Here is a 57,098-nt window from a genome sequence, read left to right as displayed (position 1 = left end):
GATCGGCGCGGTGTTCGCCCGCGCCCTGGCACGCAAGGTCGATGGCGTCGATTACCCGCTGCTGGTGGCCTCGGCCTACTCGGGCTTCCTGGTCTGGCACGGCGGCCTGGCCGGCTCGATTCCGCTGTCCATGGCCACCGGCGGCCCGGATCTGGCGCGCATCACCGCAGGCGTGCTGACCGATCCAGTGAGCATCACCGAAACCCTGTTCAGCCCGTTGAACCTGACCATCGTGGTCCTGCTGTTCATCGGCCTGCCGCTGCTCAACCGCGCCATGCACCCGCGTCAGGGCGCCAAGATCGCCGACCCAGCCAAACTGGTGGAATCGCGTGCGGAACTGCCGGCTCGTGAAACCCCGGCGCAGCGCCTGGACGACAGCCGCATCCTCGGTCTGGCACTGGTGGCCATGGCCGGTATCTACCTGTTCAACCACTTCGCCACCAAGGGCTTCGTGCTTGGCCTGGACGTGGTCATCGCCATCTTCCTGTTCAGCGGCCTGCTGATGCACGGCACCCCAGAGCGCTACATGCGCGCGGTGGACGAGAGCGTGCGTGGCATCGGCGGCATCGTCCTGCTGTTCCCCTTCTATGCCGGGATCATGGGCATGATGATGGGCGCCAACGCCGACGGTATTTCCCTCGGCCGGCAGATCACCGAAGCGTTCATCTCCTGGTCCTCGGCTGACACCTTCCCGCTGCTGGCCTTCCTCAGCGCTGGCGTGGTCAACGTGTTCGTGCCGTCTGGTGGCGGCCAGTGGGCCGTGCAAGGCCCGATCATGCTGCCGGCTGCTCAGGCACTGGGCGTCTCGCCGACCGTCACCGCCATGGCGATTGCCTGGGGCGACGCCTGGACCAACATGATCCAGCCGTTCTGGGCACTGCCGCTGCTCGGCATCGTCGGTCTCGGCGCCCGCGACATCATGGGCTACTGCCTGATCATGCTGCTGTACTCGGGCGTGGTGATCTGCGGCGCATTCTACTTCCTCGGCTGACCAGGCAGCGAGGCCTTGCAGGGTGGGCTGGGCGGCGATCCGCTTCGGCCCACGCTGACCAACCCAGGTGGGCTAAAGCCCACCCTACGAGCTGACTATTTGCTCGGTTGAATCCCCGCTCGCGATCACCGCACTGTGAGGCCTCGCGAGCTAGAGCGATGCAAGGCAGAGGCAGGCGAGCAAGCGGAGTGTACTTTTGTACATGAGCATTGTGAGCCTGCCTCTAACGCAGCAGCGCCGACGCGCAGCAGGCCGAACTCAATCCCCCATCAGCCCCTGCGCCTTGGCCATCGCCACGGCCTGGGTGCGTCTTTGCACGCCGAGCTTGACGTTGATCCGCCGCGCATGAGTCTTGACCGTGTGCAGCGAGATGAACAGACGATCGGCGATTTCCTGATTGGAACAGCCCTGCGCGATCAACTGCAGCACTGCCAACTCCCGCGAGCTGAGCAGCGCAGTACCGGCACTGGCCGGCTCATCCAAGCACGGCGCCGGATCGAACAGGCGCTGATGCAGGTTCTGCCCAGCCTCACCCGGCAACAGGCGATCGAGCCATTGCGCCTGACGCTGCTGCAGCTCCTGTAACGGCCGCAGCAGGCGCAGCTGTCGCGCCTCACCAAGCGCCTGCTGCAACAGGTTATCTGCCTGCTCCAACTCGTCCTGCATGAGCAGCGCCTCGGCCAGGCTGACCCGACATTCGCAGGCCAGACTGCGATGCCCGGCGAGCTGGCATTCCTCCAGCAGCAGGCGCAGTGCATGCTCAGCGGCAGCGTGGTGGCCGAGCAGCAGATCGCTCAGCGCCAGGTAACGACGCAAGCGCGGCAACAAATCGTAGAACTCGGAAGGCGCCAGCTGCTGGCGTTGCTGCAGCTGCTGCAGCGTCTGGGCGAACAGTTCCCGCGCCCGCCCGGTCTGCCCCTGACGCAGCAGCAGCCGCCCAGCCTGCAACTGCAGCACACAGCGGTAACGCACTTCCGGCACATGCGACCACTGCATCACTCGCTCGGCCCGCTGCAACCACTGATGGGCCTCGTCGAGATCGCCACGACTTTCCGCCAGCTCCAGCATGCCGAGGTAGCCGGAAATGATGTAGGCATCCTCGCAGTGCTCGGCTTCCTGCAGCCCCAGCCGATACGCCTGCTGCGCCGCCTCGTCGAGACCCTGACGAGCCAGCAGGCTGGCCCGTACCAGCAGCAGGCGAGCGACCACCGGGCTATGGTTGAAGCGTTCGCGCAGCAGCGCCAGGGACTGTTCGGCGAGCTCCGCAGCGCGCCCGGCCTCGCCACGCATCTGCAGCAGCAGGCAGTGATCGGTATTGAGCAAAGCCTCGAAAATCAGGCTGCCATTGAGCCGCGCCAGGCGTAGGCCCTGATCCAGCGCCTGCTTGGCCTGGTCCAGCGCATGTTCGGCCATATGCTGCTGGGCCAGCGCCTGGTAACAGAGCACGCGCTGCGACCAACTGCCCTCGTCCAGCATCTGCAGGGCCTGTTCGCAGTGCATCCGGGCATCACGGCGTCCGCACTGACGCGCCAATACGCCCGTCAATGCCTGCCAATGGGCGATCAGTTTGCGCTGGCGGCGCTCATCCGGTTGCGGCATGAAATGCGCCAACCCCTGGATGCAGTCGGCAGCTTCATCGAAACGGGCACAGATGATCAGGGCCCAGGCCTGCAGCACGATCAGTCGCGGCGAGCTGGCGAACAGCCAGGCCGGCAGCTCTTCGCGCCATTGCAGGAACTGCGCGACAGAGTGCCCCTGCAGCAATTGCTCCTGGCTGAACCGCTGCAGGTAATTGACCGCGACCTCGACCTGCCCTGCCAGCAGGGCGTGTTCGACGGCCTCGCGAATATCGCCGTGCTGAGCGAACCACTGGCAGGCGCGCACATGGATCGGCGCCGGCGCCGGCGCCCCCGGCAGAAGACGTAATACCTCGGCCAGCGGTCGCCACAGGCGGAACCAGGTGCCGCTGCTGTCGAGGCTGCGCACGAACAGCTGTCGTCGTTGCAGTTCGCCGAGCAGCTCACTGCCACGGCCCTCCAGCAGATGCTCGCAGAGCGACCGGGAAAAACGCGGCAACAAGGCCAGTGCATGCAGATCGCTGCGCAGCTCTTCGTCCAGGTCGGCCAGCACCTCGCGCTGTACGTAATCGCGTAGCAGCGGGCAACCAGCCTGCAAACGCTGACGCAGCGCATCCTCGTCGACATCGAGCAGCAGCAGGCGAATCGCCGCCAGCCAGCCTTCGCTGCTCTCCAGCAGAGCCTGCCGCACGTCTTGCGCCAGCGTCACCTGCAGCGCCGCCAACAGCTCATTCAATGCCGCATCATCCAGCGCCAGCTCGTCACCCTTGAGCTCCAGCAGATCGCCCTGCAGCAGCAGGCGCGGCAGGTTCCAGGCCGGTGTGCGGCGGCTGGCGACCCACCAGGTGACCTGCTGCGGCGCCGCGGCGAACAACCGGTCGAGGCAGGCATCGAGCTCATCGTCAGCCTGTCGCGGGTAGTCGTCGATAAAGATCCACAAACGCCCCGCGCGCTCATGCAGCCGATCGATCAGCCCCGCTTCACCGCCATCGTCGAACGGCAACTGCATGGCTGCGGCCAGTCGCTTGCACAGCTGCGTCGGTGTCAGGCTGCGGCCACCGAGATCGAGCCATACACGCTCGACGGCGGCTGGTGTGTGGCGTGCGCACTGGCCGAGCAGCACGCTCTTGCCGGTACCGGCAGGCGCGCACAGCAAGCGCAGTCGCGACTCGCTGGCGAGCAGGCGCTGCAGCAGGGCTGGGCGGGAAACCACACACGGCGGCAATCGCGGTAGATCGGCAGGTTGCACCTGCAACGCACTCGGACGGGCGATGGCAAGGGTAGGCATGGCAGCGGTTCTCTCTGCTTGTCATTGTTGAACCACCAGACGATGGTACCCCGCTCACCGCGTGCGACCACCCCTTGGTGCTTATGGCGCGAGATTCACGTGAGAGAGGCGCACAGAAAAAAGCCGGTGGCGCACAAGGCGACACCGGCTTGCTTCGAGTTGCTTAGTGGTCAGCGCACGCCGGCGTTACGCAGGGCTGCCGGGGTGAAGTCCTTGGCCGAGGCCTGGGTGCCGTACTGGATCGACATCTTCTCCTCGTTGGCCATGCCGACGGCGACGTAGCGACCGGCGATGACGTCGTACAGCGCTTCCAGGGCGTAGACCGGGATCTTCTGCGCGTAGTGCTGCAGCAGCATGGCCTCGCCGACACGCCAGAGCTGGCCGCGACCGTCATAGTGCTCGGACAGGGCGATCTGCCAGGAGTCCTCGTCGACATAGAAGCGGCGCTTGGCGTAGATGTTGCGCTCGCCGGACTTCAGCGTCGCCTCCACTTCCCACACGCGGTGCAGCTCGTAGCGGGTCAGGTCCTGGTTGATGTGCCCGGCCTTGAGGATGTCGGCGTACTTCACGCTCGGCAGCGCCAGGCGGTAGTTGTTGTAGGGGATGAACAGCTCGCGCTTGCCCACCAGCTTCCAGTCGTAGCGATCCGGGGCGCCGTTGAACATGTCGAAGTTGTCCGAAGTACGCAGACCGTCCGACGCAGTGCCCGGGCCGTCATAGGCCACCTGCGGCGCACGCCGTACACGACGCTGACCGGCGTTGTACAGCCAGGCCATGCGCGGCTCGGCCACCTGGTCGAGCGAGTCGTGCACCAGCAGTACGTTGCCGGCCAGACGCGCCGGCGCGGTGACCCGCTGCTTGAAGAACAGCAGCGCATTTTCCGCCTTGCCCGGATCGATATCGGGGACGTTGTCCGGGAAGGCCACTTCGTCCTCGAAGTTCACCAGGGTGTAGGCGCCGTTGGTCTGCGGCGAGGCCTGCACGATGCTGCGCTTGAGGTTGCCACCGCGGTAACGGGTGATGTGGTTCCATACCACCTCCAGGCCGTTCTGCGGAATCGGGAAGGCGTAATAGCGGCTATCGGTGAAGCCGGTCAGGCCGTTGCCGCCATCACGCAGGCCGGTCTTCAGCGCGCTGGTTTTGGCCGCAGCGTTGATCGCATCCGGCACCACCGTGCTGCGGTGCGTCGGGTACACCGGCATGCGATAGCTTTCCGGATAGCGCGCGAACATCGCCAGTTGCCCGGCCGACAACTGCTCGCGGTACTGCTCCAGGTTCTGCGCGGTGATGGTGAACAGCGGCTGCTCGCCGGCGAACGGGTCACTGAGAAAACCGCGTGCATCGACCTGCCCGGCATTGGTCGCCAGGCCGCCCGTCCAGCTGGGGATGGTGCCGGCTGCGTTGCCGGCCATCTCGCCGCCCAGCGGGGTCAAACTGGTACCGAGCTTGGCTGCTTCCTGCTCGCTGACCGCAGCCAGCACACCGCTGGCCAGCAGGCTCAGGGACAGCGCGCCGAGCATCTTCAGGGTTGTATTCATCTGCATTCCTCAACTGATCCTGTTGGCCTAGAAGCTCACGCCGAAGCTGAGCGCCAGGAAGTCGCGGTCGACCGCGGTGTTGTACTCGCCACCGAAGAAGTCGGTGTACGAGAGGCTGGCTGTATAGGTGTTGCGGTAGTCGGCATCGACCCCGAAACTCACCGCCTTGGCACCCTCGTTGAACAGGCCGTTGGGGCCATAGCCGTCGACGTCATGCGACCAGGAGACGTTCGGCCGCAGGTTCACCCCGGCGAACACGTTGCTGTACTCCCAGATGCCACGCACCCGGTAGCCCCAGGAAGTGCTGGTGACGAAGCCGTGAGTGTCGCCACGGAATCCGTAGGCACCGAACAGCGAATCGCGGCCGTAGCGCAGGTCTTCACGGCTCTCCAGCCCACCGACATGGGCCATGCCGATTTCGCCGACCAGGGTGAAGCGCCCGGCGCCCATCACCTGATCGAAGAAATGGGTGAAGGTGGTCTGCACCTGGGTGACTTCCTTGCGCCGGTAGCCGACGTTGTCCTGACCCGGTCCGGCCACCACTGGAGCAGCTGCTCCATTGGTGATCGGGTTGAGCAGGCTCAGGGTCATGTCGGTGGTGTTGATCTGCAGCGGCAGGTTGGGCCGGTAGCTGACCTCGCCGGCCCAGGCGGTGCCGGTGGGTAGCGTGGTGGAGAAGCTCAGACCGTAGAGACGGATGTCCTCCGGATACTCCAGGTAGTAGCGGCCATTACCGAGCATTACGCTCTGCGCCAGGCCGGCGCCGCTGCCGGGTACGATGCCATTGGCGGTGCCAATGATCCCCGGCAGCGCATTCAAGGTCGCCTGCCCGGCGTTCTGCGTGCTGACGATGGGCGTGCGGCTGTGGTAGTTCATGAAGTAGGCGCCGTACTCGGTCTCGTCACCAAGCCAGCGCAGGGCCAGGCCCCACTGGCCGCTATCACGCGCATCACGATCACCGGCACGCGGCAGGATCACCCCTTCGCTGTCGACGCGGAAGCCCTGCCCGAACGCGGCGGCAATCGGCTGCAACGGCGCGATGGCCGGCGAGCCGATGTGGTAGCCGTTGTCGCAGCCATCGGCGGCCACATCGGCGGTGGAGAAGAAGGTGCCGCAGTTGTCGAGGATGGTCTGGTCCCACTCCAGCTGGTAGAAGGCTTCCATGCTCAGGCGGTCGGTGAGGCTCTGCGACAGGTAGAGCATGTTCACCGGGATCAGGCCTTCCTTGATCTCCGCGCCGGGGCGGCGGAAGGCGGCCACGTCGATCGGGTTGATGGCGTTGATGCTGTTGCCGATGAAAGTGCTCTCGCCCCAGCTCACCACCTGCTTGCCGACCCGCACCGTGCCAGGCAGATCGCCAATGGCGTAGTTGTGGTAGAGGAAGGCATCGAGAATTTCCGCCCCCGAAGACTTGGCGCCCTCCTTGCGATTGCTGTCGTCGATATCCTTGAACAGGCGGCTTTCGTCCTTGAGCTCGAAGTCGTACCAGTACTTGCCGCGCACGAATACGCCGGTATCGCGGTACTTCAGTTCGAGGTCGTGGATGCCCTTGAAGATCTTCGAGAAGGTCTCGCCCTTCTTGAAATTCAAGCGCCCATCGTCACCAGTCTGCGCCTGGCCCTGGCCGCCGTTGTTGGGGCCGATCAGATCGCGATCCGGACTGCGCATCGACCAGCTGGCGCCGACCGACAGCGAGCTGTCGAACTGCCCTTCGATCTCACCGATGTTGAAGTTGACGGCCTGTGCCGGTGCGACAAAACCGACGGCGACGGCCAAAGCCAAGGTGTGCGGCTGGAATAGTCCGGGCCCTGTTGTTCTTGTCATGCGGGTCTCCTGAAGTGGGGTGCAACTGCAGGGAACCCTACGCAGCGACCACACCTCGGATAAGCGCACCAAGGAGGGATTTCATCTGTCGCCCAAAAGGATGAATGGCGCCCTGGCGCGGGGCGCAAGCCGCAACACTCAGCCTGCTGAATGACGAGGTATCAGGAAGGTGGGGAACTATTTATTGGCAGGCCATGCTGCCCAATGCGCCACGGCTCTGAACTGCAGGAGCGGCGCCGCGCCGCGAACAGGGCCGCGAAGCCAGGACAGCTCCGCCACCAGGCTGGGCTGTAACGAAAGCCGCCGGGAGCGCCTAACCCGATCACCATCGGCAGAGTCCGGAATCGGGCTCTGCCTGGTCGATCAGTCGCTGCTGGCCGCCAGTTCGCGCAACAGAACCTCGTGGAACAGCACCGGCGCTTCGACCTGCGGCGAATGGCCCAGCTCCGGCCACTCCACGAGTTTTGCCTCGGGAATCGCCTCGGCGGTCTTGCGGCCCAGTTCTGGGTAGTTGCCAAGGCGCTGTGCGATTTCTTCCGGCGCGCGGTTGGCGCCTGGGGCGGTGCGATCTTTGCCACCGATCAGCAGCAGGGTCTGCGCTTTGATGTTGGCGAACTCGTGCACCACTGGCTGGGTGAACAACATCTCCGCCGTCTGCGCCTGGTTCCAGGCGACGATCTCTTTGCCTGGCCCGCTATACATGCCGTTGAGCATGTCGACCCAGCGGTCGTACTCGGGCTTCCACACACCGTTGTAGTAGAACTTCAGCTGGTAGTTCTTGATGCCGTCATAGGAGGTCTTCAACTCGCCCTGATAGAGCTGGTCGACCGTCACGTAGGGAACACCCTCCGCCTGCCAGTCCTCCAGACCGATAGGGTTGACCAGCACCAGCTTCTCGACGCGCAGGGCATGGTTCAGGGTATAGCGCGCGGCCAGCATGCCGCCCATGGAATGACCGATCATTGTGGCCTTCTCCACCCCCAACGACTCGAGCAGTGCGTCAGTATTGCTGGCCAGTTGGCCGAAGCTGAACTGATAGCCACGCGGTTTGCTTGAGCTGCAAAAACCGATCTGATCCGGTGCGATCACGCGGTAGCCGGCATCGCTCAGCGCCTTGATGGTCGCCTCCCAGGTAGCGCCGCAGAAATTCTTACCATGCAGCAGCACAGCTGTGCGGCCATTGGCCTGGCCGGTTGGCTTCACGTCCATGTAGCCCATCGACAGATCCTGCTGCTGCGAACTGAATTCGAAGCGCTGGATCGGGTGGGGATACTCGAAACCTTCCAGCTGCGGGCCATAACCAGCCTGCGGCGAGGCCTGGAGCACAGAGAGGGGAAGGAGGCTGGCGGAAAGTGTCGCGATAAGCAGGGTTTTCGTCACGGGCGCATTCCTCTGACTGAGTCGCTACTGCATGCCTGCCACGGCCAAGCTCAGGCGTAAAAAGGCTGTCGACTATAGCAACCACTCTCCGCTACCAAGGCGGCAAAACTTTTCTGGATGTGAACGAAACGCCTGAGATAGAGCCTTCAGGATATCGACATGGATTACCGCCAGCGATCCAGCAGATTCACCGCCAGCCGGTCCAGCCAGCCCCACAGGCGCTGTTGCGCGCGGCGCCACCAGGGGCGCTGGTGCCAATCATCGAGGGTGATCTCGCGGCTGACGCCGAAGTCCTCGATGAAGCTGGCCGTCACTGCCCGGGTGAAATCCGGGTCCAGCGCCTCGACATTGGCGTCGAGGTTGAAGCGCAGGTTCCAGTGGTCGAAGTTGCACGAGCCGACGCTGACCCAGTCGTCCACCAGCACCATCTTCAGGTGCAGGAAGCGTGGCTGGTATTCGAAGATGCGCACCCCGGCCCTGAGCAACTTGGGGTAGTAGCGCTGCCCGGCAAAACGCACCGGCGGGTGATCGGTGTTGCGCCCGGCCAGCAGCAGGCGCACCTCGACACCGCGCGCTGCGGCGCGGCGCAGGGCGCGGCGGATTTTCCAGGTCGGCAGGAAGTAAGGTGTGGCCAGCCAGACGCGCTGCTTGGCGCCCTTCAGTGCGCGCAACAGCGACAGCAGAATGTCGCGGTGCTGCGCAGCATCGGCATAGGCCACGCGCCCCAGACCAACGCCGGCCGGCGGGCATTCAGGCAGGCTCAGCGGTATCGGCTGATAACTCGGGCGCCAGGAAAAGCGCGCCAGCCACAGTTGCTCGAACAGCTGCTGCCAGTCGCCCACCAGCGGCCCTTCGATTTCCACCATGGCTTCGTGCCAGGGACTCCGAGGCTCGTCTGGCAGCCAGAACTCATCGGTGGAGCCAGTGCCGCCAACATAGGCCAGGCGCTGGTCCACCAGCAGCAGCTTGCGGTGATCGCGATGAAAGTTGCGGATACCCCGCCGCCAGCGCACCGGGTTGTACCAGCGCAGCTGCACACCGGCGGTCTGCATGCGCTCACGTAATGCGATGCCCAGGCCTGCCGCACCGTAGGCATCGAACAGACCACGTACCCTCACCCCACGCTCAGCCGCTCGGCACAGCGCCTCGACCAGACGCTCGCTGCAACTGCCGTCCTCGATCAGGTAAAGCTCGATTTCTACCTGCTGCTGGGCGCCCTCGATGGCTGCCAGCATACGCGGGAAAAATACCGACCCGTCCAGCAGCAATTCGAAGCGATTGCCGCCTCGCCAGGGGAAGATGCTGCCGCGCGCATGCACGCTCAACGCGCCGTAAAGATCAGCACGGCGCCCACCGGCACCGACAGGCTGATGGCCGGCAGTTCGGCGATTTTACGCAGCGCTTCGATGCCGCTGGCCAGGGCGAAATCTTCGGCGTGCAGCACCAGCGGCGCCAGGGTCACCACCTGGAAGCGGCGATCATCCAGCCGCGTCACCAACAGTTCGCTATGCAGCTCGCGCGTGCGCTCGTTGAGGGTCAGTTGCAGGGGCAAGCGCAATTCCAGCTGCGCCCCGGGTGCCAGGTCGGTGAGTTGCGGCAGGTTGACCTGCGCGCTGATGCGCGCCTCGGGCAGACGCGAAGTGTCGAACAGCATGGCGCGCAGGCGCTCGTCACGCAGCGGGATACCGGTGCTCAGCGAGTCAAGATCCACGCGCAGGCGCGCGCGACCATCGGCCGCGATCTGCCCGTGCAGGGTAAGAAAGCGATGCACCTCCGACTGACTGCCGGAATGGGTGGAGATGAACGACAGCCGCGAGGACTCGTTGTCCAGGTACCAGTCGGCGTGAACGGGCAAGGCAGCGGCAAGCAACAGGGCGAGAAGCGAACGGCGCATGAGAACTCGAAAACGGCATGACCAGGCGGCAACGATAGTCGCCAGCGCGAGCCTTGCAAAGCCCGGCGCCCACAGCACCGTAGAGCGGGTGCAACCCGCCGCTTCCAAGGTGGCGGGTTTCACCCGCCCTACTTGCTCGGCAACAACTGACAACCCTGCCGCTCGCCCAGCCAGACCGCGCTGTGAGTACGGCCCAGCCCGGTGGCGGTAACGCGCTTGGCGCTGTCGTCATCGAGCAGGCTGCTGATCGGCACGTACTGCTTCACATAGCCTTCACAGTAAGCCGCCGGGTTGCCGCTGACGTAGCGACAGGAGCAGTACTCCTTGGCCGTGTAGGCGCCGATGATGTCGGGGAAGGCGGCCAGATGGGCGCGATTAGGCCAGGCCCAGGCCAGCAGCAGGACCATCAGCAGCGCCAGCGCGCTGCGGATCGGATGGCGACGGATCATGGCTGCACCTCTTCGGCGAAGGCCGCACGCACGCGTTTGAGCAGCTCGTTGTGGTTGAAGCTGCCGTCGCGGTCATCGGCGTAACGCACCACCAGCAGGTTGTCTTGTGGCATCACGTACAGCCCCTGCCCCCAATGCCCGAGCGCGGCGATGGTATCGGCCGGTGCATCCGGCCAGGGCCGCGTGCTGCCTGGCAGTTCGGCGTTGAGCCACCAATGCCCGCCTGGCACGGCATCCCCCGGCTTGGCCAACTGCGGCTGGTAGTCAGCGAAAGGCGTGGATACGAAATCGACCCAGGCAGCCGGCAGCAACTGGCGCTCGCCCCAGCGACCGCCGCGCTGCATCAGCAGGCCGACACGGGCCAGGTCGCGCGCGCTCAGGTAGGCATAGGACGACGCAACGAAGGTGCCGCTGGCATCGCGCTCCCAGGTCGCTCTGGTGATGCCCAGCGGCTCGAACAACGCTGTCCAGGGATAGTCAGCGTAAGCCTGCTCGCCGACCATGCCACGCAACGCGGCGGCCAGCACGTTGCTGTCGCCACTGGAATAACGAAAGCGCGTGCCCGGCGCGGCGTCCGCCGCATGCGCAGCGGTGAAGGCCGCCATGTCGGTGCGGCCGCGGGTGTAGAGCATGGCCACCACCGAGGATTTCAGCGGCGCATACTCGTAGTCCTCTTCCCAGGCCAGGCCCGAGGCCCAGTTGAGCAAGTGACCGATCTTGATCTGCGGGTGCTCGGCCATCGCCGGGTAGTACTGCGCGGCCGGTGCATCGAGCTTGAAGCGCCCCTCGCCGTAAGCGACGCCGAGGGTGGTAGCGAGCAGGCTCTTGGCCATCGACCAGGTCAGGTGCGCGGTCCGCGCCGTGGTCGGTTCGGCGTAGCGCTCGTAAACGATCTGCCCGTCGCGTATCACCAGCAGCGCATCGGTACGCACGCCCGTGCGTTCGACGTCATCGCGTTCCGGGAAGGCGTACTGTTCGAGCTCGGCCAGCGCGGTGCTCTCGACACGGGGTTGACTCTGCCAGTCGGGTTGCGGCCAGTTTTCCGCCAAGGCGGTACTGGCAGCCAGGCTGAAACCGAGCGCCAGGCTCAGTCGACGAAGCAAGGAGATGGACATGGGCGGCCTCGATCAGAAATCGTGGCGCACCCTAGCATGGCCATGATGACGGCTTGAAGCGACGGAACCGCCATCTGCGCCCCTCATTTGGGCAGTTGGTAATCCTCCGGGCCCATCAGGTCGAGACCGCATTCGAGGTTCTCGATCCAGTAGAGAAAGGCGCTGATCATTTCCGGGCCGACGAAGGGCCGGCCGTGCTGCGGCACGATCATTTCCACATCCATCTGCCGCACCATCGCCGCCCACAGGCGACAGGCCTTGTTGCCGGCCATATAGCGGCGGTGGAAGCCTTCCATATTCGGCACGTGGTTGACGAAGTCGCGCACCGGCGAAGCGTCGTCGACCAGCGAAGCGCCCATGTCACCGGAGAAAAGGATCTTGCTCACCGGGTCATAGACCTGGAAGTTTCCCACCGAGTGCAGGAAGTGCGCCGGCACGGCCTTGAGCGAGCATTTGCCGAGCGGGATGCTCTGGCCACGATCCGGCAACGCGATGATGCGATCGAAGGTGTTGATGCCACGGCTCAACACCAGGTAGTTGGCGGTCAGGTGCGGCAGAAAACGCGCCCACAGCTTGGAGCAGATCACCCGCGCACGGGTGTGCAGCAGCCACTTGTCGAGCGAGGCGATGATGTCCGGGTCCTGGTGCGAGGCGAAGATGTAGGTCAGGTCCTGCACCGGAATGTGCTTGGACAGTTCCAGCGACAGCGGCGTATAGGTCAGATCACCGCCCGGATCGAGCAGCAGGTACTGCTCGTTGTCGGTGATCAGAAACTGGTTGGATTGCACGCCTTCGCCGCTGACCAGGTCATCGAACATCAGGCATTGGTGGCTGCCGTTATCGAACAGCACGATGGGCTCGCGGCGCATGGAAACCTCGTAGAAGAAACGCGAGGCAACCTTAGGCGCACGACCGCAGGACGGTACTGATATGGATCAACGGCCGGCGACAATCCGCCGCGCTTTCTCCAGACGCTTGCTGCGCGCCGCCTCGGCGATGCGCAGCAAGCCCTTGTCGCGCTGCCACAGCTCGGCCCAATGCGCAGGACCGCCGGCAAAGGCCACCTTCAGCTCATCGGCCAACGCCTGCTGCTCGGCGAACAACCCGGCCAGCAGCAGATGGGTGGTGGGCGCATCGGGCGCCTGCCGCGCGACCTCGGCACAACCGGCCAGCAGCGCCTGCAGGCGCAATAGCAGCGTTTCAGGCCAGGCACAATCGCGCCCCACGCCAAACTGCCAGGCGACAACAGCGGTAAGTACGTGCACGTCTTCCAGGGTGCGGAAGGGTTTGACGTAGTCGTCCCAGCCGTCGCCGGCCAGGCGCTCGCCGTGGGCCTGTTCCAGGTGCAGTCGCGCATGGCCGATATCCGGCATCAACGGCAGGGCCGGCAGCGGCTCGATACGTACACCTGGCGCGCCCTGGCGTACCACGCCCAGAGCCAGACGCGGCGCCTGCCCCTCGTCCTCCTCACGCGCCGCCACCAGCAGCCAGTCGGCACATTCGGCAGCGGTGACGAAATCCTTGCGCCCCGTGATCTGCAGGCCGTCGATACGTGTGTTCATGTCCGCCGGGCGGGTGCTGCGGTTCTCCGTCACGCACAGCGCGCCTGCCGTCCAGGGCGCCGCCGGCCACAGCATGCGCAACGCCGCCTGATAGCCGGCGAGAAAGGCCAAGCCCGGCGTGGCCGCCAGCAGGCCGCCCACCAGTGCCAGTTCGAAGGGTTGCGGCGTGCCGCCCAGGCGCTCCAGCAAACGGGCGTACCAGTCTTCCAGGCCCACCTCGGCAGTCAGGCGCTCATTGGGCTGAAACAGACTCGACCAGGGCATCGCACGGGCTCCTCGCAGCAGTATCTGCGCCGCTGTCACATAAGCATAAAAAAAGCGTCACGGTGGTGACACCGCAGCTACCTAGCCTGAGCTTGCCCAACAAGATCGACCGGCTGCAAGCATTCAGCCGGCACACGGAGGATCTGGCATGACTCAAACCGCTCGCCGTCTGCAGGCCGAACGTCTGCAAGGCCCCGCCGCCCTGCGTGAAGCTCAGGCCTTGCGCTACCGCGTATTCAGCGCGGAATTCGATGCCAAGCTCAACGGCGCCGAACTGGGTCTGGACATGGACGACTACGACATTCACTGCAGCCATATCGGCGTGCGTGATCTGAACAGCGGCGAACTGGTCGCCACCACTCGCCTGCTCGATCACCAGGCCGCCGCGGGTCTCGGTCGCTACTACAGCGAAGAGGAATTCGCCCTGCACGGCCTGGCCAAACTGGAAGGCCCGGTACTGGAAATCGGCCGCACCTGCGTCGATGTCGCCTACCGCAACGGCGCCACCATCGCCGTGCTCTGGGGCGAACTGGCCGAGGTACTCAACGAAGGCGGCTACCGCTACCTGATGGGCTGCGCCAGCATCTCCATGCAGGACGGCGGCATCCAGGCGCATGCCGTGATGCAGCGTCTGCGCGAACGTTACCTGTGCACCGAACACCTGCGTGCCGAGCCCAAACATCCCCTGCCGCAACTGGATCTGCCGGGCAACGTCATCGCCGAGATGCCACCACTGCTCAAGGCCTACATGCGCCTGGGCGCAAAAATCTGCGGCGAGCCGTGCTGGGACAAGGACTTCCAGGTGGCCGACGTGTTCATCCTGCTCAAGCGCGACGAGCTGTGCCCGCGCTACGCTCGGCACTTCAAGGCGGCAGTCTGAAACCCGGCTGTAGGAGCGAGCTCTGCTCGCGAACGAGAGTGTCCAGCATTCGCGAGCAGAGCTCGCTCCTACAGAACATATGACGATAAGGCATCGCCAAGCGGTTCGAGCCATGGATAATGTCGGCACTCATTCACGAGCGGAGGCCGCGATGGCCAAACTGCGTCTGTCCCTGCGCCTCTTTCATCTGGCCCTGGTAATCGCCTTCGGTACCTTGCTGGCCGGCATCGTCAGCCTGGTCGAGCGGGTAGTTCGGCACGATCTGATGCCGCTGCGCCAGCGTCTGACGCGCTGGTTCCTGGCACGCCTGGGCGGCGCCCTGCCATTTCGCGTACGGGTCGAGGGCGAGCTGCCGACGCAGCCGATGCTGTGGGTCAGCAACCATGTGTCATGGACCGACATTCCGCTGTTGGGCGCCCTGCAGCCGCTGTCCTTCCTGTCCAAGGCAGAGGTGCGCGACTGGCCGGTCGCCGGCTGGCTGGCACACAAGGCCGGCACGCAGTTCATCCGCCGCGGTGCGGGCGACAGCAGCCAGGTCGGCCAGCAGCTCACCCGCCATCTGCAGCAGGGTCATCACCTGCTGATATTTCCCGAAGGCACTACCACCGACGGCCTCGCGCTACGCACTTTCCACGGCCGCCTGCTGAGCAGCGCCATCGACAGCGGCGTGGCCGTACAACCCGTCGCCATCCGCTATCTGCGCGACGGCCAGCCCTGCCCCGTGGCACCCTTCATCGGCGACGACGACATGCTCTCGCACCTGCTGCGCCTGCTCTCGAGCTCAGCCTGTGAAGTGGAGATCCGCCTGCTCGCGCCGATTCCCAGCGAATCACGCAGCCGCAACGAACTGGCCCGGCACAGCCAGGCCATCATCGCCAGCGCCCTGCTGCTGAACACAGCCGAGCAGGAGCAGGCCGAGGCGGCCTGAGCGCACTCAGTCAGCCGGCGGTACGATCAAGGCGTCGCTGTCGACCGACGCCAGCAGCTGGCTGGCCACGCTGCCGAGGAAGAGGCGCGAAACGCCTTCACGGGCGTGGGTGCCCAGAACCAGCAGGTCCGCGCCGGAGTGGCGCAAGGCCTCGCCAATCACCCCTTCCGGTGAGCCAATCTGTACCAGCAAACGCTCGTGACCCAGCTTCGCACCGACTGCATCGAGGCGCTCCACCAGTTGCTGACGCAGCAGCTCGCGCTGGTTCTCCAGCACCTCGGCGCTGATGCCGGCTTCCATCATCGCGCCCGCCGCCACCGGCTCGACCGCACTGGCCACATGCAGGTTGTCCAGGCTCGCCAGGCCCAGCTCACGCGCCCGGTTCAGAGCCTGTTGCGACGTACGCGACAGGTCCATCGCCAGCAGCGCATGACGATACTCGTGGGTCACCGGGCCATTGACCCGCAGCACCGGCAGATGGCTGCTGCGCACCACGCGTTCGAGCGTGGTGCCGACGAAGAAGTCGCGCAGCGCCGACTTGCGATGCGCGCCCACCAGCAGTAGATCGGCGCCCATGCCCTGCGCGCTCTCGACGATCACCGCCGCGGCCTCGCCAGTGCCCACGATCACCCGCGGAACGCTGCCGGCCTGCTCGCCCAGGCGTTCAGCCTGCGCCTGCAAGAGCGTCTCGGCTTGTTGCACCTGACGCTGCACGTGCGCGGCCGGCGCATCGTCATCGATCACATGCAGAAGACTCCACTCACCGCCACCCTGACGGCGGATCAGTTGCACGGCGCGCTGCACCGCATGCGCCGAACGCTCGGACAGGTCGGTCGCTACCAGAATCTTGATCATCTCGTTTCCTCCATGGGTTTAACACCGCGTTACATTCAAGCGCCTCTCGACTCCGTACTCCTTGATGCAGGTCAGGCCCGACGCGGTAAAGCGGACTAGGGTAATCAGGACTGCTCACTGCCCGCCGGATGGCGGCCAACAAGCGCAGCCCGGCCCAAACAAGGAGACGCGCCGCATGGGCAATGCCCCCTCACAACATAGTGACCACACCTGGCACGGTTTGACTGCACAACAAGCGCTCGATGCCCAGCACAGCAGCGCCAGCGGTCTCAGCCAGGACGAAGCCGAACTGCGCCTGCAACGCCACGGCGCCAACCGCCTGCCGCCGCCGCAACGCCGTGGACCGCTGCTGCGCCTGCTCTATCAGTTCCACAACGTGCTGCTCTACATGATGCTGGTCGCCGCCCTGATCACCGCCCTGCTCGGCCATTGGGTCGATACCTCGGTGATCCTTGCCGCCGTGCTGATCAACGTGATCATCGGCTTCATCCAGGAAGGCAAGGCGGAGAACGCGCTGGACGCCATCCGCAGCATGCTCTCGCCCCACGCCATGGTGCTGCGTGGCGGTGAACGCCATGAAATCGATGCCGAGCGCCTGGTGCCCGGCGACATCGTGCTGCTGGTATCCGGCGACAAGGTGCCAGCCGACCTGCGCCTGATCAGCGTGAAGAACCTGCTGGTGGAAGAAGCGGCGCTGACCGGCGAATCGGTACCGGTGGAAAAATCCGTGGCGCACTGCAACGCCGACGCCGCACTCGGCGACCGCCGCTGCATGGCTTATTCGGGCACGCTGGTCAGTAGCGGCCAGGCCAGCGGTGTGGTGGTGGCCAGCGGCGCCGACACCGAGCTCGGCCGAATCGGCGCGATGCTGCAGCAGGTACAGGCGTTGTCCACGCCGCTGCTGCGACAGATCGAACAGTTCAGCCGCTGGCTGGCGGTGATCATCCTGATCCTAGCCTTGGCCACCTTCATCCTTGGCATCCTCTGGCACAGCCAGAATCCGGGGGAGATGTTCATGATGGTGGTGGCGCTGACCGCCTCGGCCATCCCCGAGGGTCTGCCGGCGATCATGACGGTGATCCTCGCCCTCGGCGTGCAGCGCATGGCCGGCCACAATGCCATCGTCCGCAGCCTGCCGGCAGTGGAAACCCTGGGCTCGGTGACGGTGATCTGCTCGGACAAGACCGGCACCCTGACCCGCAACGAAATGACCGTACAACGCGTGGTCAGCGCCAGCCGCATCCTCGATATCAGCGGCGTCGGCTATGCCCCGGAAGGCGCCTTCCACCAGGACGGCAAGCTGCTTGAGCCCGACACCGAACTGCTGGAGATCGCCCGTGCCGCACAGCTGTGCAACGACGCCCGCCTGCAACAGGACGCCGCCGGCCACTGGCAACTGCATGGCGACCCGACCGAAGGCGCGCTGCTGACCCTGGCGCTGAAAAGCGGTCTCGATATCCAGTCGCTGCACACACAACTGCCCCGCAGTGACGCGATTCCGTTCGAGTCCGAACACCGTTTCATGGCCACCCTGCACCATGACCACGCAGGCCATGGCCTGGTCTACCTCAAGGGCGCCCCCGAGCGCGTGCTGGAAATGTGCGCCAGCCAGCGCAGCGCCGACGGCGCTAACACGGCTCTGGATGCCGACTACTGGCGACGCCAGGCCACCGATCTGGCTGCCCGTGGCCTGCGCCTGCTGGCCCTGGCCAGCAAAACGGCACCGACCGAGCAACGCAACCTGAGCTTCGACGACGTAGAAGATGGGCTGACTCTGCTCGCTCTGGTCGGCATCATCGACCCGCCACGCGAGGAGGCCATCGCCGCTGTCGCCGAATGCCAGCGCGCCGGTATCCGGGTAAAGATGATCACTGGCGACCATGCCGAGACGGCCCGCGCCATCGGTGCGCAACTAGGCATCGGCGTCGGCCTGCCGGCGATGACCGGCGCCGAGCTGGAACTGCTCGATGACCGCCGCCTGCGCGAGGTGTTGCCCGGCGTCGAGGTATTCGCCCGCGCCAGCCCCGAGCACAAACTGCGCCTGGTGCAGGCCATGCAGGACAGCGGCGAGGTCGTGGCCATGACCGGCGATGGCGTCAACGACGCACCGGCCCTGAAGCGCGCCGACGTCGGCGTGGCGATGGGCAACAAGGGCACCGAAGCGGCCAAGGAAGCAGCCGAAGTAGTGCTGGCCGACGACAACTTCGCCACCATCGCCGGGGCCGTGCGCGAGGGTCGGGCGATCTACGACAACCTGAAGAAATTCATCCTGTTTTCTCTACCGACCAATGGCGGCCAGTCGCTGATCGTGATCTTCGCCATTCTGTTCCAGGTGGTGCTGCCACTGACGCCGGCGCAGGTGCTGTGGATCAACATGGTCACCTCCAGCACCCTGGGCCTGGCGCTGGCCTTCGAACCCAGCGAACGCGGTTTGATGCAGCGCGCCCCACGCGCGCCGAACGAGCCCCTGCTATCCGGCTTCTTCGTCTGGCGCGTGGTAATGGTTTCGCTGCTGATTGCCGGCGCGGGCATCGGCCTGTTCCTCTGGGAGCTGAAGCTTGGCAACAGCCTGGAAAGCGCCCGCACCATCGCAGTGAATGCCATAGTGATGTGCGAAATCTTCTACCTGTTCAACAGCCGCAGCATCTTCGGCTCGGTGCTCAACCGCGACGCCCTGCTGGGCAACCGCGCGGTGCTGGTGACCATCGCCATCTGCCTGGTGCTGCAGCTGTTGTTCACCTATGCACCGCCGCTGCAGGGGGTATTCGGCTCGGTCGGCCTGAGCCCAGAGGAATGGCTGCGTGTACTGCTGGCAGGCCTGGCGCTGTTCGCCGTGGCGGAGCTGGAGAAATGGGTGGTGCGGCGCTTTGGCCTGCATGCTCAGGCGACCTGAGCCGCTGAAGGAGAGATTGCAGTGATGGTCGCCGCGGCTGACGCCCCTCCCACAGCGCCCGACGCGAAACCTGGTGGTAGGCGCTTTGGCAGCGAACGTCGCAGCGGCGAAAGCCCTGGTGCGCACGGCGCACCCTACGGTCCAGACTCGGTTCACATGTAGGGTGCGCTGCGCGCACCGCCGCTACCTCGATGCGTTCAGTTCGGCCTCGGCGAAGGCCATCAGTTCGGGGTAGAAGGCACTGAAGTCCTCACTGAGCGGCTCGTACAGCCGCTCCAACTCCGCCAGGCTGCCGTCGAGCAACTGCGGCCGCGACAGCCGTCGCTGCATGCCGGCGATCACCTGCTCCAGCACCGCGAACTCGCGGTAGCTGCCGAGCCAGTCCTGCGCGGCCATGCGCGGTGCCATCAGTGCCAGGCGCCCTGGCAGCTCGGCCTCGGCGGCCAGCACCCGGTACACCTCGCGGGTGAAATGGTCCAGCGGCTGCGCCGCATACTCGGCCCAATCGCGGGCCAGGCAATGGTCGAAGAACAGGTCCAGCAGCATGCCGGCCGTGCGTCGCCGCGCGGCGGGAAAGCGGGCACGCGCGCAGGCTTGCAGTGGGTGGCTGTCGGTGAAGGCATCGATGCGCCGGTGCAGACGAATGGCCGCCTCGATTTGTGCCGGCCAGCGCCCGCTCAACGGGCCTTTGACGAAATCGCCGTAGAGGCTGCCAAGCAACTGCGGTGGTGCGTCGCCACCAAGATGGAGATGGGCCAGATAGTTCATCCCGCGAGCTTACCGCCGTGAGCAGAACAATCGAAGCCGTTGATGGAGACTATTGGAACAATCAATCTGTATATCGCTCGGAGACGATATAAGGTTCGCCCCATGACGATACACACCGACACCGCCATGGACATCGACACCATCATCAAGGCCCTCGCCCACCCAGTGCGCCGCGACATCCTCGACTGGCTGAAGGAGCCCGAGCTCAACTTCGCCGAACAGGATCATCCGCTGGAGATCGGCGTGTGCGCCGGCAAGATCTTCCTGCGCACCGGGCTGTCGCAATCCACCGTTTCCGCCCATCTGACCACCCTGCAACGCGCCGGTCTGGTGACCAGTCGCAAGGTCGGCCAGTGGCACTTCTTCAAGCGCAACGACGAGCTGATCCAGGCTTTCGTCGAGCGCCTCGGCCAGCAACTCTGATTTGACCTTTCCCTCGGAGAAACCACCATGCCCACACTGTTCGACCCCATCCAGATCGGTGATCTGCAACTGAACAACCGCATCATCATGGCGCCGCTGACCCGCTGCCGCGCCGACGAAGGCCGCGTGCCCAACGCGCTGATGGCCGAGTACTACGTGCAGCGCGCCTCGGCCGGCCTGATCATCAGCGAAGCCACTGCCGTCACGCCGATGGGCGTGGGCTACCCGAACACCCCCGGCATCTGGTCGGATGCGCAGATTCGCGGCTGGAGCAACATCACCCAGGCGGTACACGCCAACGGCGGCAAGATCGTCCTGCAGCTGTGGCACGTCGGCCGCATCTCCGACCCCATCTACCTGAACGGCGAACTGCCGGTCGCTCCCAGCGCGATCCAGCCGGCCGGCCACGTCAGCCTGGTACGCCCGATCAAGGACTTCGTTACCCCGCGCGCGCTGGAAACCGAAGAGATCGCCGATATCGTCGAGGCTTATCGTCAGGGCGCCGAAAACGCCATGGCTGCCGGTTTCGATGGCGTGGAAATCCACGGCGCCAACGGTTACCTGCTCGACCAGTTCCTGCAGAGCAGCACCAACCAGCGCACCGACCGCTACGGCGGCAGCATCGAGAACCGCGCGCGTCTGCTGCTGGAAGTGACCGATGCAGCCATCTCGGTATGGGGCGCCGGCCGCGTCGGCGTACACCTGGCACCGCGTGCCGATTCGCACGACATGGGTGACGCCAACCGAGGCGAAACCTTCGGCTACGTCGCTCGCGAGCTGGGCAAACGCGGCATCGCCTTCATCTGCGCTCGCGAAAAAGCCGACGACGACAGCCTGACGCCGCAACTGAAGAAGGAGTTCGGCGGCGTATTCATCGCCAACGAACGTTTCACCAAGGATCAGGCCAACGCCTGGCTGGCCGAAGGCAAGGCTGATGCCGTGGCCTTCGGCATCCCCTTCATCGCCAACCCGGACCTGCCGCAGCGCCTGGAACAGGACGCCGCGCTGAACGAGCCGCACCCGGAAACCTTCTACGGCTCCGGCCCGGTCGGCTATATCGACTATCCGCGTCTGTAAGATCGCAGCTAATGCACCTCCCGCAAGCGATATCCTGCGGGAGGGGCTTTAGCCGCGACCAATAAACGAACGCCCCGCATTGCGGGGCGTTCGTTTATCGAGATGGTGGCACTCAGCGCTGATTGATCTGCTGCTGCAGATTCACCACCTGGCTCTGCAGGGTATTGATGTTGCGCGTCATCTGCGCGCGGAAGGCATCGAACTCGGCGGTATTCGGCCCGGCACTGGCGGCCGGGCGGTTGTCCAGCTCGCTGCGCAGCACCAGCAGATCCTGCTCCAGGCTACGGATCGATTGCGCCGGATTGCCCTGCTTCTTCAGCGCATCAATATCGCCACCGAGGGTCTTGATGCGGGTATCGAGCTTGGCCAGTTCGGCCTGGGTCGCCTTGACGTCCGCCTGGGCAGATTTCAGCGCTGCCTGCTCGGTGGAGAGCGCCTGCAGACGCTTGTCGAAGTCGGCGCTGGCGCCGATGCCACTCTTGAGCTCCGCACCCAACTGCTCGATACGCTTGTCCAGCGCTGCTTGCGCCGTGGCGCTCTGCTGTTGCTGCTTGCCCAGCTCGGCCAGGCGATTTTCCAGCTGCTTGACCTGCAGCTTGAGTGCCTCGCTGCCGCTGGTGACGTTGGACTCGGTGGCCACCACCTTGCCGGAAATATCCTGAATTCGTCCGGCCGCCTCCTCGCTGATGCGCGCGAAGCTTTCCTGGGTCGCCACCAGGCGCTGCTCCATCAGGCCGATCTGCTGCAGGCTCCACCAGCCCAGGCCGGCCAGGGCGAAACTCAGCGCGCCAACCAGCGCCCACAGCGGACCGGTACTGGCGCCCTTGGCCACTGCAGCCTTGCTGCTGGTGACACGGCTGCTGCGCGCAGCGGGCTCCTCACGCGGCTCGGCGAAATCCTCACGGCGCTCCGGAGTCAGGCTGGGCAGATTGTCGAGTTCGTCGTTGGCGTCGTTACGCATGGTCGGACCTATGGTTGGAACGAATGAACGGAAATGCCGCGCAGTATACCGATTCGCCATTACACCATCAGCGTCGCGCCAAGCAGGTGCGCGGCGCACCGACGAAGGGCGCGACAGGGCCATCGACTCGCCTGCAGCCCAGCAGTTCCGCAAAACATGAACTGGTACGCACTTTGCTTTTTTCTCCCGTCGTGAACGAGCCGATAGCGCGTCGCTCACAAGCCAGCAGGCGGCCTGAAAGTTCTGCAAAGCACGAAGATGTGTCCCAGCCGAAGGATTACGGCTGGCGCGGTTACGGATGGTGAGGAAGGCCTGAACCCGTGACCCTTCAACCAATCGGGGGAAGTGGCAATGGAACTGAACAAAGAAGTACTGGACTGCATGAAAGCGCTGCGTCGCCGTCTACGCGAAGAGCAGGACGTGGACATTCGCCTGAGCCAGCCCAACGCGGTCGGCGCCATGCTCGATGGCAGCCTGAAATCCGACGATGAAGAAACCCGCCGCCTCGGCCAGCGCCTGGCCGAACTGTCCGATCAACCGCAGCGCGCATCGGCCACCCCACTGGCCGCCGTCGAGATACCGGTCGGCGCGCCAAGCGGCTCGGTACGTATCTATCGCGGCCAACGCATCTACGCCTGAGGTCCCATCTGCGCCTGCCACCAGGTGCAGAATTCATCCAGTGCATCCCACAGACTGGCCCGGGGTTCGTAACCAAGGTACTCGCGGGCACGGTCGATGTTCAGAGAGAAATCCCTGGCCATCACCGCCACGCCAAGACGAAACAGACTCGGCTCGGGCCGCCCCGGCAGCACCCGACACACGCCTTCGTTGAGCGTCGCCGCGGCGTAAGCCAGCGGGAACGGCACATGCCGCGTCACCGGGGGCAGCTCGAGGCGACGCAAGACGTAATTGACCACGTCCCACAGCGGCACCGGCGCGCCGTTGCTGATGTTGTACACCTGGCCGAGCGCCGCCCCGTCCACCTGCAGCGAGCTGAGCAAGGCGTCATTGAGATTGTGCACGTTGGTGAAGTCGACCTTGTTCAGACCATTGCCGATGATCGCCAGGCGACCCTTGCGCTGCATGCCGATCAAGCGCGGGAAGATGCTGGTATCACCCGCGCCGGTGACGAAGCGCGGACGCAGAGCGATTACCTCCAGGCCGAACTCCTGCGCGGCGAACACCTGCTGCTCGGCCAGGTACTTGGTCTTGCCGTAGTGATCGGAGAAGCGCCTGGGCACCTGCTCCTCGCGAATATCGACATGGGACTTGCCATCGAAATAGATCGACGGTGAGGACAGATGCACCAGGCGCCGCACCTTCTGTTTGAGACAGGCATCGACGACATTCTCGGTGACCGTGACGTTGGCCTGATGAAAATGCGCATAGTCGCCCCACACGCCCACCGCACCTGCGCAGTGCACCACGGCCTCGACATCCCGGCACAGCGCCTGGGCCAGCTCGGCATCCCCCAGATCGCCCTGGACGAACTCGGCGCCGCGCTTGATCAGATGCTGCACGCCCTCGGCACGACGGCCGTTGACCCGCACGTCCAGGCCCTGTTCGAGCGCGAAACGAGCGAAGCGCCCCCCGATGAAGCCACTCGCGCCGGTGACCAGAATCTTCATCGCCATCCCCTACCATTGATTCTTGTAGTTGCCGCACTCTAGCAGCGCTCGTCCCCCGCTGCCCTGTCGGTAACGGCCAGAATACCGACCCGCCAGGCCGTACTCGCCTGGCAGGGCGCACCCTACGGACCGGGTTGCACCTGCACCAGCGCGCCGCCGGCTGCGCGACGCAGGCATTCGGTCAGCTCGCTGAGCAATTCGCCGCCATTGCGCCAATGGTGCCAGTACAACGGCACATCGATGAAACGCTCGGGCAGCAGATCCACCAGCCTGCCGCTGGCCAGTTCCTCGCGCACCTGCAGTTCCGGCACCAGGCCCCAGCCCAAACCGCCTTCAGCGAGACGCACGAAGCCTTCGGACGAGGGGCACAGGTGATAGGCAAAAGCACCAGTGACACCGAAGCCCGCCAGGTAACGATGCTGCAACTGATCATCCGGGCCATAAACGATGGCCGGCGCACGCACCAGCGCGTCAGCGCTGACGCCAGCGGCAAAATGCCGGGCGATGAAGGCCGGGCTGGCCAGCGCGCGATAGCGCATCGCCCCCAGCGCCAGACTGCGCGCACCCGCCACCGGGCGCTCGGCAGCACACACGCAACCGGCCACCTCGCCCGCGCGCATGCGCTTGAGACCGACCTCCTGATCCTCCACCACCAACTCCATCAACACCTGCTGAGCGGCACAGAATTCGGCGGTCGCCGCCGCCCACCAGGTCGCCAGGCTGTCGGCGTTGATGGCGATGCGCAGGCGCTCGGGCAAGGCCTGTTCATCCAGCCCCGGCACCTGGCCTTGCAGGTCGCGCTCGAGCAGGCGCACCTGCTGCACGTGGTTGAGCAGGCGCCGACCGATTTCGGTAGGCGCTGGCGGCGTCGCGCGCACCAGCACCGGCTGGCCGACCCGCGCTTCGAGCAACTTGATGCGTTGCGACACCGCCGACTGCGACAGCCCCAGCACCTGCGCCGCACGCTCGAAGCCGGCCTGCTCCACCACCGCGGCCAGAGCGGCGAGAAGTTTGTAATCGAACAATCGATTTTCCTAATGAGTGATCAGCAATATTGGTTTCTCTTATACATCCACACACAGCAGACTCGCCAGCATTCAACCCAATCAGGAGCCCGCCATGTCTGGCGAAACCAACCTCGCACGCCTGCTGCAGAGCATGACGCCGCAGCTCAATCCCGGTCAGTACGTGTTCTGCTGTGTCCCAGCCGAGCATGACTGCAGCACCCTGCAGCCGCTCGCCAGCATGCACGAGCCTGAAGGTCTGAGCCTGGTGCTGACGCGCGAAATCGCCGATGCCCATGGCCTGAGCTACGACTACGTCGCCGCCTGGATCACCCTTGAGGTGCATTCGTCGCTGGCGGCCGTGGGTCTTACTGCTTCCTTTTCCGCCGCCCTGGCGCAGGCCGGCATCAGTTGCAACGTGGTCGCCGGCTTTCATCACGACCATATCTTCGTGCCCAGCGAACGAGCCGAACGGGCGCTCTCCACCCTGCGCGCCCTGTCGGCGGCATCCCTGCCGGAGCCGGCATGATGTGGCAGAGCTACAGCAATGGCCTGCTGGTGGCCATCGGTCTGATCATGGCCATCGGTGCGCAGAACGCCTTCGTCCTGGCGCAGAGCCTGCGCCGCGAACATCATTTGCCAGTGGCAGCCCTGTGCATCGTCTGCGATGCCCTGCTGGTGGCCGCTGGCGTGTTCGGCCTGGCCACCCTGCTGGCACAGAGTCCGACCTTGCTGGCCATCGCTCGCTGGGGCGGCGCCGCCTTCCTGATCTGGTACGGCAGCCAGGCGCTGCTGCGCGCTGCGCGCCCGCAATCGCTGCAGGCGGCCGGTAGCGAACCGCGCTCATTGCGCGCGGTGCTGCTCGCAGCGCTGGCGGTCACCCTGCTCAACCCGCACGTCTATCTGGATACCGTGCTGCTGATCGGCTCGCTCGGTGCCCAGCAACCTGAACCCGGCGCCTATGCCGCTGGCGCGGCCAGCGCGTCCTTTCTCTGGTTCAGCGCTCTGGCGCTCGGCGCGGCCTGGCTGGCGCCCTGGTTGGCAAAGCCGTTGACCTGGCGCCTGATCGATCTGGGCGTGGCGGCGATGATGTTCGCGGTGGCGGCGCAGTTGATTCTGGGTGCGTTGTAAGGTTTGCAGTCGCGCATAATGCGTCTGGCCTATTACGGGCGCCTCTAGCAACGTAAGCGAGGCAGCCAGCGCAAGGCAAAAACAGGCGAAAAAGCGCAGTTTACGAGTTGTAAATGAGCATTTTGAGCCTGTTTTTAACGCCGCGATGGCAACGCAGGTAGTTGTTAGAGATGCCCTTACGCCAGGAGCAACAATGGATACCCTGCATGCGATGCGCGTGTTCGTTCAAGTGGTCGAGCGCGGCAGCTTCACCGCTGCGGCCCAGGCGCTGGATCTGTCCACCGCGCAGGTATCGCGACTGATCACCGAGCTGGAGCAACATCTCGAGGCACGCCTGCTGCAGCGCACCACGCGGCGCCTGGCGCTGACCGAAACCGGCGAGCGCTATCTGGAGCGCTGCCGGCAGATTCTTGGCCAGATCGACGAAGCCGACGCCGAAGCGCGCGGCGCCCACCACACCCCCAGCGGTCGCTTGCGCGTGCACACCATGACCGGCCTCGGCCTGCAGCACCTGACGCCATTGATCGCCCGCTACGCCGAGCGTTATCCACAGGTGGTGGTAGAGCTCACCCTGGCGCAACGCACCCCTGATCTGCTCGAAGACGGCCACGACGTGACCGTCGCCTTCGCCCGCGACCTGCCGGACTCGCAACTGGTGGCGCAACGCCTGGGTCCGGTCTACAGCGTACTCTGCGCCGCCCCCAGCTACCTGGCCCAGCATGGCATCCCGCAGCAGCCGAGCGATCTGCAGCAGCACCGCTACCTGCGCCTGACCGACCCGCTGTACCGTGGCCAATGGGATTTCGGCGACGAGCAACTGGAGGCGCTGCCGGCCGAGTGCTTTCAGGTCAACGTCGCTGAAGCCCTGGTCAAGGCGGCCCAGGCCGGCATGGGTTTCTGTCTGCTGCCTTCGTTCGTCGCCAGCCAGCCGCTGCGTGAAGGACGCCTGCTGCGCATCCTGCCGCAGCACCGGCTGCGCGCCCTGAACATCTATGCGATGTATCCGTCACGACGCTTTCTCGATGCCAAGACCCGCACCTGGGTGGAGTTTCTCAAGGCCGAACTGCCGCCGCTGCTGCGCGCTGACGAAGCGGTACTGGACGACGCGCAATACTGGGCGACGCCTGCAGGATTGTTGCGCTATAGGTAATGGTCATTCACCCGGAACGCGCTTTTTCGCACCTCGATGCCTCACTAGGATGACTTCGAACCCACGAAGAATCCCAAGAGGATCGCCCCAATGAAGAACCTTCTCACTGCCACTGTCCTGTCCCTTTCCACTCTGCTGGCCACTCAGGCCTGCTTCGCCGAAGAGTCGGCGGCCTTCGTCGCTCATCAACAGGCCCACCAGCAACAGCCGCACGCCACAGCCACCCAGCAGGCGCAAACCGCGAGCACACAGAACAGCGATCAGCACGGTTGAACCAGAGCTTACCTGGCGCCGGCCGCGCTCCTGACCGGCGTCCCTCGGGCCGCTGAAACGGCCCTTTTTCCTGCATCGAGGCCACCATGAAACGTATCGTCTGCCTGCTCGCTTTCGGCTGCGCCGCCACCCTGGCACATGCCGAAACGCCCGAGCACTACCACTACGGCATGCACCTGGACATTGCCAAGGTCATCAGCCAGACCCTGCCGCAAGGCTGCGAAGCGGGTGAAGCCCGCATGGTCTACCTGGATTCCAAAGGTGAACAGCACACGCTGATCTACCAACGTACCGGCGAAGACTGCCGCTACTGAGCACCGCAAAGGCCACACATCCTGGCTCTACCTGGACCGCACGAACTCGGCGCTGAAGCGTCCACCGTCTGGCCGCGTGAAGGTCTCGTACATCCGATCCCCCTCGACCCTCAGCTGCAACTCCTTCGTCGTCCTGACGCCACCGACCCAGTTGGGAAAGGTGGCGCCCTCGACCCGGTTACCGGCAAAACGCCCCTGCTCGTCGACGCTGTAGGTGCCAAAGAAGCCGATGCTCGACGCCATGGCACGGCGATTTTCTTCGTCACTACCCCCGCCGCGCGCATCGGATGCAAAACGCGGTGTATCGCCGTTGGTCAGCACTTCGACGAAATGCATGTCAGGCGTGAATACCAGCATGCCTTGCGGGTTGTCACCGTACGGACGCTCGATCCTGCCATCTGCTTCCAGGGTGGCGGAAACCATACGCCAGGTGCCTGCCACCTGGTTGATCGCACGCGCGTCGGATTCGCTCCCGCTGGCCGTGGCGCTCAGGGCCAGTGCCAGCAAACCGGCCATCAGTGTTGGCCGCGAAAAGGACCAGCCCCTGTCAGCCAGATCAATCCACAGGGAGGCTCGGGTGCTCTGCTCGATCTTCATCGGTAATCTCCTTAAAGGGTGAAACCGATGGTATGAGCCGGGTCGAGCTATGATAAGCCCCACCAATACGAACGCCCTCGTGAAGAAAACTCACCAATGAGCAACGCCAGCCTCCCCGATCTCAAGGCCTTCATTCAGGTCGCTCAGCAGCGCAGCTTCCAGAAGGCCGCCGATTCCCTCGGGGTATCGCGCTCCTCTCTCAGTCATGCAATCAAGGGGCTCGAACAGCGCCTGGGGGTTCGCCTGCTGCACCGCACCACCCGCAGCGTGGCCGTGACGGAGGCCGGGGAACAGTTGCTGCAGCGCCTGACGCCTCTGCTTCAGGAGCTGGACGACGCACTGGATGCGGTCAGCCATGGGCCCGAGGAACTCGCCGGGACCCTGCGCATCAATGCCAGCAAGGGCGGCGCGCGCTGGTTGCTCGAGCAGGTGATACCGATTTTCCTGCAACGCCATCCCCACGTGGAGCTCGACCTGGTCAGCGAGGGCAGGCTGGTGGATATCGTCGCCGAGGGTTTCGACGCCGGCGTGCGCCTGGCCGAGTCGGTCCCCAAGGACATGGTGGCGGTACCCTTCGGCGGTGACGTACGCTTCGTCACCGTCGCCTCACCGGCGTATATCGCCACCTTCGGGCGTCCTGACACACCTGACGAGCTACGATGCCATCGCTGCATCCGCCAACGCATGCCCAGCGGCAAGCGTTATCGCTGGGAGTTCGAACGGGGCACGCAGCACCTGGCGCTCGATGTACCGGGCACATTGAGCCTGGATGACAACGACTTGCTGGTCGAGGCTGCCTGTCGCGGGCTGGGTATCGCCTACGTTCCACAGGCTTTTGCTCGCAAGGCACTGGAGGCAGGCAAGCTGATCTTGCTGCTGGAGGACTGGACGCCGCCTTTCCCGGGCCTGTGTCTCTACTACTCCAGCTATCGCCACGTTCCGGCGCCGCTGCAGGCCTTCATTGCCATCCTCCGCGAACGGGCCTAGCAGGCTGTTGAAAAATCACCTCGGCCTTGGCCTCACGCGTCGCCCTAGCGCCTGCATGCAGGCAGTCGCCGCCTGCGTTCTTCAACTGCCTGCTACAGCAGCTGGCTCCCGACGACCGGGAGCCACGTTGCTCCGATGACGCGGTCTATGCTGAACAGGTACTACCCAGTCGCGATGCGCTCGAAGCGCAGCTCAGCACCGTTGTGAGCCCAGGCACAGGGGTAGCACCACGGTTGCACCATGATGACGCAGCGCCTCGGCAGACTGGATTGGGCGAATCCTTCGCTCTTGCCCGAATCGAAGCTGCGGAGTGTGGTTGATACTCTGCAACTCAAGGAGCACAGGGGCTACAGCGTCAACCTTGAGGGTGAAATGAACGTCCGTCGGGATGCCACCCAAATTGGTTGCACCTAGTTGCACCAGATGCCAAAGCAGGTTTAATCTCCCGCAGCTTTTTTGTTGCCCGCCATCCATGGCGGCAGCCCCTAGGGCCGTCGCAAGCGACGCCAGAAACTGCTCCAGGCAGCTTCACCCTGTACAACCGACAAAAATAGGACACCCCTATGGCCACCACCACGCTTGGCGTAAAACTCGACGATGCTACCCGCGAGCGCCTGAAAAAGGCCGCTGCGCAGATCGACCGTACGCCGCACTGGATGATCAAGCAGGCGATCTTCAATTATCTGGAGCAAGTCGAGAGTGGCCTGACGCCCGCCGAGCATGCCGGCCTGGCTGCTGCCGCCGGTGAAGAAGCGCTGGAGTCGCTGACCGAGCAGGGCCTGCAGGTGTTCCTCGATTTCGCCGAAAGCATCCTCCCGCAGTCGGTGCTGCGCGCCGCCATCACCAGCGCCTATCGCCGCCCGGAAACCGAAGTGGTGCCGATGCTGCTGGAGCAGGCGCGCCTGAACAAGGAACAGGCCGAGGCTTCGCAGAAGCTGGCCCTGGGGATTGCCGAGAAGCTGCGCAACCAGAAGAACGCCAGCGGCCGTCAGGGCCTGGTGCAGGGCCTGCTGCAGGAGTTCTCGCTGTCGTCGCAGGAAGGCGTGGCGCTGATGTGCCTGGCTGAAGCCCTGCTGCGCATTCCCGACAAGGCCACTCGCGATGCACTGATCCGCGACAAGATTGCCAACGGCAACTGGAGCCAGCACCTCGGCCAGAGCCCGTCGATGTTCGTCAACGCGGCGAGCTGGGGCCTGCTGATCACCGGCAAGCTGGTGTCGACCCACACCGAGGCCGGCATGACCTCGGCGCTCAACCGCCTGATCGGCAAGAGCGGCGAGCCGGTGATCCGCAAGGGTGTGGACATGGCCATGCGCCTGATGGGCGAACAGTTCGTCACCGGCGAAACCATCGCCGAGGCCCTGGCCAACGCCGCCACCCTGGAAGCCAAGGGCTTCCGCTACTCCTACGACATGCTCGGTGAAGCCGCGCTGACCGAGGAAGACGCCAAGCGCTACCTGGCCTCCTACGAGCAGGCGATTCATGCCATCGGCAAGGCCTCGCACGGTCGCGGCATCTACGAAGGCCCGGGCATCTCGATCAAGCTCTCCGCCCTGCACCCGCGCTACAGCCGCGCCCAGTACGAGCGCGTGATGGACGAGCTGTACCCGACCCTGCTGGGCCTGACCCAGCTGGCCAAGCAGTACGACATCGGCCTCAACATCGACGCCGAGGAAGCCGACCGCCTGGAGCTGTCGCTGGATCTGCTCGAGCGCCTGTGCTTCGAGCCCTCCCTGGCCGGCTGGAACGGCATCGGTTTCGTCATCCAGGCCTACCAGAAGCGCTGCCCCTATGTGATCGACTACGTCATCGACCTGGCCAAGCGCAGCCGTCATCGCCTGATGATCCGTCTGGTCAAGGGCGCCTACTGGGACAGCGAGATCAAGCTGGCCCAGGTCAATGGTCTGGAAGGCTACCCGGTGTACACCCGCAAGCCGTACACCGACGTGTCCTACCTGGCCTGCGCACGCAAGCTGCTGGCCGCGCCGGAAGCCATCTACCCGCAGTTCGCCACCCACAACGCCCACTCGCTGTCGGCCATCTACCAGCTGGCCGGGCAGAACTACTACCCGGGCCAGTACGAGTTCCAGTGCCTGCATGGCATGGGCGAGCCGTTGTACGAGCAGGTGGTGGGCAAGATCGCCGACGGCAAGCTGAACCGCCCGTGCCGCATCTACGCACCGGTGGGCAGCCATGAAACCCTGCTGGCCTACCTGGTACGCCGTCTGCTGGAAAACGGCGCCAACACCAGCTTCGTCAACCGCATCGCCGACCACAGCATCTCGCTGAAAGACCTGGTCCTCGACCCGGTGCTGCAGGTCGAGCAGATGGCCGCGCAGGAAGGTGCCATCGGCCTGCCGCATCCGCGTATCGCCCTGCCGCGTGACCTGTACGGCAAGGAGCGGGTCAACTCCGCTGGCCTCGACCTGGCCAACGAACACCGCCTCGGCTCGCTGTCCTCGGCGCTGCTGTCGTCCACCAATCTCAGCTACGTCGCCGAACCGATGCTCGGCTGCGATGCACCTAACCCGGGCGAGCCGGAGCCAGTGCGCAACCCGGCCGATCACCGTGACCTGGTCGGCCACGTGCGCGAAGCCAGCGTCAAGGATGTCGACAGCGCCATCCTCTGCGCCCTGGCCAGCGGGCAGATCTGGCAGTCGACCCTGTCGGCCGAACGTGCCGCCGTGCTGGAACGCGCCGCCGACCTGATGGAAGCCGAACTGCAACAGCTGATGGGCCTGCTGGTGCGCGAGTCCGGCAAGACCTTCGCCAACGCCATCGCCGAGGTGCGTGAGGCGGTGGACTTCCTGCGTTACTACGCGATCCAGGCCCGCAGCTTCGGCAACGACAGCCACCGCCCGCTGGGCCCGGTGGTGTGCATCAGCCCGTGGAACTTTCCCCTGGCGATCTTCAGTGGCCAGGTGGCCGCCGCGCTCGCCGCCGGCAACACCGTGCTGGCCAAGCCGGCCGAACAGACGCCGCTGATCGCCGCCCAGGCCGTGCGTATTCTGCTCGAGGCCGGCGTACCGGCCGGCGCCGTGCAGTTGCTGCCGGGCCGTGGCGAAACCGTCGGTGCGCGCCTGGTCGGTGACGAGCGCGTGCGCGGGGTGATGTTCACCGGCTCTACCGAAGTGGCCGGCATCCTCCAGCGCAATATCGCCGGGCGCCTGGATGCCCAGGGCCGCACCATCCCGCTGATCGCCGAAACCGGCGGCCTCAACGCCATGATCGTCGACTCCTCGGCGCTGACCGAGCAGGTGGTGATGGACGTGGTCGCCTCCGCCTTCGACAGCGCCGGCCAGCGCTGCTCGGCCCTGCGCGTGCTGTGCGTGCAGGACGACGTCGCCGACCGCGTGCTGACCATGCTCAAGGGCGCCATGGCCGAGTACACACTCGGCAACCCCGAGCGCCTGAACACCGACATCGGCCCGGTGATCGACGCCGAAGCCAAGGCCGGCATCGACACGCACATCGCCAAGCTGCGCGAGAAAGGCCGCAAGGTCACCCAACTGGCGCGCGTCAACGCTGACGACATCAAGCGCGGCACCTTCGTCGTGCCGACCCTGATCGAGCTGGACAGCTTCGACGAGATGAAGCGCGAGATCTTCGGCCCGGTACTGCACGTGGTGCGCTACCAGCGCGCGGATCTGGGCAAGTTGCTGCAGCAGATCAACGACAGCGGCTACGGCCTGACCCTCGGCGTGCACACGCGCATCGACGAAACCATCGCCCAGGTGGTCGGCACCGCCAAGGTCGGCAACCTGTATGTGAACCGCAACATGGTCGGCGCCGTGGTCGGCGTGCAGCCGTTCGGTGGCGAAGGTCTGTCCGGTACCGGCCCGAAAGCCGGTGGCCCGCTGTACCTCTACCGTCTGCTGTCGACCCGCCCGCAGGAGGCCGTCGCCCAGTACCTGCAACAGGCCGAAGTGCAGGCCCTGCCGGTGCCGAGCGAGCTGGACAAGGTGCGCAGTGCCTTCGCCGACTGGGCAGGCAAGCAGGAGCCGGCCATCGCCGCACTGTTCGAGCAGTACCGCACGCTGTCGCAGAGCTACAGCAGCCACGTGCTGACCGGCCCGACCGGCGAGCGCAACAGCTACACCCTGCTGCCGCGTGAGCATGTGCTCAACCTGGCCGACGAGCGCAACGACCTGCTGGCCCAGCTGGCCGCCACCCTGGCCGTGGGCAGCCAGGCGATCTGGCTGGAGAGCCAGCGCGCGCTATACGCCGAACTGCCGAAAGAGGTGCAGAAGCACATCCAGCTGGTGGCCGACTGGAACAGCGTCGACGTGGAGCTGGACGCCATCCTGCACCACGGCGACTCCGACCAGCTGCGCGCGGTCAGCGAGCAGGCGGCCCAGCGCAAGGGCGCCATCGTCGGTGTACACGGCCTGAACAAGGGCGAGACCGACATCGCCCTGGAACGTCTGCTGGTGGAACACGCCCTGAGCGTCAACACCGCGGCGGCCGGCGGCAACGCCAGCCTGATGACCATCGGCTGATCGCAGCCGGTAATGGCGTGGAAAGCTGGCTGAAAGCTTTCCGCGTCATGCTGCACCCACACGGTGCAACTGCCAGCAGGGGCTACCCGCCCGGCGCCGTGTTCTCTCCTTCTGACCTTCGGGTCTGCGCCAGCCTATCCGGCCGGTGCGTCGAGCGGGGCCAACCGCCCCGCCCATTTCATCCCCCCGCCTTCATCCCATCTCAACTCGCCATCATTGCGTAACAGAAAGTACGGACTATCGTGATTGGACTGGCGCCTCAGCGTACCAGCCAGAGCAGCAGTCCTGACTCGTTCAGGTGCTCGACAACGCTTGCAACAAGGATGTGCGTTGACGAATCCTGACTTTTGATTCAAGTCAGGATGCTGTGCTCGCCAAACGCGCTCAATACCTATGTCCCCCTGTGACACGGAGGTAATTGAGATGTCTGATTCAACGCAAAAACTCCGCCTAGGTGCGCTGATCGCGCTGGTCGTCGGCTCCATGGTCGGCGGCGGTATCTTTTCGCTGCCGCAGAACATCGCCGCCAGCGCCAGCGCCGGTGCCACCCTGATCGGCTGGCTGATCACCGGCGTGGGCATGCTGACCCTGGCCTTCGTGTTCCAGACCCTGGCCAACCGCAAGCCCGAACTCGACGGCGGCGTCTACGCCTACGCCAAGGCCGGTTTCGGCGACTACATGGGCTTCTCCTCGGCCTGGGGCTACTGGATCAGCGCCTGGATCGGCAACGTCAGCTACATGGTGCTGCTGTTTTCCACTCTGGGTTACTTCTTCCCGGTCTTCGGCGAAGGCAACACCCTGCCGGCGGTGATCGGCGCCTCGGTGCTGCTCTGGCTGCTGCACTTTCTGGTGCTACGCGGGATCAAGGAAGCGGCCTTTATCAACACCGTGACCACCATCGCCAAGATGCTGCCGCTGGCGCTGTTCATCGTCATCGCCGCCATCGCCTTCAAGATGGACGTGTTCACCGCGGACTTCTGGGGCCGTGGCAACAGCGAGCTGGGCAGCGTGATGGATCAGGTGCGCAACATGATGCTGGTCACCGTCTGGGTGTTCATCGGCATCGAAGGCGCGAGCATCTTCTCCGCCCGTGCCGAGAAGCGCAGCGACGTCGGCAAGGCCACGGTGATCGGTTTCGTCGGCGTGCTTCTGCTGCTGGTGCTGGTCAACATCCTGTCTCAGGGCATCATGGCCCAGGCCGAACTGGCCGGGCTGAAGAACCCGTCCATGGCCGGCGTGCTGGAGCAGGTGGTCGGTCCCTGGGGCGCGCAGCTGATCGCCATCGGCCTGATCGTCTCGCTGGCCGGCGCGCTGCTGTCGTGGACGCTGCTGTGCGCCGAGATTCTCTTCGCCAGCGCCCGCGACCACACCATGCCCGAGTTCCTGCGCAAGGAGAACGCCAATCACGTTCCGGCCAATGCGCTGTGGCTGTCCAACGGACTGATCCAGCTGTTTCTGATCATCACCCTGTTCAACGCCTCCACCTACCTCAGTCTGCTGTACCTGGCCACCTCGATGATCCTGGTGCCCTACTTCTGGTCCAGCGCCTACGCAGTACTGCTGGCGGTGCGCGGCGAGACCTACGAGAACGCCGCCGGCGAGCGCAACAAGGACCTGCTGATCGCAGGCATCTCCACCCTGTACGCGGTGTGGCTGGTATACGCCGCCGGCGTGCAGTACCTGCTGCTGTCCGCGCTGCTCTATGCCCCTGGCGCGCTCCTTTTCGCCAAGGCCAAGCGCGAACTGGGACAGCCCATTTTCACCGGCGTCGAGAAGATCATTTTCGTCGCCGTGCTGATCGGTGCCGCCATCGCCGCCTACGGGCTGTATGACGGCTTCCTGAGTCTGTAAGAGAAGGAGTTCGATATGTCCAAGAAGCCCCTCGGCGTTCATTCCGAAGCCGGCAAACTGCACAAGGTGATGGTCTGTTCGCCAGGCCTCGCCCACCTGCGCCTGACCCCCGGTAACTGCGACGAACTGTTGTTCGACGATGTGATCTGGGTATCCCAGGCCAAGCGCGACCACTTCGATTTCATGACCAAGATGCGCGAACGTGGCATCGAAGTGGTGGAGATGCACAACCTGCTGGAAGAGACCGTCAGCGACCCCAACGCGCTGAAGTGGATACTCGACCGCAAGATCACCCCCAACAGTGTCGGCCTCGGCCTGCAGAATGAAGTGCGCGCCTTCATCGAAGGGCTGGAGCCACGCAAGATCGCCGAATTCCTGATCGGCGGCGTATCCGGCGCAGACCTGGCCAAGCACACGGATTCCGAGGCAGCGAAGATGTTCAACGCCTACCTCGGCGAAGCCAGCTTCATCTTCCCGCCGCTGCCCAACACCCAGTTCACCCGTGACACCACCTGCTGGATCTACGGCGGCGTCACCTTGAACCCCATGTACTGGCCAGCACGCCGTCAGGAAACCCTGCTCGCCAGCGCCATCTACACCTTCCATCCGGACTTCGCCAATGAGCCCTTCGAGATCTGGTACGGCGATCCGGACCAGGACCACGGCTCGGCCACCCTGGAAGGCGGCGACGTGATGCCCATCGGCAACGGCACCGTGCTGATCGGCATGGGCGAACGCAGCTCGCACCAGGCCATCGGCCAGGTGGCGCGCGCACTGTTCGCCAAGGGCGCGGCCGAGCGGGTAGTGGTCGCTGGCCTCGGCCGCTCCCGTGCGGCCATGCACCTGGACACCGTGTTCAGTTTCTGCGACCGCGACCTGGTGACCATTTTCCCGGAAGTGGCTAACAGCATCGTGCCCTTCACCCTGCGCCCGGACGAGAGCCGCCCGGGTGGCATCGACGTACGCCGCGAGGACAAACCCTTCGTCGACGTGGTCGCCGAATCCCTCAATCTGAAGAAGCTGCGCGTGGTGGAAACCGGCGGCGACGCATACGAGGCCGAACGCGAGCAGTGGGACGACGGCAACAACGTGGTCTGTCTGGAGCCCGGCGTGGTGATCGGCTACGACCGCAACACTTACACCAACACGCTGTTGCGCAAGGCCGGCGTCGAGGTCATCACCATCAGCGCCAGCGAACTGGGGCGCGGACGTGGCGGCGGCCACTGCATGACCTGCCCGATCATCCGCGACCCTATCGACTACTGATCCAGCCAGCCCCGGCGGCCATCCGCTGCCGGGGTGTTTCCACTGCCCACGAGGAGAACGAATCATGGCTTTCAACATGCACAACCGTAACCTGCTCAGCCTGATGCACCACAGCACCCGCGAGTTGCGTTACCTGCTCGACCTGTCACGCGACCTCAAGCGCGCCAAGTACACCGGCACCGAGCAGCAGCACCTGACTCGCAAGAACATCGCGCTGATCTTCGAGAAAACCTCCACCCGCACCCGCTGCGCCTTCGAGGTGGCGGCCTACGACCAGGGCGCCAACGTTACCTACATCGACCCCAACTCCTCGCAGATCGGCCACAAGGAGTCGATGAAGGACACCGCCCGCGTGCTCGGGCGCATGTACGACGCCATCGAGTACCGCGGCTTCAAGCAGGAAATCGTCGAAGAACTGGCCCAGTACGCCGGGGTGCCGGTGTTCAACGGCCTGACCGACGAGTACCACCCGACGCAGATGCTCGCCGACGTGCTGACCATGCGCGAGCACAGCGACAAGCCGCTGCACGACATTGCCTACGCCTACCTGGGTGACGCGCGCAACAACATGGGCAACTCATTGCTGCTGATCGGCGCCAAGCTCGGCATGGATGTGCGCATCGCCGCGCCCAAGGCGCTGTGGCCCAGCGAGGAACACGTCGCCGCCTGCAAGAAGTTCGCGGAAGAAAGTGGCGCACGCATCCTGCTCACCGAAGACCCGAAGGAGGCGGTCAAGGGCGTCGACTTCGTCCATACCGACGTCTGGGTGTCCATGGGCGAGCCGGTGGAAGCCTGGGGCGAACGCATCCAGGAACTACTGCCCTATCAGGTCAATGCCGAGATCATGAAGGCCTCCGGCAACCCGCGGGTGAAGTTCATGCACTGCCTGCCGGCCTTCCACAACAGCGAGACCAAGGTCGGCAAGCAGATCGCCGAGCAGTATCCGCACCTGAAGAACGGCATCGAGGTCACCGAAGAGGTGTTCGAGTCGCCTTGGAACATCGCCTTCGAGCAAGCGGAAAACCGCATGCACACCATAAAGGCGATTCTGGTGGCGACCCTGGCTGATATTTAGGTTGACGTAGCCCGGATGCAATCCGGGGATGAGCTTGTCTCCCCTCTCCCATTTATGGGAGAGGGGCCGGGGGAGAGGGTCTGACCGGCAACGCAGTCATGTAGCCCGGATGAAATCCGGGAATGGCCTGTTCCACTGCCCCGGATTGCATCCGGACTACGAACACGAACAAGGAGAACACCATGCGACTCGTCATCGCCCTGGGCGGTAACGCCCTGCTTCGCCGCGGTGAAGCCATGACCGCGGAAAATCAACGAGAGAACGTACGTATCGCCTGCCAGCAGATCGCCAAGGTGGCACCCGGTAACGAGCTGGTCATCGCTCACGGTAACGGCCCGCAAGTCGGCCTGCTGGCCTTGCAGGGCAATGCCTATGACGCGGCCAATCCCTACCCGCTGGACGTGCTCGGCGCCGAGACCGAAGGCATGATCGGTTACATGATCGAACAGGAGCTGGGTAACCTGCTGCCGTTCGAAGTGCCCTTCGCCACCCTACTCACCCAGGTGGAAGTGGACACCGCCGACCCTGCTTTCAAGAAACCGAGCAAACCCATCGGCCCGGTCTACAGCAAAGAGGAAGCCGAGCGTCTGGCCGCCGAAAAAGGCTGGAGTATCGCCCCGGACGGCGACAAGTTCCGCCGCGTGGTGGCCAGCCCGCGCCCGCAGCGCATCTTCGAAATTCGCCCGATCAAGTGGCTGCTGGAAAAGGGCAGCGTGGTGATCTGCGCCGGTGGCGGTGGCATCCCGACCATGTACGACGGCAACCAACTGCGCGGCGTCGAAGCGGTGATCGACAAGGACCTGTGCTCGGCGCTGCTGGCCGAACAGCTCAATGCCGACCTGCTGGTGATCGCCACCGATGTCGACGCTGCCTATGTCGACTGGGGCAAACCCACGCAGAAATCCATCGCCGAAGCTCATCCCGACGCCATCGAAGCGCTCGGCTTCGCCGCCGGCTCCATGGGTCCGAAAGTACAGGCCGCCTGCGAGTTCGCGCGCAATACCGGCAGCAGCGCGGTGATCGGTTCGTTGGAAAATATCGAAGCCATCGTCCAGGGTCGTTCAGGCACGCGCATCAGCCTGGACTGCAAGGGCATCGTCTATCGCTGAGAGGGCACAATCATGTTCACCCCCGGTCACCTGCACCGCGACAATAACGACCGCCCCGAGCACATGCGCCTGCTGCCGCCCTTCTCGGTGGACTTCTACTACGAAGTCCGCAAGGACCCGCAGCAGGGGCCGATGCTGCACATGCGCCTGGTCGGCGAGGTGGACGGCAAGCATTTCGAGGAAGAATTCGAACTGCATCGCGACGTCGCCTTCAACTTTGCCAGCGTCGCCACCCGCGTGGCCGCCCGCCATGGCCTGCACCCCAACGCCAGCCCGGTGATGCGCGGCCATGACGAATACGACAAGGTGTTCGCCGACATCCGCAGCAAACTCAACGCCCAACCGGGCGAACCGGTAAATCTCGACCACATCCTATGACGTAGCCCTGATTGCATCCGGGCTACGCGCTGAAACAGCCATTTATCGTCACTCCCGCGAAGGCGGGAGCCCAGATGATTCCTAGGTTCTGGATGCCCGCCTGCGCGGGCATGACGGCTTTTTCAGATGTGATCGTTCAATCGACGCAACACCCGATAAGCACGGCCTGGACTACCCGCGACACCCAGCCCGTTCTCAGGCCTGCATCGTCCAGCCATGCACACCCATCGCTGCTTGGCGCCCTGCCTCGGAGCGAGTCGGGTGCGGATGGCAGGTGAGCGCGATGTCCTCGGCCGAGGCTGAGAACTCCATGGCCACGCAATACTCGCCAATCAGCTCACCTACGCTCGGGCCGATCATGTGCACGCCGAGAATCTGGTCGGTATTGGCGTCGGCGAGAATCTTCACGAAACCTTCGGTCTCGTGGTTGATCTTCGCCCGGCTGTTGGCCGTGAAGGGGAACTTGCCGACCTTGTAGGCGCGGCCTTCGGCCTTCAGCTCCTCCTCGCCCTTGCCGACGCTGGCCACTTCCGGGCGGGTGTAGATCACGCCGGGGATCACCCCGTAGTTGACCTCGGCGGCGTGCCCGGCGATGCGTTCGATGCAGGCCACCGCCTCGTCCTCAGCCTTGTGCGCCAGCATCGGCCCGGAAGTGACGTCGCCGATCACCCACACACCGGGCACTCCGCTCTGGTGCTTTTCGTTACCGAGCATGCCGCGTTTGTCTGTGCTCAGGCCGACGCTCTCCAACCCGAGCCCTTTGGTATAAGGACGTCGACCGATGGCCACCAGCACGTAATCGGCCTCCAGGGTCTCGCTCGCACCGCCTACTGCCGGCTCCAGCGTCAGGGTCACGCCGGACTTGCCCGTCTTGGCACCGGTGACCTTGGTGCCGAGCTTGAAACTCATGCCTTGCTTGCTCAGGGTGCGCTGCAGGGTCTTGGCCGTCTCGCCGTCAAGACCGGGGCAGATGCGCTCAAGGTATTCCACCACCGTGACCTGGCTGCCCAGGCGGCGCCACACCGAGCCCAGCTCCAGACCGATCACCCCGGCGCCGATCACCACCAGGTGCTTCGGCACCTCGGGCAACGCCAGCGCGCCAGTGGAGTCGAGGATGCGCGCGTTGTCGATCTCCACACCCGGCAAAGGTGCTGGCTCCGAGCCGGTGGCGATGACGATGTTCCTGGTTTCCAGCAAACGCTCGCCGCCCTCGCTCAGCTTGACCTGCACTCGCCCTGGACCATCGATCCGCCCCCAGCCCTTGACCCACTCCACCTTGTTCTTGCGAAACAGAAACTCCACGCCCCTGGTCAGCGCTTCGACGCTATCGGCCTTCTGCTTCATCATCTGCGCCAGGTTGAGCGTCGGCGTGACCTCCACCCCCAGGGCACTCAACTCACCACCGGCCGCGGCCTCGTAGAGTTCGGATGCATGCAGCAAGGCCTTGGACGGCATGCAGCCGACGTTCAGGCAGGTGCCACCGAGCGTTTCTCGCCCTTCCACGCAGGCCACCTTCAGACCCAGTTGCCCGGCGCGAATGGCCGCGTTGTAGCCACCGGGTCCGGCGCCGATGATGACCACGTCATAGCTGCTCATAACTTTGTCCTCGAATCAGGGAAGTTTGCCGGCCACCACAGCCGTGACGGCCGGGCGCACGCGCAAGAGGTGGAAGAACAGAAACGCCAACACGGCGAATAGCGCATTCAAGGCAACCATAGGCCAGGCCGAGCCATCCTGCAGGGCGCCGAGCAGCAGGCCGGCCAGGGTGGCGCCCGCCATCTGCGAGAAGCCCATCAGCCCCGCAGCCAATCCGGCACGCTGCGGATTGGGAATCACCGCGCCAGCCACGGCGGCCGGCAGCAGCATGCCACCGCCCAGCGTCACCAATACCTGCGGCAGCGACAGCCCCAGCAGCGACAGGCCAAACAGCAGGTAGGTCGCCAGGGTCAGCAACGACCCGAGCAGCACCAGCGCGACGCCGATGCCCACCACCTTCTGCGGCCCCAGGCGTTGCACGTTGCGCAGGGTGAACAGGGCACCGCCGAGCAGACCGGAAACGATCAGGGCGAAGGTCAACCCGTACTGCGCCGCGCTCAGCCCCAGCAGGCCGATATACACCGACGAGGAACCGGCCACCACGACGAACATCGAGCCGTAGGTACAGGCAATGGTCAGCGCCAGCGCGCGGCAACTGGGCCACACCTGCAGGTAGCTGGCCAGCAGGCCCTTGAGTCGACCAGCCTGCGGATCGCGCTGCAGATGGCTTTCGCGGTAGCCGGTAAGCACCGACAACAAGGCCAGGCTGCCAAGTACCAGGGTCGCCAACAGCGGCGCACGCCAGCCGCCGAACTGGGTCAGCAGGCCGCCAACCACCGGCGACAGGACGATGGCCGCGAACATGCCCAGCACCGTCAGCGCCAGGGCCGGCCCGGCCTGTTCCTGCCACACGTCACGGACGATGGCACGCGCCAGCACCAGCGCCGCACAGGCGCCCAGCCCCTGCAGCACGCGCATGCCGATCAGCACGTCGATGTTCGGCGCCAGCAGCATGCCCAGGGTCGCCAGCAGATAGAGGCTCAACCCGGCAAGCAGCACCGGACGGCGCCCGAGCCGATCCGACAGCGGTCCGAGCAGCAATTGGCCAAGGCCAAAGGCGCCGACGAACAGCGACAGCGCCAACAGACTGCTACCAGGCTCGGCCTCCAGCCCGCGCTCCAGCTCACCGAGGGCGGGAATCAGCAACTGCGTGGAGGTCTCCCCCAACGCGGTGAGCAGCATCAGGATGATCAACAAAACACGGGAAGGCTGCATGGCGAAACTCCGATCGACAGCGACTGGCGGCTATTTATATTTCGACCATAATATGAAACATTGAATGTCGTCCATCATATTTATCTGGAGCCTGCATGACCGCCTTATCCCGAGACGCCCGCCTCGCCACCTGGATTGCCGAGGAACAGGCCATTCGCAATCAACTCGCAGCCCCGGGCACCCTCAGCCTGGCGGAGGTGGCCGCCATGACGCCGATGGATTTCTTCGACGGCATCGGCCGCGGCGACCTGCCCTCCCCGCCGATCAACGCGGTGCTCGACTTCACCCCGGTGCAATGGGCCAGCGGCCTGTTCGTCTTCCAGGGCACGCCCGATCAGCGCCACTACAACCCGCTGGGCAGCGTGCATGGCGGCTACATCGCCACACTCCTCGACTCCTGCATGGGTTGCGCCGTGCATACCCTGCTCAAAACGGGCCAGGGCTACACCACCGCGGACCTGCGGGTGAGCTACATCCGCGCGCTGCGCAGTGAAGCCGGTCCGGTACGCGCCGAAGGCCGCATCATCCATGTCGGCCGCTCCACCGCGCTGGCCGAAGGTCGACTGTACGACGTCGACGAGCGCCTCTACGCCGTCGCCTCCACCACCTGTCTGATTCTCGACATGAACGCGCCGCGCCAGAACGGCGATGCAGGTGTAAGATGACAGCCAGCATCTGATAGACGAGAAAGCCCATGCGCTATTCGGAAGACCACAAGGCCAAGACCCACCAACGCATCATCGAGGAGGCGGCCCTGCGCTTTCGCCGCGATGGCGTCGGCGCCACCGGCCTGCAGCCGCTGATGAAGGCACTGGGCCTGACCCACGGCGGTTTCTATGCCCACTTCAAGTCCAAGGACGATCTGGTGGAAAACGCCCTGCGCCATGCGGTGGAGGAACTTTCCCGCAGCACCGAGGCGCTGGCCAAGGATGCCGAGGCACCGCTGCCGCGCTTTATCGCCAGCTACCTGTCCAGCGCGCATCGCGCCAACCCCGGCAGTGGCTGCCCGCTGCCGACCATGTCCGCCGAGCTGGGTCAACGTGGCGAGGCCAGCGAAACCACCGACGCCCTGGTGCGTGACCGTCTGGCCATGATCGAGGACAACCTCGGCGGAGATGATGCCGCCGAGCAGAGCGTATTGCTGCTCTCGAGCATGGTCGGCGCCCTGCTGCTGTCGCGCAGCGTCAAGGACCCGGAGCTGTCCGACCGCCTGCTGAAAACGACCCGTCGCCTGCTGATCGAGCAGACGCAGGACGCGTAATGACAAGGCTATGCCTGAGTTAACTGTGCACCCGTAGGAGCGGATTTATCCGCGAAATTCACGGTTGAAGCCGCTCCTACAACGTCACTCACGTGCACATAGCCAATAACTAGACTGCTTCGGACTCACTTGTAGCGCGCCGCCGCCTGGCTGTGCGACAGGTTCGGCCCCAGCGCGGCGCGGGCGGCGACGAAGGCATCCCAGTCGGCTGCATCCGGCAGCGAGGGTATGGTCACCAGTTCGCCCTGATCGAAACCGGCCAGCGCCGCATCGACCATCTCGCCCACTTCCATGATCATCGACGGCGGCAGCGCCGAGGCGTCGGTGCCGCTGCGCTCCCAGATCTCGGTGCGGGTCACGCCCGGCAGCACCGCCTGCAACTGCACGCCCGAACCCCGCAACTCACCGGCCAGGGTCTGGGTCAGGCTCAGCACGTAGGCCTTGGTCGCGCTGTACACGGCGTTGAACATCTCCGGCGCCAGCGCCACCACCGAGCCGAGGTTGATGATGCCGCCACGCCCCGCCGCAGAGAAATTGGCTGCAGCCGCAGCCGCCAGGTGGGTCAGTGCCACCACGTTGAGCTGGATCATCGCCTCGGCCTGCTCCAGATCGGCGTCGGCCAGCTTGCCGTTCATCGCCACACCCGCGTTGTTTACCAGCAGGCCGATACCGGCATCCTCACGCAGGCGTTGCGCCACCTTGAGGATATCGGCCTTCTGCGTCAGGTCGGCCGGCAGCACCTCGACGGCGACGCCATATTCGCCGCCCAGGCGCTCTGCCAGGGCCTGCAGGCGCTGGGCATCACGCGCCACCAGCAGGAGGTCGTGACCACGCCGAGCCAGACGCTCGGCGTAGGTGGCGCCGATGCCGGACGAGGCGCCGGTAATCAGGGCGGTAGCAGGCTTGCTTGCAGTGCTCATGGAAGTCTCCGGAATGAGGGATGAAGGTAGGTGAGCGATTTAGATTATGACCATAATCCTAGCCACTTATATGACTACCTTCATATAGCTTCGTCAAGCACTTTGCGCAGCGACCGTCTGGCGGGAAAGACTCGTACGGGAGTAGCAAAGAAGCCGCGCGCAGAACTTCTCGCGGCTTGACAGCGGCGCTGCCTGAGCAGGTGCAGGCAGCGCGACTCTCAGTTGGGGCGCATATCCACGCGCAGACGCAGATAGGAGGTCAGGCGCTTGCCGTTGATAAGCCCCTGATAGCCGTGACTGTCAAAGGTGGTGCTCTTGATCAGGTCGACGCGGAAACGCGGATTGCTTTCGTAGGTGCGGCCCAGGGTGCTGGTGGAGCGGCTGTCGAACAGGTCGGTACTGACCTTGACGAACTCGCGCGGGTTGCGTCGGCCGTTGGCACCACTGTTGTTCGGGCTGCTGAAGATGTCGCCGGTGGCGGTCATCGCCGAGCTGTAGTACTCGCGCCCACGCAGGCTGGTCTTGCCGCTGGCGATCACGAACTGCTGATTGGCCGGGCGGTAACGGTCGCCGGCGGTCAGGTAGCTAGCCAGCACGTCGTAGAGGGCATAGCTGCTACCAGTGCCGCGCTGCTTGTTGCGCAGGTCGAAGATGAACACGCCGTTGCTGCCGAGCACTTCCATCTCCACCTGGCCGAGGCTGGGGTTGTGCTGCACCAGCAGCGCGGTGTCCTCGTCGACGCCGTAGGCGAACGGCACGTTGGTGTAGTCGGCCAGGCGCACGATGCGCCCCTGACGGCCGCGCTCGCTGAAATGGGTGTCGAGCAGGCCGTGGCTGAAGAAGCCGAAACCGCCCTGCATGTCGTAGGACAGGTCATCACCGCCCGAGGTGGTGTAGACGCCGTAGCGCAGAGCGGGATAGCTCTCGCCGCCGGTGATCATCGGTCCGCCGACCATGATCGCGGTTCCCGCGCTGCTGCCGGCGAGCACGGCGCCGGCATCGTGCCGGGCGCGAATCGCGGCCAGTGCCGGCGTGTCGGCGCGCGTTGCGGTCTGCAGCGTCTGGGTCAGGCGCGCCTGGTCGCCGCCGCCGAAGAAGAAGCCGGTCATGCCGTTGATCTGCGCGATCACCTGCGGGTTGCTGTTGTTGCCGATGCTGTCCAGGTCGATGGGAATCCACTGGGCATCCTGGGCGCCGTAGGTCTTCAGCAGCTGCGCGTAGAATTCGCCATTGGACTTGGAGTTGCGCGCGTTGGCCGTGCCGGCGTCGGGGTCCTGGCTCGGTGGAATCGAGGCGGCGGTGATCACGCCGATGCGCGCCTGACTGCCGCCGGCCAGCTGCACCAGACGTTGGTAGATCACCGCGTTGTCGTCCTTGAGCCCGCCGCCCACCAGCAGCAGCGGGCCGGCCGCCAGGGCCGGCAGCGGTAACAGAAGAGCCAGCATGAGGGTGTAACGAATAACCGATCCGATCATTTCGATTTCTCCGCAGGTGCCGCAGGGGCACGGTTGGTGACGCTGGTTGGGGAACGGCGATTGGGAGCCAGAGCGCAGTCGGCGGGCCGGCCTCAGTAAACGGAAAACTGTTTGAAGTAGCGTTTCTCGATGCGCTTGTGGGTGCCGTCGGCAAGGATCGCGGCCAGCGCCCGATCGAGCTGTTGGCGCAGCTCGTCGTCACCCTTGCGCACGGCGATGCCCTGCCCCTGGCCGAAGAACTGCGGCGCCACCACGGGGCCGCCGACCTGCTCGAAGTCGCGGCCCAGTTCGGTCAGGAGGAAGCCGAAGTAACCGGAAACGGCGTCGTCGAGCACCAGATCCAGCTCGCCGCCTGCGAGCGCCCGGTAGGCCTGGGCGGCGCTGGGATAGCGCAGCAGCTGCACATGCTCGGCGAAGCGGGCCTCGAGAAAGCGCTCGTAGGTGGTGCCCTGTTGCACGCCGACGCGCTTGCCGGCGATGCGCCGCGGGGTGATCAGCATCTGATTGATATGGCCCTTGCGGGCAAAGAAGAAGGCCGGGGTCTGCGCATAGCGAGCGGTGAAGTCCACCCGTTCGGCGCGCGCCGCGGTGATCGACATGGACGCCAGGATCAGGTCCGCGCGTCCCGCGTCGAGTGCCGGGATCAGGTCATCCCAGGCGAAGCGCTGCAGTTCGCATTCGCGCTGCATGCGCTGACACAGGGCCCTGGCGATGTCGACGTTGAAGCCGACCAGATTGCCCTGCGCATCGAGTTCTTCGAAAGGCGGGAACTGCCCCTCCATGGCGACCCGCAACGGTCCTGCCGTGCCCGATTGGGCGAGCAGCACAGCGAACAGACACAACAGCATGCGTAGCATTTCGACTCCTTGCCCGCGCGGGGCCAGGGGGTCAGGTCTCCTGGCGGAAAAGCAGGCGCCGCTGGCGACGCCTTAAGGCCAAAGGAGCGTGGGAGCTGACCTTGAAGAAAAAGCTCCGGACGGCCCGTGATCTGTCGCCGCCCGGAGAATGCCGTTACAGGATGCTCAGCGGGTACTCGATGATCAGGCGCACCTCGTCGAGGTCGTCGTCGAATGCCGTGGAGCGGTGAGTGGCGTGACGCAGACGCAGCGACAGGTCCTTGGCCGCGCCTTCCTGGAACACGTAGCGCGCTTCCAGATCGCGTTCCCAATGCTTCTCGTCGTCACCGGCCCAGCCGGCGAAGGCGCCATTCGGATCGGCCTTGGTGCCGTCGATGTCGTCGCCCTTGATGTAGCGCGCCATGAAGGTCAGGCCGGGAACGCCGTAGTGCTTCATGTTCAGGTCGTAGCGGATCTGCACCGAGCGCTCGTTGGGGGCGTTGAAGTCGGAGTACTGCACCGAGTTGGCCAGCCAGATGGAGTCGCCGCCGATGTAGTCGAAGAACTCGTCGCCACGCACCTTCTGATAGGCCAGGCTGAGCTTGTGCGCGCCGAAGCTGTAGGCGCCCTTGAGCGACCAGGTCAGGGTGTCCAGCTCGCCGGCACGCGCCTCGCCTTCGTCGCGGGTCTTGTACGCCACCAGGTCGAAGTTCAGCGCCTGGCTATCGGCCAGCGGGATGTTGTAGTTCAGGTTGGCGAAGTACTGACGCCAGACATCCTTGGCCTCGCTGGCATAGAACATCAGGCTCAGGTCGTCATTGACCGCGTAGCTGAGGCCTGCGAAGTCGACGCTGCGCGCCTCCACCTCGGCGTACTCGCTGGTCAGGTCGTCATCGGAGTTGGTGGAGTTGCGGCGATTGATCGAGGTGAAGTGGCCGGCCTCGAAGGACAGTGCGTCGAACTCGCTGCTGGAAATCTGGAAGCCGGTCGCGGTCTCCGGCAGCAGGCGCGCATCGCCGGTGGCGAACACCGGTGCGGTCGGGCGCATCTCGCCGTACTTCAGCTCGGTGGAAGAGGCGCGCAGCTTCACCGCACCACCGATCTGGCCGTAGCTGTCCGGCACCTCGGCATCGGCGGTGCGGTTGTTGCTGATCGGCAGCAGGCCGTTGCCTACCCGGCCACGGCCGCTATCGAGCTTGACCCCGCCGTAGGCGAAGGCATCGGCGCCGACACCGACGGTCCCCTGGGTGAACCCCGAGCTGAAGTTCAGCTGCGCACCGTGTGCCCACTCCTCGCGATAGCCGTTGCGTTCGTTGACCGGCTTGGCACGGTTGATGCCCTGGCTGTTGCTGCCGCCATGACGGTAGTCGCGGTTCATGTAGAAATTGCGGTTGATCAGCTGCAGGCTGCTGTCCTCGATGAAACCCTTGGCTTCCTGCTGCTGACCGGCGGCGGCAGCCTGCGAGGCCACGGCACCGATGGCCAGGGCGAGACAGCTGAGTTTGAGAATCTTCATGCCTTACTCCGTTGGTTTTATTGGTATGGGGTGCCCGCAACGCGGGCGGTGTTCGCAGCCGCTCAGGTGAACAGCTCGGGAACCAGGTCAGCCGGGCATTCGCCGCGCTCGATCACGGCCTCCAGGCAAAGTGAGCGCTCTTCCAGCCAGCACACGAAGTAGCCCACGCCCCTGCGCCGCTTCAGGCGAAACGGCCAGCGCCGTTCCTGCAGCTCGCGGCTCAGTTCGAGGCGGCGCGGCAGGTGCAGCACCGAGAAGAAACCTGCCCGGGTGCGCACCCTTTCGTGCACTCGCACGCTGGAAGAGATGACGGTCTGTGCCATCTGGCTGTCGTCCTGCAGCAGCTTGTGCAGGGCGAAGACTTCCACTCGGTTCAATTGCATGGCTCGTTTCTCCGGCACAGCCGTGCCCGTCCCGCCTGCGCGGTGCAGGCGGGCTGGGGGTAGAGGTAGAAAAAAGGCTCTAGAGGCCGATGATGCGTGCCAGGGTCTCGGCGACCTCGGCGCGCGCGACCGGCGCAGCAGGCTCGAAGCGTCCCTGGTTGGCGCTCAGCCAACCTTCGGCCACGGTCTGCGCGGCAGCCTCGGCGTTCGCTACGGCGAGGCCGGCGACGTCCTGCAGCGCCACGGTCTTGCTCAACGTGGCTCCGCTGAAGCGCTCGACCAGCGTCTTGCAGGCCAGCGCCCAGTCCGCGCGGCTGGCCGGCCGCTCGGCGTCGAAGCGCTCGGCGCCATCCATCCAGCCGTTGGAAACCACCACTTCGATGTGCTCGCGTAGAGGATGCTCGGCCGGCACGTCGCTCAGCGTCGGCAGGGCCTTGAGGTTGGGCTCCGCGGCCAGGGTCATCTGCAGGGCATTGGCCAGCTCGCCGCGGGTTATCGGGCGCTGCGCCTCGAAGGCGCCTTCGGCGTTGAGGGTCATCAGGCCGCGGAAGGTCACCGCACGAATGGCGTCGCCGCGGCGACCGTTGCCGGCATCACGCGGGGCGCCAGCGGCCGGCTCGCGCAGATCGGCGGTCACCGGGCGGATATCCAGGCGCACGTCGCTGACGCTGTAGTTGGTCTGCGAATCGTGGAAGCGGCTATGAGCGGCGAAGTCCGTCCGCTTGCTGAATTCGAAGCGATAGCCGTAGTGGTAACCGTTGGCTGGGTTGTAGCGGGTCATCAGCCCGAGCTGACGGCTCGCCGTATTGTCGGCCAGGCCATAGAGCACCGCTCGGTTGATCGCCGACACGGCCGACAGGTCGGTGAGCAGGCGGTTGCCCACCAGGTACTCATTGCCAGGCTCGATCAGCTGCTTGCCGGCGTCCGGCCGGATCTCGCCCGAGGCCAGGTCGTAGCGATCACCATGACCGAGCATGGCCAGGCGCATGTCGTCGATCCGCGTGCCGTAGAGCCCGAAGCTCTTCTTCGCCGCGGCAGGGTCCATGATGGTCAGGTAGCCCTCGCCCAGTACCTCCAGCTCACCACTGGGCTTGATCCACATGGCGGTGTTGGTATCCAGACCGAAGCCCTTGCCCGGAGCCGGCTGTTCCAGCAGGTAGCTGGCCATGCGCGCGGCGCGCCCGCTGCTGGTTTCCTCGATCTTGTCGAAGTGCTGGTCGATCACGCCGGCGGTGAACAGACCTGCGCCCCTGAGCAGGGCGGTACCGCGCCGGCCCTCGGCCGTGGCCACGCCGAAATCCAGGGTGTCCATGACCACCCCGTAGGCGGTGGGCATGCGCGCACCGAGGATGCTGGCCCCGGCGCTGGTACCGGCCACCACGCCGCCCTTATCGTAGATCGCCTGCACGGCCTGCATGGCGAGCGACGGGCTGCCGTCGGCGTTGAACAGCGCACGGGCGATGCGCGCCTGATCGCCACCAACGAACCAGACCGCACTGGCCTCGCGCAGCGGCGCGACCACGGCAGGGTCGTTCATGGTGTCCTGATAGTTGTGGCGGTCGATGCCGACAATGCGGATGTGCTCGGCGGGCACGCCCAGGGCTTCGAGCTCGGCCTGGAAGCGCTTGCTGGAGCCCAGGCTGCCGCTGGCGGTGGGCATGATGGCGATACGCGCCTGCTGGGCACCGCCCGCCAGTTCGATGAGTTTCTCGTAGACCAGGCTGTTGCTGGCTCGCAGCATGCCGCCGACCGCCAGGAGGTTGCCATCGGCCATTACCGGATCAGCACTGCCGCAGAGGAGGAGCGCGGCGAGAAGGCCACGAAGATTGCGCTGTTTGTTCATTGTTATTGCTCTTGTCAGAAGTCGAAAGCGGTATGCCCCCTGCTCGCAGGCCAAATGAAATGGGCTTGGCGACAGGTCGCGGCGATATGAATTATTTTTTTCACAAAATTCACACGTGAAAATTTATATACCAGCCATTTTCAAGGCACAATCACCACACGCCACGTTTGACATAAATATTTCTTAAACGTAGATTCGTGAAAAAAAACATGTCAAAGATATTTATGCATCTGCCCGGGCGTCCCACCCGATCGCCCACCGGCCAAGGCTCACGAGGCCCTGCCGGCGCCGCCTGGCAACAGTCGGCGTAACGTTCAACCCCGCCGCCTGTCGCGACGGACGCTGCCTCCCAACCGCCATCCACTGGAGTAACAAGATGAACAAGATCGCTCTATTCGGCGCCCTGGCGCTCTCCACCTTCGGCACCTTCGCCGTCGCCGCCGAGCCGGCGCTGCGCATCGGCATCGAGGCGGCCTACCCGCCCTTCGCGTTCAAGACCGCCGACGGCAAGATCGCCGGCTTCGACTACGACATCGGCAACGAGCTGTGCGCGCAGATGCAGGTCAAATGCCAGTGGATCGAGCAGGAGTTCGACGGCCTGATTCCCTCGCTCAAGGTGCGCAAGGTCGACGCCGTGCTGTCCTCGATGTCGATCACCGAAGACCGTCTGAAGTCGGTGGACTTCTCCAAGAAGTACTACCACACCCCCGGCAAGCTGGTGATGAAGGAAGGCAGTCAGATCCAGGACCCGAGCGTCGACCTCAAGGGCAAGAAGGTAGCCGTGCAGCGCGCCTCCACCTACGATCGCTACGCTACTGCCGAACTGACCCCGGCCGGCGTCAACGTGGTGCGCTACGGCTCCAACAACGAAGCCTTCCTCGACCTGCTGGCAGGCCGGGTGGATGCGGTGCTGGCCGATGTGGTGAACATCGACGAGGGCTTCCTGAAAACCGACGGTGGCAAGGGTTTCGCCCTGGTCGGCCCTGATTTCAACGACCCGCGCTACTTCGGTCGCGGCGCCGGCATCGCCGTGCGCAAGGGCGACGCAGCCACCGCCGAGAAGCTCAACACCGCCATCGACGCCATTCGCAGCAACGGCAAGTACGCCGAGGTACAGGCCAAGTACTTCGACTACGACATCTACGGCCAGTAAGCCGCCCACCCCGGCGCCTGCAACAGGCGCCGGTTTCTCTGCGCTGCAACGAGGTTTCCCACCATGCTGCAAGGCTACGGCCCGATCATCGTCGAGGGCGCCTGGCTGACCCTGACTCTGGCTCTGTGTTCGATGGCGCTGGCCATCCTGCTCGGCCTCACCGGCGCTGCGCTGCGCCTCTCGCCACTGCGCTGGCTGGCCAATCTGGGCGACGCCTACGCCACCCTGATCCGGGGCATCCCCGACCTGGTGCTGATCCTGCTGATCTTCTATGGCGGTCAGGACCTGGTGAACCGCATCGCGCCCAGCCTGGGTTACACCGCCTACATCGACATCAACCCCTTCGTCGCCGGTGTGTTCACCATGGGCTTCATCTTCGGCGCCTATCTGTCGGAGACCTTCCGCGGCGCCTTTATGGCCATCGCCAAGGGCCAGGCCGAGGCCGGTGCAGCCTATGGCATGAGCGGCGCCCAGGTGTTCTTGCGCATCCTGGTGCCGCAGATGATCCGCTTCGCCATTCCCGGCTTCACCAACAACTGGCTGGTGCTGACCAAGGCCACCGCGCTGATCTCGGTGGTCGGCCTGCAGGACATGATGTTCAAGGCCAAGAACGCCGCCGACGCCACCCGTGAACCCTTCACGTTCTATCTTGCCGTGGCGGGCCTGTACCTGCTGCTGACCAGCGTCTCGCTGCTGCTCCTGCGCGCCGTCGAAAAGCGTTACTCGGTCGGCGTTCGCACGGCTGAAATCTGAGGATCACGTCCATGCTCGATTTCCATCTGATCCTCTCCAGCCTGCCGCTGTATGCCAGCGGTCTGCTGGTCACCTTCGAGCTGCTGCTGATCGCCCTCGCCCTGGGCCTGCTGCTGGCTCTGCCGTTGGCCCTGATGCGGGTGTCGCGCTCGCCGCTGGTGAACTTCCCAGCCTGGCTCTATACCTACGTGATTCGCGGCACGCCGATGCTGGTACAGCTATTTCTGCTCTACTACGGCCTGGCCCAGTTCGACGTCATCCGCGACAGCTTCATGTGGCCGTACTTTTCCAGCGCCACCTTCTGCGCCTGCCTGGCCTTCGCCATCAACACCAGCGCCTACACGGCGGAGATTCTGGCCGGCAGCCTCAAGGCCACGCCGCCCGGCGAGATCGAGGCAGCCAGGGCCATGGGCATGTCACGCGCCCAGCTCTACCGGCGCATCCTGCTGCCTTCGGCCATGCGCCGCGCGCTGCCGCAGTACAGCAACGAGGTGATCATGATGCTGCACACCACTTCGCTGGCCTCGCTGGTGACGCTCATCGACCTCACCGGTGCAGCCCGCACCATCAGCTCGCAGTACTACATGCCGTTCGAGGCCTTCATCACCGCCGGCCTGTTCTATCTGGTGCTGACGGTGGGCCTGGTGCGCCTGTTCAAATACGCCGAACTGCGCTGGCTGGCCCACCTGACCCCACGCAAGCATTAACAAGGAAGCCCTATGCAACGTATCGACCATCCACTGCCCTGGAGCCCGACCGGAACCAGCCGTCACCTCAGCGTGCTGCGTTACGGCAGCGGCCCGTGCAAGGCCTACATCCAGGCCAGCCTGCATGCCGACGAGCTGCCGGGCATGCGCGTGGCGGTGGAACTCAGGCGTCGTCTGCAGCAGCTGGAAAGCGCCGGACGCCTGACCGGCGTGATCGAACTGGTACCGGTGGCCAACCCCATTGGCCTGAGCCAGCTGTTCCAGGCGGCGGTCCAGGGCCGCTTCGAATTCGCCAGCGGCAGGAACTTCAACCGCGATTTCGTCGATCTGGCGGCCGCGGTCGCAGCGCATGTGGAGGGGCACCTGGGCAGCGACGAAGCGAGCAACGTGCGCCTGATTCGCCGCGCCATGAACGAGGCGCTGGACGCCCTGCCCGCGCCGGCCTCGGAGCTGGAAGGCATGCAGCGTCTGCTGCTGCGTCATGCCTGCGATGCCGACATCGTGCTCGACCTGCACTGCGACTTCGAGGCCGCGGTGCACCTGTACAGCGCGCCGCAGCACTGGCCGGCCCTGCGCCCTCTGGCGGCGCGTCTGCAGGCCGGCGCGGTGCTGCTGGCCGAGGATTCCGGCGGCAGCTCGTTCGACGAGGCCTGCGCCATGCCCTGGCAACGACTGCGCCAGCGTTTCCCCGAAGCCGAGATTCCCCTGGCCTGCCTGGCCACCACCGTAGAGCTGGGCGGCATGGCCGACACCGAAGCCGAACGCGCGGTAGCCAGCGCCGAGGCGATTCTGGCCTTCCTCGCCGAGCGGGGACTGATCGCCGGCGACTGGCCGGCAGCGCCGGAACACTGCTGCGAGGCCACGCCCTTTGCCGGCGCGCAGTACGCCCTCGCCCCACATCCGGGCGTGGTCAGCTTCTTCAAGCAGCCGGGCGAGTGGGTCGAACACGGCGAGGCACTGTTCGAGGTGATCGACCCCTTGAGCGAGCAGCACAGCATCGTCCGCGCCGAAACCTGCGGCGTGCTCTATGCCCGCGAGCGCATGCGCTTCGCCCGCCCCGGCCTGTGGCTGGCCAAGGTCGCCGGGGCAACGCCCATTCGCCAGGGTCGCCTGCTCAGCGACTGACTCATGCCCTAAGAGAACAACAACATGTACAAACTCGAAGTTCAGGACCTGCACAAACGCTACGGTAGCCACGAGGTGATCCGCGGCGTATCGATGGCTGCCAAGGCCGGCGACGTGATCAGCATCATCGGCTCCAGCGGCTCGGGCAAGAGCACCTTCCTGCGCTGCATCAACCTGCTGGAGCAGCCGCATGCCGGTCGCATCCAGCTCAATGGCGAAGAGCTCAGGCTGGTCGCCAATCGCGGCGGCGCGCTCAAGGCCGCCGACGCCAAGCAGTTGCAGCGTATGCGCTCGCGTCTGGCCATGGTGTTCCAGCACTTCAATCTGTGGTCGCACATGAGCGCCCTGGACAACGTCATGGAAGCGCCGGTGCACGTACTCGGTCAGAGCAAGGCCGAGGCGCGCGACAGGGCCGAGCACTACCTGGCCAAGGTCGGCGTCGCGCACCGCAAGGACGCCTACCCGGCGCACATGTCCGGCGGCGAGCAGCAGCGCGTAGCCATCGCCCGCGCCCTGGCCATGGAGCCGGAGGTGATGCTGTTCGACGAGCCCACCTCGGCCCTCGACCCCGAGCTGGTCGGCGAGGTGCTCAAGGTAATGCAGGACCTGGCCACCGAAGGTCGCACCATGGTGGTGGTGACCCACGAAATGGGTTTTGCCCGCGAGGTGTCCAACCAGCTGATGTTCCTGCACAAGGGTCTGGTGGAAGAACAGGGCCACCCGCGCGAGGTATTGGCCAACCCGCAGTCCGAGCGCCTGCAGCAGTTTCTCTGCGGCAGCCTCAAGTAAGCGAAACAGGCGCACGGCGGGCGGCTTCGGATACACTGCGCGCCATCGCCAGACCGGATCAGCCCAGCCATGCCGAGCAGCTCGTCGTCTTCCGCCACCGTTTACAGCGCCCCCATCCTGCGCAAGCTGGCCGAGGTCGCGCCACAGCTGCAGCCCTCGCTGCGCAAGGTGGCCGACTTCATCCTGCGCCATCCGCTGAAGGCCGCAACTCTGACCATCGAAGAGCTGGCGCAGGCCACGCAGACCTCGCCTGCGGCGGTCAACCGTCTGGCCAAGGCCATGGAGCTGCGCGGCTACATCAGCCTGAAGGCCGAGCTGGTCGCCACCCTGCAGGACATGGTGTCGCCGGTGGACAAGCTGCGCGACGAGCTGGCGCAGCGCCCGGACGGGGCCTTCGGTCTGCATGAACATCTGCAGATCGCCAGCAGCAATCTCGGCGCGGCGGCCAGCAACAATGACGCCGCCGTGTTCGAGGCAGTGATCGGGCGCCTGCTCGGGGCGCGCCGCATCTACATTCTCGGCTTCGGCAACAGCGCCTACATGGCCGGCCTGGCTGCGGCCAACCTGGTGCCCTTCTGCGATGACGCCACCGCCATCAGTATGGAAGGCGGCAACGAGAACGCCGCCTACCGCCTGGCCGCCATCACCGAGCGCGACGTGCTGCTGACCATCTCCCTGCCGCGCTATTCGCTCGACACCCTGCAACTGGCGCGTTTTGCCCGCGAACGCGGCGCCTGCGTGCTGGCCATCACCGACTCGCCCGCCTCGCCGCTGGTGGAGATCGCCGAGTACAGCCTGTTCGCCCCCGCCGAACACCCGGTGCTGATCAGCTCCAATGCCGCCGTGCTGGCCCTGATCGAAGCCCTGGTGGCAGGTGTCATGGCGCGTAACAAGGAGGCGGTAAGCCTCGCCCAGGAACTGACCGAAAGCGTCATGGCCTATCTGCACGTACCCGGCACCGAGCGCGCGCCGCGCAAGCCTCGCAAACGGCGCCCCTGAGCTGACGATACGCACCAAGTCAAAGCCAAAGCTGTCTCAACGATCAGAAAAAGTGCAGAGCGGCGCCCAACGCACTCTGCATAAATTTCTTCATCCAATTGATTTTAAAAGACTATTTACGACATATAGAATTGGCGCCGTTTTTGCTCTAGCAGCTCCAGCCTGACCGTATGGACAGGTTTAAAAATCATAACGACACGTCTTAACCATCAGGAGCTTTCATGAATCGCACTCTCTCTTCGCTGGCGCTCGCCGGCGGTCTGCTGGCAGGCGGTCAGGCCGTCGCCGGCGATCTGCTGCAGTGGCAGAACAACAGCCTGACCTACCTCTATGGCCAGGACTTCAAGATCGACCCGGAGATTCAGCAGACCGTCACCTTCGAGCACGCCAGCGGCTGGAGCTTCGGTGACCTGTTCCTGTTCGTCGACGTGATCAAATACAACACCGATGCCACCAACGGCGCCGGTGACGGCCACACCTTCTATGGCGAGTTCAGCCCGCGCTTCTCGTTGGGCAAGATCACCGGTGCCGACTTCTCCTTCGGCCCGATCAAGGACGTGCTGATCTCCACCACCTACGAGTTCGGTGAAGACGACGT

Annotated in this window: 52 protein-coding genes (2 of these 52 running past the window's edge); 28 read left to right on the top strand and 24 right to left on the bottom strand. The window is 64.9% G+C overall.

The features are described from left to right. Positions 1-991, top strand: the 3' portion of a protein-coding gene (locus BLT86_RS25170; RefSeq protein WP_017678068.1) for a short-chain fatty acid transporter. Its footprint begins 353 nt before the window's first position; only the last 991 of its 1,344 coding nucleotides appear in the window; the start codon falls outside the window, past its left edge; it ends in the stop codon at positions 989-991. Between the two features lie 258 nt (positions 992-1,249). On the opposite strand, the gene BLT86_RS25165 is transcribed toward BLT86_RS25170, so the two are convergent. The 10 genes from BLT86_RS25165 to BLT86_RS25120 form a co-directional block, all read right to left on the bottom strand. After that, on the bottom strand, positions 1,250-3,856 hold the full coding sequence (locus BLT86_RS25165; protein WP_092380214.1) for a LuxR C-terminal-related transcriptional regulator: 2,607 nt from the start codon (positions 3,854-3,856) through the stop codon (positions 1,250-1,252). Positions 3,857-4,026: 170 nt separating this feature from the next. Further along, a complete protein-coding gene (locus tag BLT86_RS25160) occupies positions 4,027-5,394 on the bottom strand; it encodes a DUF1329 domain-containing protein (RefSeq protein WP_231976563.1) in 1,368 nt (455 codons plus the stop codon). 27 nt (positions 5,395-5,421) lie between these two features. Beyond that, positions 5,422-7,218: a DUF1302 domain-containing protein gene (locus tag BLT86_RS25155; protein ID WP_026088688.1), complete on the bottom strand. Its 1,797-nt coding sequence runs from the start codon at positions 7,216-7,218 to the stop codon at positions 5,422-5,424. 363 nt (positions 7,219-7,581) lie between these two features. After that, a complete protein-coding gene (locus tag BLT86_RS25150) occupies positions 7,582-8,598 on the bottom strand; it encodes an alpha/beta fold hydrolase (protein ID WP_092380208.1) in 1,017 nt (338 codons plus the stop codon). A gap of 164 nt (positions 8,599-8,762) precedes the next feature. Beyond that, positions 8,763-9,917, bottom strand: a complete 1,155-nt coding sequence (locus BLT86_RS25145) for a phospholipase D-like domain-containing protein (protein ID WP_017678073.1) — start codon at positions 9,915-9,917, stop codon at positions 8,763-8,765. A 2-nt stretch (positions 9,918-9,919) separates the two neighbouring features. Then, a complete protein-coding gene (locus tag BLT86_RS25140) occupies positions 9,920-10,492 on the bottom strand; it encodes a YceI family protein (RefSeq protein WP_017678074.1) in 573 nt (190 codons plus the stop codon). A gap of 128 nt (positions 10,493-10,620) precedes the next feature. After that, entirely contained in the window at positions 10,621-10,941 is a 321-nt protein-coding gene (locus BLT86_RS25135) for a hypothetical protein (RefSeq protein ID WP_017678075.1), read from the bottom strand. Then, positions 10,938-12,056, bottom strand: a complete 1,119-nt coding sequence (locus BLT86_RS25130) for a serine hydrolase domain-containing protein (protein ID WP_017678076.1) — start codon at positions 12,054-12,056, stop codon at positions 10,938-10,940. The genes BLT86_RS25135 and BLT86_RS25130 overlap by 4 nt, the downstream gene beginning before the upstream one ends. An 83-nt stretch (positions 12,057-12,139) precedes the next feature. After that, the gene (locus BLT86_RS25125) at positions 12,140-12,925 is read right to left on the bottom strand and encodes an oxygen-binding di-iron domain-containing protein (protein ID WP_017678077.1); all 786 of its coding nucleotides are present in this window, start codon (positions 12,923-12,925) and stop codon (positions 12,140-12,142) included. A gap of 66 nt (positions 12,926-12,991) precedes the next feature. Next, entirely contained in the window at positions 12,992-13,882 is an 891-nt protein-coding gene (locus BLT86_RS25120; RefSeq protein WP_021488223.1) for an acyl-CoA dehydrogenase family protein, read from the bottom strand. Between the two features lie 148 nt (positions 13,883-14,030). Here BLT86_RS25120 and olsB point away from each other — a divergent pair, with 148 nt between their 5' ends. Both olsB and BLT86_RS25110 read left to right on the top strand, forming a co-directional pair. After that, positions 14,031-14,762 (top strand): L-ornithine N(alpha)-acyltransferase, encoded by a 732-nt coding sequence (olsB, locus tag BLT86_RS25115; RefSeq protein WP_017678079.1) that lies wholly within the window; start codon positions 14,031-14,033, stop codon positions 14,760-14,762. 151 nt (positions 14,763-14,913) lie between these two features. Further along, positions 14,914-15,690 carry a lysophospholipid acyltransferase family protein gene (locus BLT86_RS25110; protein WP_017678080.1) on the top strand — a complete coding sequence of 259 codons (777 nt, stop codon included), beginning with the start codon at positions 14,914-14,916 and terminating at the stop codon, positions 15,688-15,690. Between the two features lie 6 nt (positions 15,691-15,696). Here the strand turns inward: BLT86_RS25110 and BLT86_RS25105 are convergent, their stop codons facing one another. Then, on the bottom strand, positions 15,697-16,545 hold the full coding sequence (locus tag BLT86_RS25105; RefSeq protein ID WP_092380205.1) for a universal stress protein: 849 nt from the start codon (positions 16,543-16,545) through the stop codon (positions 15,697-15,699). A 175-nt stretch (positions 16,546-16,720) separates the two neighbouring features. Here BLT86_RS25105 and BLT86_RS25100 point away from each other — a divergent pair, with 175 nt between their 5' ends. Further along, positions 16,721-19,438, top strand: a complete 2,718-nt coding sequence (locus tag BLT86_RS25100; RefSeq protein WP_017678082.1) for a cation-transporting P-type ATPase — start codon at positions 16,721-16,723, stop codon at positions 19,436-19,438. 183 nt (positions 19,439-19,621) lie between these two features. On the opposite strand, the gene BLT86_RS25095 is transcribed toward BLT86_RS25100, so the two are convergent. Next, on the bottom strand, positions 19,622-20,206 hold the full coding sequence (locus tag BLT86_RS25095) for an acyl carrier protein phosphodiesterase (RefSeq protein ID WP_017678083.1): 585 nt from the start codon (positions 20,204-20,206) through the stop codon (positions 19,622-19,624). A 126-nt stretch (positions 20,207-20,332) separates the two neighbouring features. Between BLT86_RS25095 and BLT86_RS25090 the strand changes: the two genes are divergently transcribed. Both BLT86_RS25090 and BLT86_RS25085 read left to right on the top strand, forming a co-directional pair. Further along, positions 20,333-20,629, top strand: coding sequence for an ArsR/SmtB family transcription factor (locus BLT86_RS25090; protein WP_169886839.1), 297 nt, complete (start codon positions 20,333-20,335; stop codon positions 20,627-20,629). Between the two features lie 27 nt (positions 20,630-20,656). Then, positions 20,657-21,706, top strand: coding sequence for an alkene reductase (locus tag BLT86_RS25085; protein ID WP_017678085.1), 1,050 nt, complete (start codon positions 20,657-20,659; stop codon positions 21,704-21,706). Positions 21,707-21,818: 112 nt separating this feature from the next. Here the strand turns inward: BLT86_RS25085 and BLT86_RS25080 are convergent, their stop codons facing one another. Continuing rightward, a complete protein-coding gene (locus tag BLT86_RS25080) occupies positions 21,819-22,667 on the bottom strand; it encodes a hypothetical protein (protein WP_017678086.1) in 849 nt (282 codons plus the stop codon). 351 nt (positions 22,668-23,018) lie between these two features. Between BLT86_RS25080 and BLT86_RS25075 the strand changes: the two genes are divergently transcribed. After that, positions 23,019-23,306, top strand: coding sequence for a hypothetical protein (locus tag BLT86_RS25075; protein ID WP_017678087.1), 288 nt, complete (start codon positions 23,019-23,021; stop codon positions 23,304-23,306). Here the strand turns inward: BLT86_RS25075 and BLT86_RS25070 are convergent. Both BLT86_RS25070 and BLT86_RS25065 read right to left on the bottom strand, forming a co-directional pair. Then, on the bottom strand, positions 23,297-24,295 hold the full coding sequence (locus tag BLT86_RS25070; protein ID WP_026088689.1) for an NAD-dependent epimerase/dehydratase family protein: 999 nt from the start codon (positions 24,293-24,295) through the stop codon (positions 23,297-23,299). The two genes, BLT86_RS25075 and BLT86_RS25070, sit on opposite strands and share 10 nt — an antisense overlap. A 122-nt stretch (positions 24,296-24,417) precedes the next feature. Then, entirely contained in the window at positions 24,418-25,320 is a 903-nt protein-coding gene (locus tag BLT86_RS25065) for a LysR family transcriptional regulator ArgP (protein WP_017678089.1), read from the bottom strand. Positions 25,321-25,414: 94 nt separating this feature from the next. On the opposite strand from BLT86_RS25065, the gene BLT86_RS25060 reads away from it, so the two are divergent. The 5 genes from BLT86_RS25060 (at position 25,415) to BLT86_RS25040 (ending at position 28,167) form a co-directional block, all read left to right on the top strand. Continuing rightward, the gene (locus tag BLT86_RS25060) at positions 25,415-25,828 is read left to right on the top strand and encodes an ACT domain-containing protein (RefSeq protein ID WP_017678090.1); all 414 of its coding nucleotides are present in this window, start codon (positions 25,415-25,417) and stop codon (positions 25,826-25,828) included. Next, positions 25,828-26,430 carry a LysE/ArgO family amino acid transporter gene (locus BLT86_RS25055; RefSeq protein ID WP_017678091.1) on the top strand — a complete coding sequence of 201 codons (603 nt, stop codon included), beginning with the start codon at positions 25,828-25,830 and terminating at the stop codon, positions 26,428-26,430. Before BLT86_RS25060 ends, BLT86_RS25055 begins: the two co-directional genes overlap by 1 nt. Positions 26,431-26,623: 193 nt before the next feature. Beyond that, a complete protein-coding gene (locus BLT86_RS25050) occupies positions 26,624-27,580 on the top strand; it encodes a LysR family transcriptional regulator (RefSeq protein ID WP_017678092.1) in 957 nt (318 codons plus the stop codon). Between the two features lie 90 nt (positions 27,581-27,670). Continuing rightward, positions 27,671-27,853, top strand: coding sequence for a hypothetical protein (locus BLT86_RS25045; protein WP_017678093.1), 183 nt, complete (start codon positions 27,671-27,673; stop codon positions 27,851-27,853). A gap of 86 nt (positions 27,854-27,939) precedes the next feature. Further along, positions 27,940-28,167, top strand: coding sequence for a DUF2790 domain-containing protein (locus tag BLT86_RS25040; protein ID WP_017678094.1), 228 nt, complete (start codon positions 27,940-27,942; stop codon positions 28,165-28,167). Positions 28,168-28,194: 27 nt separating this feature from the next. On the opposite strand, the gene BLT86_RS25035 is transcribed toward BLT86_RS25040, so the two are convergent. After that, on the bottom strand, positions 28,195-28,764 hold the full coding sequence (locus tag BLT86_RS25035; RefSeq protein WP_017678095.1) for a lipocalin-like domain-containing protein: 570 nt from the start codon (positions 28,762-28,764) through the stop codon (positions 28,195-28,197). 96 nt (positions 28,765-28,860) lie between these two features. Here BLT86_RS25035 and BLT86_RS25030 point away from each other — a divergent pair, with 96 nt between their 5' ends. From BLT86_RS25030 to BLT86_RS25000, 7 genes are all read left to right on the top strand, one after another. Continuing rightward, a complete protein-coding gene (locus tag BLT86_RS25030; RefSeq protein ID WP_017678096.1) occupies positions 28,861-29,751 on the top strand; it encodes a LysR substrate-binding domain-containing protein in 891 nt (296 codons plus the stop codon). A gap of 563 nt (positions 29,752-30,314) precedes the next feature. Further along, a complete protein-coding gene (gene putA, locus BLT86_RS25025; RefSeq protein WP_017678098.1) occupies positions 30,315-34,250 on the top strand; it encodes a trifunctional transcriptional regulator/proline dehydrogenase/L-glutamate gamma-semialdehyde dehydrogenase in 3,936 nt (1,311 codons plus the stop codon). 423 nt (positions 34,251-34,673) lie between these two features. Then, the gene (gene arcD / locus BLT86_RS25020; RefSeq protein WP_017678099.1) at positions 34,674-36,101 is read left to right on the top strand and encodes an arginine-ornithine antiporter; all 1,428 of its coding nucleotides are present in this window, start codon (positions 34,674-34,676) and stop codon (positions 36,099-36,101) included. A 15-nt stretch (positions 36,102-36,116) separates the two neighbouring features. After that, on the top strand, positions 36,117-37,367 hold the full coding sequence (arcA, locus tag BLT86_RS25015; protein ID WP_017678100.1) for an arginine deiminase: 1,251 nt from the start codon (positions 36,117-36,119) through the stop codon (positions 37,365-37,367). Between the two features lie 64 nt (positions 37,368-37,431). Next, the gene (locus tag BLT86_RS25010; RefSeq protein ID WP_017678101.1) at positions 37,432-38,442 is read left to right on the top strand and encodes an ornithine carbamoyltransferase; all 1,011 of its coding nucleotides are present in this window, start codon (positions 37,432-37,434) and stop codon (positions 38,440-38,442) included. Positions 38,443-38,624: 182 nt separating this feature from the next. Then, positions 38,625-39,551: a carbamate kinase gene (arcC, locus tag BLT86_RS25005; RefSeq protein WP_017678102.1), complete on the top strand. Its 927-nt coding sequence runs from the start codon at positions 38,625-38,627 to the stop codon at positions 39,549-39,551. 12 nt (positions 39,552-39,563) lie between these two features. Further along, positions 39,564-39,929: a DUF5064 family protein gene (locus tag BLT86_RS25000; protein WP_017678103.1), complete on the top strand. Its 366-nt coding sequence runs from the start codon at positions 39,564-39,566 to the stop codon at positions 39,927-39,929. Between the two features lie 195 nt (positions 39,930-40,124). On the opposite strand, the gene lpdA is transcribed toward BLT86_RS25000, so the two are convergent. Next, positions 40,125-41,525 carry a dihydrolipoyl dehydrogenase gene (gene lpdA / locus BLT86_RS24995; protein WP_090336404.1) on the bottom strand — a complete coding sequence of 467 codons (1,401 nt, stop codon included), beginning with the start codon at positions 41,523-41,525 and terminating at the stop codon, positions 40,125-40,127. Positions 41,526-41,540: 15 nt separating this feature from the next. After that, positions 41,541-42,740, bottom strand: coding sequence for an MFS transporter (locus BLT86_RS24990; RefSeq protein ID WP_090336406.1), 1,200 nt, complete (start codon positions 42,738-42,740; stop codon positions 41,541-41,543). A 95-nt stretch (positions 42,741-42,835) separates the two neighbouring features. Here BLT86_RS24990 and BLT86_RS24985 point away from each other — a divergent pair, with 95 nt between their 5' ends. Together BLT86_RS24985 and BLT86_RS24980 are read left to right on the top strand one after the other, a co-directional pair. Continuing rightward, entirely contained in the window at positions 42,836-43,405 is a 570-nt protein-coding gene (locus tag BLT86_RS24985; RefSeq protein WP_090336408.1) for a PaaI family thioesterase, read from the top strand. A gap of 29 nt (positions 43,406-43,434) precedes the next feature. Then, positions 43,435-44,001 carry a TetR/AcrR family transcriptional regulator gene (locus BLT86_RS24980; protein ID WP_017678107.1) on the top strand — a complete coding sequence of 189 codons (567 nt, stop codon included), beginning with the start codon at positions 43,435-43,437 and terminating at the stop codon, positions 43,999-44,001. Positions 44,002-44,126: 125 nt separating this feature from the next. Here BLT86_RS24980 and BLT86_RS24975 read toward each other — a convergent pair whose 3' ends face one another. From BLT86_RS24975 to BLT86_RS24950, 6 genes are all read right to left on the bottom strand, one after another. Further along, positions 44,127-44,921 carry an SDR family NAD(P)-dependent oxidoreductase gene (locus BLT86_RS24975; protein ID WP_017678108.1) on the bottom strand — a complete coding sequence of 265 codons (795 nt, stop codon included), beginning with the start codon at positions 44,919-44,921 and terminating at the stop codon, positions 44,127-44,129. 218 nt (positions 44,922-45,139) lie between these two features. Beyond that, complete coding sequence (locus BLT86_RS24970; protein ID WP_017678109.1) at positions 45,140-46,396, bottom strand: cyanophycinase; 1,257 nt, start codon at positions 46,394-46,396, stop codon at positions 45,140-45,142. A gap of 92 nt (positions 46,397-46,488) precedes the next feature. Continuing rightward, positions 46,489-47,253: a transporter substrate-binding domain-containing protein gene (locus BLT86_RS24965; RefSeq protein WP_017678110.1), complete on the bottom strand. Its 765-nt coding sequence runs from the start codon at positions 47,251-47,253 to the stop codon at positions 46,489-46,491. 154 nt (positions 47,254-47,407) lie between these two features. Then, on the bottom strand, positions 47,408-48,748 hold the full coding sequence (locus BLT86_RS24960; RefSeq protein WP_021488198.1) for an OprD family porin: 1,341 nt from the start codon (positions 48,746-48,748) through the stop codon (positions 47,408-47,410). Between the two features lie 62 nt (positions 48,749-48,810). Beyond that, the gene (locus BLT86_RS24955; protein WP_017678112.1) at positions 48,811-49,131 is read right to left on the bottom strand and encodes a hypothetical protein; all 321 of its coding nucleotides are present in this window, start codon (positions 49,129-49,131) and stop codon (positions 48,811-48,813) included. Between the two features lie 79 nt (positions 49,132-49,210). After that, positions 49,211-50,974: a cyanophycinase gene (locus BLT86_RS24950; protein WP_090336410.1), complete on the bottom strand. Its 1,764-nt coding sequence runs from the start codon at positions 50,972-50,974 to the stop codon at positions 49,211-49,213. A 376-nt stretch (positions 50,975-51,350) separates the two neighbouring features. On the opposite strand from BLT86_RS24950, the gene BLT86_RS24945 reads away from it, so the two are divergent. The 7 genes from BLT86_RS24945 to BLT86_RS24915 all read left to right on the top strand — a co-directional run. Next, positions 51,351-52,127, top strand: coding sequence for an ABC transporter substrate-binding protein (locus tag BLT86_RS24945; RefSeq protein ID WP_017678114.1), 777 nt, complete (start codon positions 51,351-51,353; stop codon positions 52,125-52,127). 63 nt (positions 52,128-52,190) lie between these two features. Then, positions 52,191-52,880: an ABC transporter permease gene (locus BLT86_RS24940; protein WP_017678115.1), complete on the top strand. Its 690-nt coding sequence runs from the start codon at positions 52,191-52,193 to the stop codon at positions 52,878-52,880. An 11-nt stretch (positions 52,881-52,891) separates the two neighbouring features. After that, a complete protein-coding gene (locus BLT86_RS24935) occupies positions 52,892-53,587 on the top strand; it encodes an ABC transporter permease (RefSeq protein WP_059390595.1) in 696 nt (231 codons plus the stop codon). A gap of 12 nt (positions 53,588-53,599) precedes the next feature. Next, entirely contained in the window at positions 53,600-54,712 is a 1,113-nt protein-coding gene (locus BLT86_RS24930) for a succinylglutamate desuccinylase/aspartoacylase family protein (protein ID WP_090336413.1), read from the top strand. Between the two features lie 24 nt (positions 54,713-54,736). Next, the gene (locus BLT86_RS24925) at positions 54,737-55,501 is read left to right on the top strand and encodes an ABC transporter ATP-binding protein (RefSeq protein WP_090336414.1); all 765 of its coding nucleotides are present in this window, start codon (positions 54,737-54,739) and stop codon (positions 55,499-55,501) included. Between the two features lie 69 nt (positions 55,502-55,570). Continuing rightward, positions 55,571-56,500 carry a MurR/RpiR family transcriptional regulator gene (locus BLT86_RS24920; RefSeq protein WP_017678119.1) on the top strand — a complete coding sequence of 310 codons (930 nt, stop codon included), beginning with the start codon at positions 55,571-55,573 and terminating at the stop codon, positions 56,498-56,500. Between the two features lie 221 nt (positions 56,501-56,721). Continuing rightward, on the top strand, positions 56,722-57,098 hold the start of the coding sequence (locus BLT86_RS24915; protein ID WP_059390592.1) for an outer membrane protein OmpK. The gene runs 430 nt beyond the window's last position; the window shows 377 of its 807 coding nt (coding positions 1-377); it begins with the start codon at positions 56,722-56,724; its stop codon lies off the right edge, out of view.

It is taken from the genome of Pseudomonas sihuiensis, assembly GCF_900106015.1.
Classification (GTDB): Bacteria; Pseudomonadota; Gammaproteobacteria; order Pseudomonadales; family Pseudomonadaceae; genus Aquipseudomonas; species Aquipseudomonas sihuiensis.
The sequence above is the reverse complement of the archived record's forward strand: the minus strand, read 5'-3'. Positions and strand labels throughout refer to the sequence as shown.

Coding starts and splice junctions, on each gene's coding strand:
- BLT86_RS25165 (WP_092380214.1), bottom strand. CDS start 3,856: ATGCCTACCCTTGCCATCGCCCGTCCGAGTGCGTTGCAGGTGCAACCT.
- BLT86_RS25160 (WP_231976563.1), bottom strand. CDS start 5,394: ATGAATACAACCCTGAAGATGCTCGGCGCGCTGTCCCTGAGCCTGCTG.
- BLT86_RS25155 (WP_026088688.1), bottom strand. CDS start 7,218: ATGACAAGAACAACAGGGCCCGGACTATTCCAGCCGCACACCTTGGCT.
- BLT86_RS25140 (WP_017678074.1), bottom strand. CDS start 10,492: ATGCGCCGTTCGCTTCTCGCCCTGTTGCTTGCCGCTGCCTTGCCCGTT.
- BLT86_RS25135 (WP_017678075.1), bottom strand. CDS start 10,941: ATGATCCGTCGCCATCCGATCCGCAGCGCGCTGGCGCTGCTGATGGTC.
- BLT86_RS25130 (WP_017678076.1), bottom strand. CDS start 12,056: ATGTCCATCTCCTTGCTTCGTCGACTGAGCCTGGCGCTCGGTTTCAGC.
- BLT86_RS25125 (WP_017678077.1), bottom strand. CDS start 12,925: ATGCGCCGCGAGCCCATCGTGCTGTTCGATAACGGCAGCCACCAATGC.
- BLT86_RS25120 (WP_021488223.1), bottom strand. CDS start 13,882: ATGCCCTGGTCGAGTCTGTTTCAGCCCAATGAGCGCCTGACTGCCGAG.
- olsB (WP_017678079.1), top strand. CDS start 14,031: ATGACTCAAACCGCTCGCCGTCTGCAGGCCGAACGTCTGCAAGGCCCC.
- BLT86_RS25110 (WP_017678080.1), top strand. CDS start 14,914: ATGGCCAAACTGCGTCTGTCCCTGCGCCTCTTTCATCTGGCCCTGGTA.
- BLT86_RS25105 (WP_092380205.1), bottom strand. CDS start 16,545: ATGATCAAGATTCTGGTAGCGACCGACCTGTCCGAGCGTTCGGCGCAT.
- BLT86_RS25100 (WP_017678082.1), top strand. CDS start 16,721: ATGGGCAATGCCCCCTCACAACATAGTGACCACACCTGGCACGGTTTG.
- BLT86_RS25095 (WP_017678083.1), bottom strand. CDS start 20,206: ATGAACTATCTGGCCCATCTCCATCTTGGTGGCGACGCACCACCGCAG.
- BLT86_RS25090 (WP_169886839.1), top strand. CDS start 20,333: ATGGACATCGACACCATCATCAAGGCCCTCGCCCACCCAGTGCGCCGC.
- BLT86_RS25085 (WP_017678085.1), top strand. CDS start 20,657: ATGCCCACACTGTTCGACCCCATCCAGATCGGTGATCTGCAACTGAAC.
- BLT86_RS25080 (WP_017678086.1), bottom strand. CDS start 22,667: ATGCGTAACGACGCCAACGACGAACTCGACAATCTGCCCAGCCTGACT.
- BLT86_RS25075 (WP_017678087.1), top strand. CDS start 23,019: ATGGAACTGAACAAAGAAGTACTGGACTGCATGAAAGCGCTGCGTCGC.
- BLT86_RS25070 (WP_026088689.1), bottom strand. CDS start 24,295: ATGAAGATTCTGGTCACCGGCGCGAGTGGCTTCATCGGGGGGCGCTTC.
- BLT86_RS25060 (WP_017678090.1), top strand. CDS start 25,415: ATGTCTGGCGAAACCAACCTCGCACGCCTGCTGCAGAGCATGACGCCG.
- BLT86_RS25055 (WP_017678091.1), top strand. CDS start 25,828: ATGTGGCAGAGCTACAGCAATGGCCTGCTGGTGGCCATCGGTCTGATC.
- BLT86_RS25050 (WP_017678092.1), top strand. CDS start 26,624: ATGGATACCCTGCATGCGATGCGCGTGTTCGTTCAAGTGGTCGAGCGC.
- BLT86_RS25045 (WP_017678093.1), top strand. CDS start 27,671: ATGAAGAACCTTCTCACTGCCACTGTCCTGTCCCTTTCCACTCTGCTG.
- BLT86_RS25040 (WP_017678094.1), top strand. CDS start 27,940: ATGAAACGTATCGTCTGCCTGCTCGCTTTCGGCTGCGCCGCCACCCTG.
- BLT86_RS25035 (WP_017678095.1), bottom strand. CDS start 28,764: ATGAAGATCGAGCAGAGCACCCGAGCCTCCCTGTGGATTGATCTGGCT.
- BLT86_RS25030 (WP_017678096.1), top strand. CDS start 28,861: ATGAGCAACGCCAGCCTCCCCGATCTCAAGGCCTTCATTCAGGTCGCT.
- putA (WP_017678098.1), top strand. CDS start 30,315: ATGGCCACCACCACGCTTGGCGTAAAACTCGACGATGCTACCCGCGAG.
- arcD (WP_017678099.1), top strand. CDS start 34,674: ATGTCTGATTCAACGCAAAAACTCCGCCTAGGTGCGCTGATCGCGCTG.
- arcA (WP_017678100.1), top strand. CDS start 36,117: ATGTCCAAGAAGCCCCTCGGCGTTCATTCCGAAGCCGGCAAACTGCAC.
- BLT86_RS25010 (WP_017678101.1), top strand. CDS start 37,432: ATGGCTTTCAACATGCACAACCGTAACCTGCTCAGCCTGATGCACCAC.
- arcC (WP_017678102.1), top strand. CDS start 38,625: ATGCGACTCGTCATCGCCCTGGGCGGTAACGCCCTGCTTCGCCGCGGT.
- BLT86_RS25000 (WP_017678103.1), top strand. CDS start 39,564: ATGTTCACCCCCGGTCACCTGCACCGCGACAATAACGACCGCCCCGAG.
- lpdA (WP_090336404.1), bottom strand. CDS start 41,525: ATGAGCAGCTATGACGTGGTCATCATCGGCGCCGGACCCGGTGGCTAC.
- BLT86_RS24990 (WP_090336406.1), bottom strand. CDS start 42,740: ATGCAGCCTTCCCGTGTTTTGTTGATCATCCTGATGCTGCTCACCGCG.
- BLT86_RS24985 (WP_090336408.1), top strand. CDS start 42,836: ATGACCGCCTTATCCCGAGACGCCCGCCTCGCCACCTGGATTGCCGAG.
- BLT86_RS24980 (WP_017678107.1), top strand. CDS start 43,435: ATGCGCTATTCGGAAGACCACAAGGCCAAGACCCACCAACGCATCATC.
- BLT86_RS24975 (WP_017678108.1), bottom strand. CDS start 44,921: ATGAGCACTGCAAGCAAGCCTGCTACCGCCCTGATTACCGGCGCCTCG.
- BLT86_RS24970 (WP_017678109.1), bottom strand. CDS start 46,396: ATGATCGGATCGGTTATTCGTTACACCCTCATGCTGGCTCTTCTGTTA.
- BLT86_RS24965 (WP_017678110.1), bottom strand. CDS start 47,253: ATGCTACGCATGCTGTTGTGTCTGTTCGCTGTGCTGCTCGCCCAATCG.
- BLT86_RS24960 (WP_021488198.1), bottom strand. CDS start 48,748: ATGAAGATTCTCAAACTCAGCTGTCTCGCCCTGGCCATCGGTGCCGTG.
- BLT86_RS24955 (WP_017678112.1), bottom strand. CDS start 49,131: ATGCAATTGAACCGAGTGGAAGTCTTCGCCCTGCACAAGCTGCTGCAG.
- BLT86_RS24950 (WP_090336410.1), bottom strand. CDS start 50,974: ATGAACAAACAGCGCAATCTTCGTGGCCTTCTCGCCGCGCTCCTCCTC.
- BLT86_RS24945 (WP_017678114.1), top strand. CDS start 51,351: ATGAACAAGATCGCTCTATTCGGCGCCCTGGCGCTCTCCACCTTCGGC.
- BLT86_RS24940 (WP_017678115.1), top strand. CDS start 52,191: ATGCTGCAAGGCTACGGCCCGATCATCGTCGAGGGCGCCTGGCTGACC.
- BLT86_RS24935 (WP_059390595.1), top strand. CDS start 52,892: ATGCTCGATTTCCATCTGATCCTCTCCAGCCTGCCGCTGTATGCCAGC.
- BLT86_RS24930 (WP_090336413.1), top strand. CDS start 53,600: ATGCAACGTATCGACCATCCACTGCCCTGGAGCCCGACCGGAACCAGC.
- BLT86_RS24925 (WP_090336414.1), top strand. CDS start 54,737: ATGTACAAACTCGAAGTTCAGGACCTGCACAAACGCTACGGTAGCCAC.
- BLT86_RS24920 (WP_017678119.1), top strand. CDS start 55,571: ATGCCGAGCAGCTCGTCGTCTTCCGCCACCGTTTACAGCGCCCCCATC.